At 30.6% G+C, this 57671-nt stretch carries 57 protein-coding genes and 5 pseudogenes (2 of these 62 running past the window's edge); 9 read left to right on the top strand and 53 right to left on the bottom strand.

Annotation, left to right across the window (positions count from 1 at the left end):
- Window positions 1-299: the 5' portion of a multi-copper oxidase Mco gene (mco, locus tag NST10_RS06545; protein ID WP_000277154.1), read on the bottom strand. 1135 nt of this gene lie to the left of the window's left edge; only the first 299 of its 1434 coding nucleotides appear in the window; the start codon lies at window positions 297-299; the stop codon falls past the left edge of the window.
- 14 nt (window positions 300-313) lie between these two features.
- On the bottom strand, window positions 314-2359 hold the full coding sequence (gene copB / locus NST10_RS06550; protein ID WP_000069452.1) for a copper-translocating P-type ATPase CopB: 2046 nt from the start codon (window positions 2357-2359) through the stop codon (window positions 314-316).
- 266 nt (window positions 2360-2625) lie between these two features.
- On the opposite strand from copB, the gene NST10_RS06555 reads away from it, so the two are divergent.
- Complete coding sequence (locus NST10_RS06555) at window positions 2626-3201, top strand: recombinase family protein (RefSeq protein WP_000690626.1); 576 nt, start codon at window positions 2626-2628, stop codon at window positions 3199-3201.
- Window positions 3202-3535: 334 nt separating this feature from the next.
- Here the strand turns inward: NST10_RS06555 and NST10_RS06560 are convergent, their stop codons facing one another.
- Window positions 3536-4531, bottom strand: coding sequence for a YeiH family protein (locus NST10_RS06560; protein WP_000838599.1), 996 nt, complete (start codon window positions 4529-4531; stop codon window positions 3536-3538).
- Between the two features lie 124 nt (window positions 4532-4655).
- On the opposite strand from NST10_RS06560, the gene NST10_RS06565 reads away from it, so the two are divergent.
- Window positions 4656-5477, top strand: a complete 822-nt coding sequence (locus NST10_RS06565; RefSeq protein ID WP_000377738.1) for a LysR family transcriptional regulator — start codon at window positions 4656-4658, stop codon at window positions 5475-5477.
- Window positions 5478-5778: 301 nt separating this feature from the next.
- Here the strand turns inward: NST10_RS06565 and NST10_RS06570 are convergent, their stop codons facing one another.
- A complete protein-coding gene (locus NST10_RS06570) occupies window positions 5779-5871 on the bottom strand; it encodes a type I toxin-antitoxin system Fst family toxin (RefSeq protein WP_001791613.1) in 93 nt (30 codons plus the stop codon).
- Between the two features lie 228 nt (window positions 5872-6099).
- Between NST10_RS06570 and NST10_RS06575 the strand changes: the two genes are divergently transcribed.
- Window positions 6100-6423 carry a hypothetical protein gene (locus NST10_RS06575; RefSeq protein ID WP_000397995.1) on the top strand — a complete coding sequence of 108 codons (324 nt, stop codon included), beginning with the start codon at window positions 6100-6102 and terminating at the stop codon, window positions 6421-6423.
- 181 nt (window positions 6424-6604) lie between these two features.
- Here the strand turns inward: NST10_RS06575 and NST10_RS06580 are convergent, their stop codons facing one another.
- The 3 genes and pseudogenes from NST10_RS06580 to NST10_RS06590 all read right to left on the bottom strand — a co-directional run bounded on the left by NST10_RS06580 (window position 6605) and on the right by NST10_RS06590 (window position 8591).
- Window positions 6605-6778, bottom strand: a complete 174-nt coding sequence (locus NST10_RS06580) for a hypothetical protein (protein ID WP_000713115.1) — start codon at window positions 6776-6778, stop codon at window positions 6605-6607.
- Between the two features lie 553 nt (window positions 6779-7331).
- Window positions 7332-7620 (bottom strand): annotated as a pseudogene (locus tag NST10_RS06585) (protein rep); the annotation flags it as partial.
- 19 nt (window positions 7621-7639) lie between these two features.
- Window positions 7640-8591 (bottom strand): annotated as a pseudogene (locus NST10_RS06590) (replication initiator protein A).
- A 286-nt stretch (window positions 8592-8877) separates the two neighbouring features.
- On the opposite strand from NST10_RS06590, the pseudogene NST10_RS06595 reads away from it, so the two are divergent.
- Window positions 8878-9620 (top strand): annotated as a pseudogene (locus NST10_RS06595) (DUF536 domain-containing protein).
- Window positions 9621-10169: 549 nt separating this feature from the next.
- Window positions 10170-10265: a type I toxin-antitoxin system Fst family toxin gene (locus tag NST10_RS06600; RefSeq protein WP_001002795.1), complete on the top strand. Its 96-nt coding sequence runs from the start codon at window positions 10170-10172 to the stop codon at window positions 10263-10265.
- 214 nt (window positions 10266-10479) lie between these two features.
- On the opposite strand, the gene NST10_RS06605 is transcribed toward NST10_RS06600, so the two are convergent.
- From NST10_RS06605 to NST10_RS06665, 13 genes and pseudogenes are all read right to left on the bottom strand, one after another.
- Window positions 10480-10821 carry a helix-turn-helix transcriptional regulator gene (locus NST10_RS06605; RefSeq protein ID WP_000761344.1) on the bottom strand — a complete coding sequence of 114 codons (342 nt, stop codon included), beginning with the start codon at window positions 10819-10821 and terminating at the stop codon, window positions 10480-10482.
- 86 nt (window positions 10822-10907) lie between these two features.
- Entirely contained in the window at window positions 10908-11768 is an 861-nt protein-coding gene (locus NST10_RS06610; protein WP_000145511.1) for a replication initiation protein, read from the bottom strand.
- Window positions 11769-12132: 364 nt separating this feature from the next.
- Window positions 12133-12633, bottom strand: a complete 501-nt coding sequence (locus tag NST10_RS06615) for a hypothetical protein (RefSeq protein ID WP_000273007.1) — start codon at window positions 12631-12633, stop codon at window positions 12133-12135.
- Between the two features lie 66 nt (window positions 12634-12699).
- A complete protein-coding gene (locus NST10_RS06620; protein WP_001582045.1) occupies window positions 12700-13026 on the bottom strand; it encodes a plasmid recombination protein in 327 nt (108 codons plus the stop codon).
- The gene (locus NST10_RS06625) at window positions 12966-13343 is read right to left on the bottom strand and encodes a plasmid recombination protein (protein ID WP_001643491.1); all 378 of its coding nucleotides are present in this window, start codon (window positions 13341-13343) and stop codon (window positions 12966-12968) included. The genes NST10_RS06620 and NST10_RS06625 overlap by 61 nt, the downstream gene beginning before the upstream one ends.
- A 237-nt stretch (window positions 13344-13580) precedes the next feature.
- Complete coding sequence (locus tag NST10_RS06630; protein ID WP_000593106.1) at window positions 13581-14207, bottom strand: ABC transporter ATP-binding protein; 627 nt, start codon at window positions 14205-14207, stop codon at window positions 13581-13583.
- A gap of 11 nt (window positions 14208-14218) precedes the next feature.
- Complete coding sequence (locus tag NST10_RS06635) at window positions 14219-14530, bottom strand: YxeA family protein (protein WP_000831610.1); 312 nt, start codon at window positions 14528-14530, stop codon at window positions 14219-14221.
- 3 nt (window positions 14531-14533) lie between these two features.
- A complete protein-coding gene (locus NST10_RS06640; protein WP_000713732.1) occupies window positions 14534-16468 on the bottom strand; it encodes a bacteriocin-associated integral membrane family protein in 1935 nt (644 codons plus the stop codon).
- Window positions 16469-16542: 74 nt separating this feature from the next.
- Window positions 16543-16836, bottom strand: a complete 294-nt coding sequence (locus tag NST10_RS06645) for a lactococcin 972 family bacteriocin (protein WP_000726502.1) — start codon at window positions 16834-16836, stop codon at window positions 16543-16545.
- Window positions 16837-17215: 379 nt separating this feature from the next.
- Window positions 17216-17611 carry a thioredoxin-dependent arsenate reductase gene (locus NST10_RS06650; RefSeq protein ID WP_000358995.1) on the bottom strand — a complete coding sequence of 132 codons (396 nt, stop codon included), beginning with the start codon at window positions 17609-17611 and terminating at the stop codon, window positions 17216-17218.
- Window positions 17612-17628: 17 nt separating this feature from the next.
- Complete coding sequence (gene arsB, locus NST10_RS06655; RefSeq protein WP_001834181.1) at window positions 17629-18921, bottom strand: arsenite efflux transporter membrane subunit ArsB; 1293 nt, start codon at window positions 18919-18921, stop codon at window positions 17629-17631.
- Window positions 18918-19232, bottom strand: coding sequence for an As(III)-sensing metalloregulatory transcriptional repressor ArsR (gene arsR, locus NST10_RS06660; protein WP_000120605.1), 315 nt, complete (start codon window positions 19230-19232; stop codon window positions 18918-18920). Before arsR ends, arsB begins: the two co-directional genes overlap by 4 nt.
- Window positions 19233-19292: 60 nt before the next feature.
- Window positions 19293-19643 (bottom strand): annotated as a pseudogene (locus tag NST10_RS06665) (recombinase family protein); the annotation flags it as partial.
- A gap of 304 nt (window positions 19644-19947) precedes the next feature.
- On the opposite strand from NST10_RS06665, the gene NST10_RS06670 reads away from it, so the two are divergent.
- Window positions 19948-20160, top strand: coding sequence for a hypothetical protein (locus tag NST10_RS06670; RefSeq protein ID WP_001035802.1), 213 nt, complete (start codon window positions 19948-19950; stop codon window positions 20158-20160).
- Window positions 20161-20194: 34 nt separating this feature from the next.
- Here the strand turns inward: NST10_RS06670 and NST10_RS06675 are convergent, their stop codons facing one another.
- From NST10_RS06675 to NST10_RS06730, 12 genes and pseudogenes are all read right to left on the bottom strand, one after another.
- Window positions 20195-20869: an IS6-like element ISSau6 family transposase gene (locus NST10_RS06675; protein ID WP_001105942.1), complete on the bottom strand. Its 675-nt coding sequence runs from the start codon at window positions 20867-20869 to the stop codon at window positions 20195-20197.
- Between the two features lie 53 nt (window positions 20870-20922).
- Window positions 20923-22134: pseudogene (locus NST10_RS06680) on the bottom strand (IS1182-like element ISSau3 family transposase); the annotation flags it as partial.
- Window positions 22135-22376: 242 nt separating this feature from the next.
- Window positions 22377-22844 carry a DUF456 domain-containing protein gene (locus tag NST10_RS06685; protein ID WP_000158021.1) on the bottom strand — a complete coding sequence of 156 codons (468 nt, stop codon included), beginning with the start codon at window positions 22842-22844 and terminating at the stop codon, window positions 22377-22379.
- Window positions 22841-24061: a sugar efflux transporter gene (locus NST10_RS06690; RefSeq protein ID WP_000367064.1), complete on the bottom strand. Its 1221-nt coding sequence runs from the start codon at window positions 24059-24061 to the stop codon at window positions 22841-22843. Before NST10_RS06690 ends, NST10_RS06685 begins: the two co-directional genes overlap by 4 nt.
- A gap of 289 nt (window positions 24062-24350) precedes the next feature.
- Complete coding sequence (locus tag NST10_RS06695) at window positions 24351-25217, bottom strand: LysR family transcriptional regulator (RefSeq protein ID WP_209025678.1); 867 nt, start codon at window positions 25215-25217, stop codon at window positions 24351-24353.
- A 117-nt stretch (window positions 25218-25334) separates the two neighbouring features.
- Window positions 25335-25979, bottom strand: a complete 645-nt coding sequence (locus NST10_RS06700) for a DUF402 domain-containing protein (protein WP_000865619.1) — start codon at window positions 25977-25979, stop codon at window positions 25335-25337.
- Between the two features lie 144 nt (window positions 25980-26123).
- Window positions 26124-26240 (bottom strand): hypothetical protein, encoded by a 117-nt coding sequence (locus tag NST10_RS06705; RefSeq protein ID WP_031788497.1) that lies wholly within the window; start codon window positions 26238-26240, stop codon window positions 26124-26126.
- A gap of 91 nt (window positions 26241-26331) precedes the next feature.
- A complete protein-coding gene (locus tag NST10_RS06710) occupies window positions 26332-26805 on the bottom strand; it encodes a cupin domain-containing protein (protein ID WP_000833480.1) in 474 nt (157 codons plus the stop codon).
- Entirely contained in the window at window positions 26805-27521 is a 717-nt protein-coding gene (locus NST10_RS06715; protein ID WP_000532966.1) for a YebC/PmpR family DNA-binding transcriptional regulator, read from the bottom strand. Before NST10_RS06715 ends, NST10_RS06710 begins: the two co-directional genes overlap by 1 nt.
- Window positions 27522-27710: 189 nt before the next feature.
- On the bottom strand, window positions 27711-28070 hold the full coding sequence (gene sarX / locus NST10_RS06720; RefSeq protein ID WP_001090984.1) for an HTH-type transcriptional regulator SarX: 360 nt from the start codon (window positions 28068-28070) through the stop codon (window positions 27711-27713).
- A 145-nt stretch (window positions 28071-28215) separates the two neighbouring features.
- Window positions 28216-30366, bottom strand: coding sequence for a helix-turn-helix transcriptional regulator (locus tag NST10_RS06725; RefSeq protein ID WP_339211972.1), 2151 nt, complete (start codon window positions 30364-30366; stop codon window positions 28216-28218).
- 681 nt (window positions 30367-31047) lie between these two features.
- On the bottom strand, window positions 31048-31692 hold the full coding sequence (locus NST10_RS06730; protein ID WP_000081597.1) for a Bax inhibitor-1 family protein: 645 nt from the start codon (window positions 31690-31692) through the stop codon (window positions 31048-31050).
- A gap of 360 nt (window positions 31693-32052) precedes the next feature.
- Here NST10_RS06730 and NST10_RS06735 point away from each other — a divergent pair, with 360 nt between their 5' ends.
- Window positions 32053-32850, top strand: coding sequence for a LysM peptidoglycan-binding domain-containing protein (locus NST10_RS06735; RefSeq protein ID WP_000731642.1), 798 nt, complete (start codon window positions 32053-32055; stop codon window positions 32848-32850).
- Window positions 32851-33436: 586 nt separating this feature from the next.
- Here the strand turns inward: NST10_RS06735 and NST10_RS06740 are convergent.
- The 7 genes from NST10_RS06740 to graX form a co-directional block, all read right to left on the bottom strand.
- On the bottom strand, window positions 33437-34444 hold the full coding sequence (locus tag NST10_RS06740; RefSeq protein ID WP_000120368.1) for an inorganic phosphate transporter: 1008 nt from the start codon (window positions 34442-34444) through the stop codon (window positions 33437-33439).
- Window positions 34445-34459: 15 nt separating this feature from the next.
- Window positions 34460-35077: a DUF47 domain-containing protein gene (locus tag NST10_RS06745; RefSeq protein WP_000491755.1), complete on the bottom strand. Its 618-nt coding sequence runs from the start codon at window positions 35075-35077 to the stop codon at window positions 34460-34462.
- Between the two features lie 615 nt (window positions 35078-35692).
- Window positions 35693-37582 carry an ABC transporter permease gene (locus tag NST10_RS06750; RefSeq protein ID WP_000009408.1) on the bottom strand — a complete coding sequence of 630 codons (1890 nt, stop codon included), beginning with the start codon at window positions 37580-37582 and terminating at the stop codon, window positions 35693-35695.
- Window positions 37572-38333, bottom strand: a complete 762-nt coding sequence (gene vraF, locus NST10_RS06755; RefSeq protein WP_000153733.1) for an ABC transporter ATP-binding protein VraF — start codon at window positions 38331-38333, stop codon at window positions 37572-37574. The genes NST10_RS06750 and vraF overlap by 11 nt, the downstream gene beginning before the upstream one ends.
- A 146-nt stretch (window positions 38334-38479) precedes the next feature.
- The gene (graS, locus tag NST10_RS06760; RefSeq protein ID WP_001061270.1) at window positions 38480-39520 is read right to left on the bottom strand and encodes a histidine kinase GraS/ApsS; all 1041 of its coding nucleotides are present in this window, start codon (window positions 39518-39520) and stop codon (window positions 38480-38482) included.
- Complete coding sequence (gene graR / locus NST10_RS06765; RefSeq protein ID WP_001166499.1) at window positions 39513-40187, bottom strand: response regulator transcription factor GraR/ApsR; 675 nt, start codon at window positions 40185-40187, stop codon at window positions 39513-39515. Before graR ends, graS begins: the two co-directional genes overlap by 8 nt.
- A gap of 15 nt (window positions 40188-40202) precedes the next feature.
- The gene (gene graX, locus NST10_RS06770; RefSeq protein WP_000802949.1) at window positions 40203-41126 is read right to left on the bottom strand and encodes an auxiliary protein GraX/ApsX; all 924 of its coding nucleotides are present in this window, start codon (window positions 41124-41126) and stop codon (window positions 40203-40205) included.
- Window positions 41127-41238: 112 nt separating this feature from the next.
- Here graX and NST10_RS06775 point away from each other — a divergent pair, with 112 nt between their 5' ends.
- Window positions 41239-41745 (top strand): GNAT family N-acetyltransferase, encoded by a 507-nt coding sequence (locus tag NST10_RS06775; protein ID WP_000940129.1) that lies wholly within the window; start codon window positions 41239-41241, stop codon window positions 41743-41745.
- A 197-nt stretch (window positions 41746-41942) separates the two neighbouring features.
- Here the strand turns inward: NST10_RS06775 and NST10_RS06780 are convergent, their stop codons facing one another.
- From NST10_RS06780 to NST10_RS06845, 14 genes are all read right to left on the bottom strand, one after another.
- Window positions 41943-42371, bottom strand: a complete 429-nt coding sequence (locus tag NST10_RS06780; protein ID WP_000198502.1) for a hypothetical protein — start codon at window positions 42369-42371, stop codon at window positions 41943-41945.
- Window positions 42372-42699: 328 nt separating this feature from the next.
- Complete coding sequence (locus tag NST10_RS06785; RefSeq protein WP_001030763.1) at window positions 42700-43743, bottom strand: alpha/beta hydrolase; 1044 nt, start codon at window positions 43741-43743, stop codon at window positions 42700-42702.
- A 150-nt stretch (window positions 43744-43893) separates the two neighbouring features.
- Window positions 43894-44961, bottom strand: a complete 1068-nt coding sequence (locus tag NST10_RS06790; RefSeq protein ID WP_000980141.1) for a membrane protein — start codon at window positions 44959-44961, stop codon at window positions 43894-43896.
- Between the two features lie 455 nt (window positions 44962-45416).
- Complete coding sequence (locus NST10_RS06795) at window positions 45417-45914, bottom strand: hypothetical protein (protein ID WP_001164085.1); 498 nt, start codon at window positions 45912-45914, stop codon at window positions 45417-45419.
- Between the two features lie 115 nt (window positions 45915-46029).
- Complete coding sequence (gene dhaM, locus NST10_RS06800; RefSeq protein ID WP_001124164.1) at window positions 46030-46392, bottom strand: dihydroxyacetone kinase phosphoryl donor subunit DhaM; 363 nt, start codon at window positions 46390-46392, stop codon at window positions 46030-46032.
- Window positions 46385-46969, bottom strand: a complete 585-nt coding sequence (dhaL, locus tag NST10_RS06805; RefSeq protein ID WP_339211991.1) for a dihydroxyacetone kinase subunit DhaL — start codon at window positions 46967-46969, stop codon at window positions 46385-46387. Before dhaL ends, dhaM begins: the two co-directional genes overlap by 8 nt.
- A gap of 41 nt (window positions 46970-47010) precedes the next feature.
- On the bottom strand, window positions 47011-47979 hold the full coding sequence (dhaK, locus tag NST10_RS06810; RefSeq protein WP_000976252.1) for a dihydroxyacetone kinase subunit DhaK: 969 nt from the start codon (window positions 47977-47979) through the stop codon (window positions 47011-47013).
- Between the two features lie 233 nt (window positions 47980-48212).
- Window positions 48213-49229, bottom strand: coding sequence for an iron ABC transporter permease (locus NST10_RS06815; protein WP_339211995.1), 1017 nt, complete (start codon window positions 49227-49229; stop codon window positions 48213-48215).
- Window positions 49226-50230, bottom strand: a complete 1005-nt coding sequence (locus NST10_RS06820; protein ID WP_000184732.1) for an iron ABC transporter permease — start codon at window positions 50228-50230, stop codon at window positions 49226-49228. The genes NST10_RS06815 and NST10_RS06820 overlap by 4 nt, the downstream gene beginning before the upstream one ends.
- Window positions 50231-50265: 35 nt before the next feature.
- Entirely contained in the window at window positions 50266-51063 is a 798-nt protein-coding gene (locus NST10_RS06825) for an ABC transporter ATP-binding protein (protein ID WP_001080809.1), read from the bottom strand.
- Window positions 51064-51344: 281 nt separating this feature from the next.
- Window positions 51345-52178: a YitT family protein gene (locus NST10_RS06830; protein WP_001044662.1), complete on the bottom strand. Its 834-nt coding sequence runs from the start codon at window positions 52176-52178 to the stop codon at window positions 51345-51347.
- Window positions 52179-52355: 177 nt separating this feature from the next.
- On the bottom strand, window positions 52356-52448 hold the full coding sequence (locus tag NST10_RS06835) for a hypothetical protein (protein WP_001788321.1): 93 nt from the start codon (window positions 52446-52448) through the stop codon (window positions 52356-52358).
- Window positions 52449-52702: 254 nt separating this feature from the next.
- Window positions 52703-53932, bottom strand: a complete 1230-nt coding sequence (locus NST10_RS06840; RefSeq protein WP_000479281.1) for a NupC/NupG family nucleoside CNT transporter — start codon at window positions 53930-53932, stop codon at window positions 52703-52705.
- A 358-nt stretch (window positions 53933-54290) separates the two neighbouring features.
- The gene (locus tag NST10_RS06845) at window positions 54291-56018 is read right to left on the bottom strand and encodes an ABC transporter ATP-binding protein (RefSeq protein ID WP_000817954.1); all 1728 of its coding nucleotides are present in this window, start codon (window positions 56016-56018) and stop codon (window positions 54291-54293) included.
- A 420-nt stretch (window positions 56019-56438) separates the two neighbouring features.
- On the opposite strand from NST10_RS06845, the gene pbp4 reads away from it, so the two are divergent.
- A protein-coding gene (gene pbp4, locus NST10_RS06850) for a penicillin-binding protein PBP4 (protein ID WP_000793055.1) crosses the window boundary here: on the top strand, window positions 56439-57671 show its 5' portion. Its footprint extends 63 nt past the window's final position; 1233 of the gene's 1296 nt are visible here — the first part of the coding sequence; the start codon lies at window positions 56439-56441; the stop codon falls past the right edge of the window.

Genomic DNA, 57671 nt, shown 5'->3' on the forward strand with positions numbered 1-57671 from the left:
GAGAAATTACCTTTGTAAAATTCTGTCTTTCCTTTCTGCGCTTTTAATGTATAACTTTTATAACCATTGTTATCTTTTTTAGGATCTAAAACTTTGGGAAATGTTATTTCATTTTTTCCTTGTGAAGAATTCAAATTTTTTCTTTCGTCATGACTTTTCATATCCATCATATCATTTCGCTTTTGATCATTTTCTTTCATGTCCATCATGTTGTGCTTACCTTCTGCAAAAGTATCATTAGGAACCATAAACATTATAGAAAATAACGTAATTAAAATTGTGAACATTTTTTTATACATTATATTTACCTCTTTTATTTTAATTTTAATGTAAATGCATTAATTGCTACGATGATCGTACTTAAAGACATAAGTATTGCACCCACAGCAGGTGATAATATTAAACCAATAGAAGCTAATATACCAGCTGCAAGAGGAACTGCAATCACGTTATATCCTGCGCCCCACCATAAATTTTGAACCATTTTTTTCATCGTATTTTTTGAAAGGGACAAAAAATTGATAATATCAGAAGGATTACTTTTAACGAGTATGACATCCCCCGATTCAATAGCTACATCTGTCCCTGCGCCAATTGCCATACCAATATCTGCTCTAATAAGGCTTGGCGCATCATTGATACCATCACCAACCATCATGATTTTGCTACCATTGCTTTGATAATCTTGGATAATACTTTCTTTATCTTCGGGCATCAATTGCGCGTGGACATCACTAATACCTAATTCTTCAGCCACTGTTTGTGCCACTTCTTTATTATCGCCTGTAAGCATGACTGGCGTAATGTTTCTCGATAATAAATCCGAAACCATTTGTTTTGAACTTTCTTTAATTTTATCGCCTTGTGCGATAATACCAATAACTTGTCGGTCATGAATTAGATAACTAATAGAATTCCCTTGTTGAGCGAGATTCGTAAATTGTTCTTTATTATAATCAAAATTGCTTTTATCGAGATAAGAAACATTCACTATTTTGAGTTTTTTATTATCAACTGTGCCTTCTAAGCCTACACCTGGAATATTATTAACTTCTTGAGGAGTAGCATATGAAATATTTTTGCCTTTAGCAAAATCAACAATACCAGTGGCAAGTGGATGATTAGAATTACTTTCTAATGAAGCAAATAGACTCAATATTTCTTCATTATTTAACTCGTCTGTAAAACTTTCATAGTGATTCACTGAAAAGTTACCTTCAGTTAGTGTCCCAGTTTTATCCATCATGATGTAATCAATGTGTTGTGCGATTTCTACAGATTCTCTGTTTTTAATGATTAAACCATTATGTGCGCCTATAGAGGTAGAACGTGCTGTAACTAAAGGTATTGCCAAGCCTAATGCATGTGGACAAGCAATGACTAATACGGTTACTAGCCGTTCAAGTGCGAAATCGACGTTGTTTTGAATAAGCATCCATACGATAAATGAAATCAGGCCAATACTTACTGCAAAGTAAAACAAATAACCTGCGACTTTATCAGAGAGGAGTTCAGCTTTTGACTTATCGTTTTGAGCTTGGTTAACAAGACCCATAACTTGAGATAGGTAGCCATTTTCACCCGTAGCAGTCACTTTAACTTGTACTGTACCTGAACCATTAATTGAACCTCCAATAACATCATCATTATGAGTTTTATGAACTTTTTTTGATTCGCCAGTAACTAATGATTCGTCAATTGATGTTTCTCCTCGAACAATGATTCCGTCTGTGGGTATACTTTCGCCTGCTCTGACTTCCACAATATCGTCAATATGAATATCTGATATTTTAACTTCTTCTCGTTGATTGTTATCAATCAGCTTCACTGCAGTATTAGGTAAAAGTTCTGCCATTTTCTTCAGTGCATTGCCTGCATTACCTACTGCGTTCATTTCAATCCAATGACCTAATAACATGATTAAAATTAAAGTCGCTAATTCCCAGAAAAAGTCCATTGTATGTGTGGATGAACCACTGAAGTTATTCATATAAAAGGCGTATAAACTATAAATATAAGCTACTGAAATACCTAGAGCAACAAGCGTCATCATTCCAGGTTTTTTAGTTGAAATTTCATCTTTAGCCCCTGATAAAAATGGCTTTCCTCCGTAAAAGAATAAAATTGTAGCAAGAATTAATACAATCCAATCTGACCCTGTAAATGAAATTTGAAACGGTAATTTAACTCCCATCATGGGCGATAAAATAATAATCGGTATCGCAAAAATCAAAGAAATAAAGAATTTACTTTTAAAATTTCCATGATGGTGATGTTCATGATTACCATGACTAGTGTGATTTTCATGTTCTTGATGACTATGATGCTCATGATTTTGGTGTTTTTTGTTATTCGACAAAATTAAACCTCCTAATTTTATATTTTTAAAGATAGTAATAAGACAATTTGAGTGTAACATATACGGGATAGGGGTATATACCATTTGACTTTTTTATTTTGTAGTGTACAGAAAATAACCATTTTCTGTACACTCTTTTTTTATATCGAAATAAGTGAGGATTACATTTATTTTTATGTTCAGAAACCCAATAAAAAATCTATGTTCATAAAAGTACCCGTATTTAAGTTATGGTACACTAATGATGGATATAGGAGGTTTGTATTTTGAAAATAGGTTATGCAAGAGTTTCAACAGGATTACAAAATTTAAATTTACAAGAAGATCGATTAAATGCATATGGTTGTGAAAAGATATTTAACGATCATATGAGTGGTTCAAAAAGTAAAAGACCTGGTTTAGATAAAGCAATTGAATTTGCAAGGTCTGGAGATACTATTGTTGTTTGGAGATTAGATAGACTAGGACGTAATATGGAGGATTTAATTACATTAGTTAATGAGCTTAATGAACGAGGTGTAAGTTTCCATAGTTTAGAAGAAAATATAACGATGGATAAATCAAGTTCTACCGGACAATTATTATTTCATTTATTCGCAGCATTTGCAGAATTTGAACGTAATTTAATTTTAGAACGTTCTTCAGCTGGTAGAATTGCAGCACGTGCTAGAGGACGGTATGGTGGAAGACCCGAAAAATTAAACAAACAAGATTTAAAATTGCTCAAAACACTTTATGATAATGGTACGCCAATTAAGACAATTGCTGAACAATGGCAAGTTTCACGTACAACAATTTATCGTTATCTCAATAAATTAGAAGATGAAAAGAGTGATAAGTAAATACAACTTAACTTTCAACAATAATAAAAGTTAAAAAATACACACTAATCATACGTTTAAGCTATTATAAATTCAACAACTTCATTTGTATGATTAGAATGTACCCTAAATTATATTGTTCCATAGTTAATAGAAATATTGAAATTTACTATAATTAAACTGTCAAGGTAAGTCGGAATATGCATTGTAAAGCTTGATATGTCAGTAATAATAAAGAAGAATAGGCCTAGTAAGAAAAAGGCTGATCTTTTTTTGACCGTAGTAATATGGAATGCCTTCAATGTGTTGTGTTTGTTTGTGAGAATCTATATCAATTTTTTAATATACTTATAGTCTAACTATAAAAGTACTTAGCAACAATAAATGTCACAGTTGATAAACAAATAGATACAATAATGACAGCTATTAATGGTTTGAAAGCACGATCTTTTAAGTCTTTAAATGAAACATTTAACCCTAATGCAACCATTGCCATCAATAAGCATATAGTAGTGATATTATCTATAATTTGCATAACCATGTGTGGCAAGGATACATAAGTATGGAATAATGCCATCATGACAAAACCAAGTAAAAAGTAAGGTACATCAATACGCTTTTTTTCATTCTCACTATGCGATTTTTTTCTCATAATTAAAATTAAAATAATACTCAGAGGTATTAATAAAAACACACGTCCCAGTTTTCCTAACAGTCCCATACTCAAAGCCTCTTGGCCTGAGAAGTCTGAAGCAAGAATTACATGTGCAATTTCATGTAAACTTGTACCTGACCAGACCCCAAATACTTCAGGAGATATTGTAAAAATAGAATATATTACAGTATATGCAAGCGAAAATATAGTGCCAATAAGTGCGACAATACCAATACTAATCGCAGAATCTTTTTCTCTAGATTTTAATATTGGAGATACTGCTGCAATAGCTGCCGCGCCACACACCCCAGTGCCAATACCTAATAATAGGATGAGGTTTTTATCTCCTTTAATATATTTATTTAGTAACAACATTAATCCGATACTAAAAAGGATGACTCCAATATCGATTAATACCAAATCGCTACCTTTTCCAATTACATCATAAATATTTAACTTTAATCCATATAATATAATAGCTAATTTCAGTAACCGTTTAGACGAAAATGCGATTCCTGAACGATATGCTTCAGGGTAACCCTTAAAATGTCTATATAGAATCGCAATCAGTATAGCAATTGTTAAAGCACCTATCTTATCTAAAAATGGTAACTTTGAGCCTAATAAACTTATAACTGCGATGATAAATGTGAATAATAAACCATAAATAAAGGCTTTGCTTTTTAAGGACTTCACTTTTTAACTCCTCCTTTATCAAAAGCTTAGCATCGCATAGTTATAACGTAAAATAAATATTAAGTATATTACTCATAACATTTTTGTTATAATAGAGGTATTCAAATGTCAGGAGACCTAGTTAATGGATTCATTAAAAGTTCTAACTGAAGTAGTTAAAACGCAAAGTTTTACTAAAGCTGCAGAAAATTTATATACTTCACAGCCATCAATAAGTCGCGATATTAAACGATTAGAACTGGAATACGATGTAAAAATTTTCGAATTTAGACATTCTAAAATGTCTTTAACAAGTGATGGGGAGAAACTATTTCAATATGCTTTACAACGTGAGCGATTAGAACAAAACTTAAGACACGATTTGAAAATGCAACCTGATATAATTTCAGGAGATTTAACGATAGGGAGTAGTTACACTTATGGCGAATATCGATTGTCACAACATCTTGCTGATTTAGCCAAAAATTATCCTGAATTATACATTCATGTGTATTTAAATAATTCTGATACAGTATTACAACATATTAAGAATAACACTATCGATTTAGGTATAATCGAAAAAGAGGTTCAAAGTAATATTATACACAGTAGACGTATTGCTCAAGATGAAATAGTATTAATTCGCAAAAAATCATCATCTTCAAATAAGTCAATATGTTTTATCAGAGAACGTGGATCAGGGACAAGAGTCTATCAGGAAAATGCGTTATCACAAATGACTTCATCCTCTTATTTAGTAGAAATTAACAACACAAATCTAATTAAAAATATGGTCCACGCTGATAAAGGCTTTTCTATTGTTTCTAAATCAACATTAACACCTTATGATTTAGAAAAGCTAGAAGTAACAAACTTAGACATCAAACGTTATTTCTATTTAGTCATACATAAGGATAAGTATATTGATACGAAGCTTAATGAAGTTATTAAAAATTTGATTTCATGAATTTTGATCTTTGTATTATTTATTCTAAATTTAATGCACGTTCTAATGACAATCTATATAAAAAAAGGATAAACTCTCAATACATAACATTCATAAATTATCCTTTAAATTATTGACAATTAGCGTCAAAATATTGAAACGATACCTTGTAACTGATACTGTACATATCACTTTGCATTTCTTTACTAACCAGTGTTATAATCTATATAACGAAAATGATTAACAATTAATGCACCAATCCCCACACTATTGCAGTAGTGTGGGGATTTTTTCGATGCTGGCTTATAAAGTCGCCTATTAATTATTTGTTGCGTTTACTAAGCCAATAAGTATAATACGCAACAGCACAGCCACTGATGACTGGTGCTATGATGTGAACGAAAATGATTAGCAAAGTAATGCACCTCCTCTCTTCGTCAATTGACGCCTGAGAGATAGGCGACTCTATTATTATACCATCTGTGAATATACAAGCATATCTACTTCCGATAAGTCGTCTTATGTTATATAACTTTGTTTTTTTATAGTATCAAGACAAGAAGAAACTCGTTTCAAAAACCACCTCTTTTTGACATTAACGTAACGTAATACATTACAATAAATAAAAAAAGAGGTGAAAACAATGGAATTTTATCAAATGCCAATGTTTAATAAAGTGCTAATGAATCATTTGAGACTAGAGAAATATCAAGACTTAATGCTAATTTCTCAAAAAGATTTTGAAGTTGGAAACTCAATATACTTAAATATCTTAGTAAAAGATATCGAAGAAAAATCACAAAACATTTCACAAAAATTTATAGTAAGCCAATTAGAAGAACAACCATGGAACGCTAAAGAAATGACAATAAAAGATCCAGATGGAAACTTAATCACACTTACTCAATCAAATATTAGCGATACTGATTTTGAAAAATTAATGAAAAAAACTTCTAAAGATTATTAGATAGCAAATCTATATTGCTTTATTCCAATTGCTTTATTGACGTTGAGCCTCGGAACCCTTAACAATCCCTAAACTTGTCGAATAGTCGGCTTAATAGCTTATGCTATGCCGACATTCGTCTTCAATTTTGGTTAAGGGTTCTTCTCAATATCAATAAATTTTCTCGGCATAAATGCGTTTCCTACTTCTTTTTCTCCTTATCCCCCTCTAATCCTAAAAAAACGAGTGTAAAAACCAATGAATAAATAAAACTTTCTAAAAAGACAAAAGAACCGTCAAATAAAATCGAATTAACAAAATTAAAACTTAAAAACACAGTTAATAAACAAACAAAAAACATAAAAAACTTTTTCATAATAGACTCCTCCAATTTTTTAACAAACTTTATCACAAGACTTACTAAAATAATGAATGCCCCTATTTTGAATTTTAAAGGGGGATTTTAAAGATTAAAAGATAAATCGCGTAGTTTTCTATCTAAAACTTATATAAGCTCTTAAAACGAAAATACGAGCCAAATAAATATATGGTAATTTCACAAACAAAAATTTCAGCAAAACCAGTGACTAATTTTTTAACACTGCCCATTTACATGCAAATTAAAAATGAGCATAAAATTCTTTAAAACTTTCCCATGTTTTTCTAAATTCCTGCAGGGCGTTTTTTATCAAAAATCGATAAATTTCAATTTTTCTCTAAAAACTCCGTAAGAGCATAAGGGAAATTTGTCCCCATCAATGAATGGGGGATCTGGCAAAGCCAGATATTTCAAGGCTTCGAAAATGTTTTTGTGTGAGGTCATAAAAAGCTGTAGTGTCACACTTTTGTGACACTACATACAGCATTTGTCACAAAAATAAGACAGCACTTTTTTACAGAAAAACAATAAAAAAAGACATCAGTTATCACTAATGTCTTAAATAATAATTTTGCTTTTCGAAATTCCAAATTGCGGTAATTGAATGTGCTTTTTTTCTTCGTCTGTCGTTTTATCTTCATCACTTGTATTAATCAAATTACCATCTTCGGCATCGTCTAAGTTTAAAATTTTATGCTTTTGTTTAAGCAATCCACCATAACTTAACATACGTTTTCGATACAAACCTTTTTCTAAATCACTTACAATTTCTTGATTTTTTCGTCGTCATCAGTTAAAAAGTCAGATGATTTAACGGAATATTTTGATGTCTCTTCGAGTGTTATAAAATCATTTGAATTATTGATTAAAGATATTATATTGTTTCATGTTTTTACGGCGCATATAAAGGGCATGTGTTTCTTCAAGTTCAGTTAGAATTGTTTGCATTAAATAAGCTTGCATTGACTTTATTGTTTCCTTTTGGCCTTTAACTCCCCTATCATGTATAGCTTTTTTAAGTCTTTTTAAAGAAGTTAATATTTCATCCTCAATGTCCTCTAACATGTAATGCATATCTTCATGCCTTGAATTAAATGATTTTTTTGCTTTAAGAATAACAGCCTTTATGATTTCTAAATCTCTATAATCATATTTTAATAAATAATTAGTTAGTTGTTCTGGGAATTCTTGCAATAGCATTTCTTTATCATCAAAATTATGTGTAAATTGATTTGAATGATTACTAATTTCATTTTTGTACTTTATATCATTCAAGTCATTCATATCATTATTCTCAGTATCATTAAAGTCAATGTCATTAAAGTCAGTATCATTAGTGTTCGATTTTCGAACTTCTGGACGTTCGATTTTCGAACTTCTGGACGTTCGATTTTCGAACTTCCTTCTCGCCGTAAAGTTCAACATCGTTTTCTTCTTTTTCTATTTTGTAAATATCACGTTCTGTGACAATAGGTTTCATTAAATATAGAATATTTGGTTTATTTAAACCACGTCGTTTTTGAATGAGTAGACCATCGTTTTCTAACCCTTTTTTTATTTTTGTTAACTTTTCTTTTTTACAATTTAAGATTTCCATTAGCTTTTCATTTGAATAAACAAAGTAAATGTTACCATCTTCATCAACCCAGTTATTTTTAATAGATAAATTTAAGCGATCACGTAAGATAGCATAGGCTATTTTCATATCATTAGTTAGATTTTTATAATTTTCACTGGTAAAGAATACTTTAGGGATTTGATAAAATCTTTCTTTATAATTTTCTTGCACTGTAAAATATTGATTTTGCATGACAAAAAACCTCTTTCCATATTTTAGTTTGGTAAGAGGTAATAAAACGTTTTTATTTAGCTTTACATTTATTTAATGATTTAGGTGCTTGCACTAAGATATTATTCATTATATAATACAAGTATCGAAAATTATATAAATAAACAGTTTCTAAACGTTTTATTACCAAACCCCGACTATTACCAGTAGTTGGGGTTTTTGTTATATTAAGTTTATTATAGCACTTTAAATAAACTTATAAAAGGGAAAATATAGTTTTATCAAGGGTTTATAAAGGGTTGATGATATGAAAAGTGTGAAAAAGTTGAGTGAAGAATTAGGGGTTAGTAAGCAAACGATTTTTAATAATATTAAGCGATTGAATATAGAGACAATAAAACAGGAAAACACTTCGTTTATTAAAGAAGATACCGATATAGAAAAAATCATTCAAAGAGTAAATGAAAATAAAAAGAAATATGGTTTTGAAAGTACTACTGAAGACAAACAAAAAAAGGGTCGGATAATATTAATTTTGAATCGAAAAGCGATGCTCAAATAGTAGAAATCCTTAAAAATCAGATTGATACTTTAAATAATCAAATTGAAAAACAAGAAAGTCGTCATGAAACAACAATTGAATTTTACAGAAAAGAGTTGCAATAAAGATCAAAATTGCTTGAAAATCAGCAAGTTCTGGCATTAGAGAGTAATAAAAAGATTCAAAAATTAGAAAATCAATTAGAAAAAGAAAAACACCTTAATTATCCCTTTGATACATCTACTAACACTAGACAAAACGTTGATGCACAAGAAAAAACATATACTACTAATCCTGTAAATATTAACAGAGATCAGGAAGAAACCAAAGAAACAGAGATTCAATATAAGGATATATCTGGAAGTCAAAGCGACGAAAGTACACAAGGTGAAGAAGCAAAAAGAGAAGACGTTCCAGCTAATCTAAATGACAATGATAGTGATATAGAAGAAAAGAGTGAAGAAACGGAACCTAAAAAGGGGTTTTGGAGTCGTTTGTTTGGTAGCTAAAATAATTGATTAGGCACTAAAAGTTATAAAATTTTAGTGTCTTTTATATAGTGAGAACTTCTGGTAATCATCGATTATGTTAACCAAACAAAAAGCCATAAATGCCGTCATATAGGCATTTATGGCTTTTTACTTTCATTATCTTTTATGCATCTTTTATACATCGTTGATTTGACGCGTTTTCATTCTTTTGCATTGGCAAGTATTTTGTATCTTTATTCAGTTACTATTTCTTTTCTCCAACCTAACAAACCATCTTTAACTCTAATAATATGTTTGCCACGCCAGGCACTTCTTACTTCGAAATAATACCATTCCCCGTTTTTGTTGAGGAAATAAATATCTTGATAACCTTCTTTAATGACATATTTTGTAGCTTCTTATCTTTGATCGCCAAACATTATCAATCCCACCCTTATATTTATTTATCTTTAATATATAACAACATTTATTAATATTCATGTTATTTCATGGAAGAAGAGATTTGTTATAATGTGAAGGTCGTCTATCTCTCAGACGTCAATTCGGCGTAGAGAGGAGGTGCGATTTATGAATGAAATTCTTGTTCACATCATGACAACGGCAATCAGTGGTTGTCTCGTTACGTTATTTGGTTATTGGCTCCATAAACGTGATAAAAAATAATATAGACGATTAAAGCCAATTCACCAAAAAACCCCGAACTACGGCGAATAGTTCGGGGTTTGGTGCGTTTACAAACGAAATTCTTGTTACTTTTAGTATATATTTCATATTGCCTTTTGTAAACTCTTCTATTCTTATCAATACATTTCAAGGTGTCGTAAAAATACTTTCCTTTTTCATATTGCCTGATGTGCATTAAATTTTGATTTTAAAATCAACCCATGAACGAATGAATGGCCCAAACTAAAAATCCGGCAACAGGAAAGAAAAGCCACCAAAAATCATAAAGAAAATCAACTATGGAAGGTGCCCTGTTACTCTCTCTATAATTTCCCTCTAAAATAACTTTTTTAAAACGTGCATCTCCTTTAATTAAATGCTCTAAAGAGATTCCAAATAAATCGCTCATAGCAATCAAAATATCTAAGGAAGGATAGTTTTTGGCACTTTCCCATTTAGAAACACTTTGTCTGGAAACCTTTAATATATTGGCTAATTCCTCTTGAGACCATCTTTTTAATTCTCTCTGTTCTTTTATAGCTTCAGCTAATTTCATAAAATCACTCCTTAACTCAAACTATAATTAAAATAATTGAAAAGTCACGATACTTTTAGTTAACCAACTCGCAACGAAAAGTTGCGTTATTCCCAATTCAGTTCAAGTTGTTTTAAAAAATCCTCTCGTTCTTTCTCTAATTGTGGGTCGTAATCTTTTTGAGGTTGCTTTTCATATGACCGTTCTTCTAACCATTTAGGCGTCTTTTCACGCCTCACATATTGTCTTGATTTATCTATCTTGGACATTTGAGGTTGTCGTTTGTTATGAATGCGTTTCTCAGCGTCAAATGTGAACTCTATCCATTCAATTTTACGCCCTTTTTTCGCTTTGATTTTATTGATAGTAAGATTATTAAATATAGAACCTAATTCAATAATAATAGGTTTAAAAACATTTTTGTTAATATCAGTCATACGATAAGATTTAGGTATATCTAAACGATTTTTAAAATCATCGATGTGAATTTTTAAATAGCCTGTATGTTTGTATTGTTTAAGTAATCTAAACATATTTTTAGAATATGTAGATTTAAGCCTAGTCATTTCTTTTAATTCAAATTTTGTAAAATTATTAGTAATTGAATTCAATATGTGTTTTAAATTTGAAGAAGTTGATATTTCTAGATATTGTTCTCGCTTATGGATTCTATAATGATTGAATAAAACGAATCTTTCTATTACATCATCATCTTCATATCTAATGGTTAAATTCAACATCTTTTTATACACATTATCTAAATCATTAGCAAATCTATTAATATTACGTGTTTCTGGACTATAATTACTTAATTTTTTTAATTCATCAAAAGACAAACGTAATGTATTAGTATCTTGCTCTTTTAATTTATTACACATCGCAAAAAATAAATTAATTTCAGTAGCTGTAAATCGCCTTAATGGAACTAAATTCATTTCATTTTTATATACAACTGTCTCTCCTGTCATGATACAGCCCCCCCTTTATTACGAACCTAAAGGAGTATCGTTTGAATATACACTCCCATTTGAAAACTTTTATTCACAATAAACTACTTTATTATCAATGTCAAACCATAAAAGGAGTACAACTTTTTAAAACACTCCTTTTATGTGGCAAAAACACTCCTTCAGGCATTGAAATCCCTTGTTGCTCTAGGTCTGAACAAGCCCCTAAAAAGGTTTTTAAAAAGATTTATAAAAATATATTAAAAAGTTAGAGGGGGGCTACCTATTTTTCATCCTAAAAAATAATTAACCTCAAACAAATGCATTTAAATATCTATTTTTATAATGTATAACCATCTTCTCTATCTTCTTTAAAAATGATTTCTCATTCTTGTGCTTGATATTTCTTCTTAAAGAACTGTTCATCATTGTTATCTATCGTCATTACTTCACGTATTTTAGAATTGTCTAAATGATTATCAATATGATTTATTAGCGTATGATAACGCTCTTCTTTCATCATACTTTTAATGATTTTAAAAACTTGATTGAATAACTTAAGCGTATAATTTAGTTCTTTATCTTTCTTTTCATTCTCTGACAACAAATAATTATAACGTTGTGCTAAATCATTAAATTCTTCAACCAGCTTTTCATTTTCCATATGGACACTAGTCAATTCATTAACTAAACTTTCATTTTGTTTCTCTGATTTTTTTAATGACTTCCCACTTTTAATCCATTCATAATCATCTAATATCATCTGTGCTGCTTTAATTTGTTTAGTGTATTTTTCAAAATAAGTTTTAGTAATTACAATATTGCCTGTTTCTTGCTTCTCTTTATGAAACCATCCACCTACATTTTTAGTTTTAATTTCATACATGACACTCAGAAGCTTTTTAAGCGTATCTAATGATTTTTGGTAGTTTTATATCAATTTATCATTTTCTCACTTTAAATGATCCTCTATTTGCTTCTCGCGCATATACATTTGTTTATGATATTCTGTTTTTTGTTTATAGCCGCTAACTTGATCATGTTTTTCTTTTGTAAGTTGTCTAGAAATTCCTCGTTTTAAATCATAGCCTTGCTTATTAATATACGTATTGAATCTATCTTGGAATTCGGTTAATGCTTTTTTATTACCTACAACTTCTTTCGCACTTAAACGTCCATCTTTAGTAATAGGAATTACGCCATAATGCATATGTGGTGTTATCTCATCCATATGTACTGTCGCATATAAAAGATTTTCTTTACCGTATTCTTCTTCCAAGAACGCTTTAGCATGCTTAAAAAACTATTTTGTCTCTTCTTCAGATAATTGATTAAAAACACATTATCTGATGTAATTAATCCATCAATATGTTTAATGGCATCTGTTCTAATTTTGCGTTTCCCTTTATAATTTTTTTCGATTTTCTCATCAATTTTTTTATTAAAATCAAACTTAGTATCATTGACTAAATCATAGTTTAAATATGACTTACTTAAATCAATATCTATATTTTCATAATTTTTATTTTCTCTTTGAATACCTCTTGTATTTGTTTTTGATTTCACTTTAACAACTCGAATAATTGAATAAGACATAATAAATCAACTTCCACTGCATATGATTATAACACCTAAACACAGAAAAGTTTTAACATACTAGACTTATTAAAAACCAAATAAGTCATTAAAAACGTGTGCTCTGCGAGGCTTGTTTTTTGTCATCACAAAAAAGGACTGGAAAATCCAGTCCTTAAATTAAAAAACTCAAAAGTAATGACTAATCATATTTCATATTGTTTTTTCTCTATGTATGGCTATACCTATCAATATTTCTTAACTTCTAAGCTCAGAAATATTGACTATGACATCAAATCGTTTCGCAAGCTCTAAATCATGCGTTACGACAATCATAGTTTTATTTTCATCAAGTAGCTTCAATAATAAATCAATAACTATTTTTCCATTTTTCGTATCTAGTGATCCAGTAGGTTCATCAGCTAAAATGATTTTCGGATCTTTTAATATTAATCTTGCCAATGCTACTCTTTGTTGTTCACCACCGCTTAGAGAACTAACAATTCTCTTGATATCTAAATCTAGGCCGACCTTTTTTAATACTTCTTTCTTTAAGTTCATATTATCTTTTTTATTCTTTTTGAACTTTAGGGCTAAACCTAAATTTTGACTGATTGTTTGATTTTCAAGTAAAGCAAAATTTTGAAACAAATACCCTAACGTATATCTATAAAAATCGACTTTCTTTTTTAGTAACTTATCTTCAATATATATGCTTCCTTGTGATACATCTTCGAACCCGGCGATTATGTTAAGTAAAGTAGATTTTCCAGCGCCACTTTCTCCAACTAAAGCATATGATTTTCCTTTTTCAAAATTAAAGTTACATCCGTCTAAAATGTTTTTATTACCTTTTTTTACAAAAACATTTTCAAGTTTTATCACTATCGGTCACCTCATTTTAAAAAGCTAGGAATATCTTTTGTAATGTATTCTATCGAACGCACATATTTCCCTTTATGATTTACTTTCACATATTCTTTTGTAGGATCATAACCTAAAAAATCCAATTTATAACTCTTTTTTTCTCCATTTTTAGAGTATACAGTTATATTTCTATAGTCCTGGGTATCTTTTGGAACTTTGGCATAAGATACTTTTTCTTTTAACAGTGGGTTAAAACGATCTAAATGCTCATTTCTAACCAATAACAGACTAAGTATGATGATTAATAGTACAATTGTTACAATAATTAAAGTTCTTTTCATTGTTTAAATCTCCCTCATTAAATCTTTAAAGTATTTTTCAAGATATTTAATATAAGCAATTTGAAGTAAATGTTGAATAATAGCAATAGACATTATTATGAATAGTAATATCTTTGAACCAAATAAAATATGCGTAGTGTAAGCTAACATAATAGAAAGTAAAATAGAAATTGTTAAATAACGTACATTACTGCTGAATAATGAATAACCATGAATTTTTCTTAATAATAGTTGCTTTTTATTCCAGCTAAAATATTGAATTGTTTCAAATACAGTAGCTATCAAAAGAATGAAAACGTTAATAATAATAGTAACTATTGTTATTATCATTTTTGTTTTCGTTTCATTTAATTCATTTAACACAGAATCCTTGTAATTAGTTATACCGCTAATTTCTTCTTCTAGGTGATTATCTTTAAGCAACTGTTTAAGTGTATCTAAATCTTTAAATAGATATCCACCTTGAGAAACAGCAGCTAAATAAAAATCTCCTGTTAAATCGTCAGGTGTCAACAACATTACTATTGGAGAATCTAGATATCCAAATTTCAAATTAGTTGTGCGATCAAAAGAAAAAACAGATACGTTTTTTGACAGTACTTGCACATCTACTTTTTTGTTTTGTTGCTTTTGAAAGTCAATCCATCCTTGGTGATTTTTTTGAATTTCAGATTTTTGATATTGTAACCTTGGAGGAATAAACACGTTTATTTTATCCGAATGATTGACAATCATTTTAAAATCATGATTTATATTTTTATAGAAATTCAGAAAATTGTTATTGATAAAAAAGACATTGCCATTTTCAGGAATGTAATTGTTTTTATCGGGATTGGCTATATTATTATTCTTTAAAAGCAATCCACCAAGTTGTTCGCTTTTCTTAATTAAATTGTATATATTAGTTTCTAAAATTTGTTTTTCTTCTGAATTTCTAATATTAGGAGAAATCTCTAATGTATAGTAATTATCTAACTTTTGCCAGATTTTTTCAGAGTCATATATATTCTTTAACTTCGTATAAGCATTTAAATTTTGTGCCAGTAAAAAAGATAGTATTAGCACCATGATACATTTGGTGAAGGTACCCATAAATATTGAAAACTTATATCCTTTTTTCCCTTTTAAGGTTAATGGAATACTTAACTTCAAAAGAAGACTATACGAAATCAGCCACAACAATGTAGTAATACAAGCAAAAACAAAAAGCAACACGATAAATCTACGAATAAACATTAAGAAATCCAATTCTAAATTGGCTATATGAATGATTAATATATTAGCAATAAAGAAAATAGTGGTAAGTACTAGCCAATAAATGATTTTTATATGAATATTATGAAAAATAATGCGTGTAGTTGAAAAGCCATGTAGCTTTTGAATAGCATAAAATTTCAAATTATATCCTCTGTCATATAAGAAGTACAAAAGATATAATACGCCTAAGAATATGAAAGGCACTAATAAATCATTATCTATGACTAATTCAAAAAATAATATGTTTCTATTTATGTATTCAACTTCAGATGTTAAACCAGCTTTTTTTAATTCACTCGTAAGCTCTTCTACATTGAAATGTTCACCAATAATATAATACTTTCCTTTTATCTCTCTGTTTAATAAATCTGATGGAGTTAAAAGTGATGTTTTATTACGTATAAAGTCAGAATTATTTCGTTTTGAGTTGAAAACAAAAAATTCTTTTTTATTATCAAAATCTTTAACGGATTTAATTATTTGTATATTTTGATTTTTGGCGCCTGATTCAATGACATCTAACACTTTTGATTTACTGTTAGATTTATCCCAATTAGAGATTGTTAAAATATTGGAACTTTCAGGTATAATTTCTTCATTTTCTTTGAAGAAAAATAAAAATAATAGCCCTGAAATTAATAATAAAGTACTAAAATCTAAAAATAATTTGAATTTTTTCATATTGCCTCTTTCAAGAGAATAGACAGAATTAAGTTTACTTAATTCTGTCTATTCTCCTTAATTAATATATGTAATTAGTGAAGACTATAAAATGTTTTGTTTCCACCCCAAGCCTTTGGAGCAGATGCCTTAGATTGAACACCAGGTCGAGCAACACCACTAAAAGATGAATATTTCCCTACTGCTGTTGAACCATGATTTCTTTTATTGTGACTATAATAAGACCATACGTAATGTTTTCCAATACCATGGCTCCAAACACCACCAGCTACATGTACTGTTGCAGCTTCAGCTTTATAAGTTACACCTAATAAAGTGCCGAATAAGATTGTACTAGCAATACAACTAGAAACAAATTTCTTTTTCATAAAAACACCTCCATTTAATATTCTTTATTTATTATAGCAAAAATAAATAAAATAGAGAATGAGTAAAAATAATCTAAAAGTGTTTTTTTGCTCTGTTGCTTGTTTTGTTCATCTATATATAATATTAATTCTATTATCCTTAAATTAACTATCATTAAACAACGATATGACAATGTATAATAAATACAATTTCACTACCTATAATTCAACATTATGTAAACTAAAGTATTTCAAATAATTAACTGTATTAATACTCTCATCATGATTGCGTTATAAACGTTCGTTAATGAGAAAAAGAGAGGGCATATTGTATATGGCACAAATTTTGTTCTTTAAATGGCAAAACACCTCTTATTAACTAAATAAGAGGTGTTTATGATTATCTCAATTTAAACTTTTCTATAGCTAATTTAATCTCGTCTCTAACACGTTGGAATTCTGACCATTCTTTACCTGCTGGATCATCAAAACCCCAATGCTCTTTTTTAACGTTTGGTGGTAAAATAGGACAATTATTGTCTGCATCACTACATAACGTTACGACCAAATCTGATTGTTTTAAAATATCATTATCAATCAAGTCTGACGTATGGTTTGATATATCAATATCTACTTCTTTCATAGCTTCTATTGCTTTAGGATTAACACCATGTGTTTCAATACCAGCAGAATAGACATTCCAACCTTCACCCAATATTTCCTTTCCCCAACCTTCAGCCATTTGGCTACGACAAGAGTTTCCTGTACATATAAAATAAATTGTTTTCTTATCCATAATTAAAGCCCCTTTTCTTAAAATATGATTAGTGTAAGGTATAAACCTAAGAGTGTTACAAATAGGACTGGAATAGTGATGATAATTCCAGTTTTAAAGTATGTTCCCCACGAAATCTTCACACCTTTTTGTGTTAAGACATGTAGCCACAATAATGTTGCTAAAGAACCAATTGGCGTAATTTTAGGTCCTAAATCAGAACCTATGACATTCGCATAAACCATGCCTTCTTTTAATATTCCTGTAGCACTGGATTGGCCAATCGCTATTGCATCTATTAAAACAGTTGGCATGTTGTTCATAATCGAAGATAAGAAAGCAGCTATAAAGCCGATACCCATGATGCTGCTAAATAACCCATAATTTGAAATGTTTGTTAAAACATCCCCAAGGACCGTTGTAATACCTACATTTTTTAGTCCAAACACAACAAGATACATACCAATAGAGAATACAACGATATTCCATGGTGCACCTTTAATCACTTGTTTTGTATGAACTGCTTTAGATTTACGAGCTAATATTACAAAGATAAAAGCAATAATACCAGCAATAATTGATACAGGAATTTGGATAAACTCGCTAACAAGATATCCAACGAGTAGTACTGCTAATACTATCCATGAAAGCTTAAATAACTTAGAATCTTTAATTGCACTTTTAGGATCTGATAGATTTTCTGTATCGAACGTTTTAGGTATGGATTTTCTGAAATATAACCATAAAACGAGAATACTAGCAATCAGAGAGAATATATTAGGAATGATCATTCGGCTAAAATATTCAATAAATCCAATATCGAAGTAATCTGCAGAAACGATATTAACTAAGTTACTTACAATTAAGGGAAGTGATGTAGTATCAGCAATAAAACCACTGGCAATAATAAAGGGGAAAATCACTTTTTGATTAAATCCTAGATTCCTTACCATCGCTAATACAATAGGCGTTAAGATTAAAGCTGCACCATCATTTGCGAAAAATGCTGCTACAATTGCTCCAAGTAACATAATAAAAACAAACATTTTTAAGCCATTACCGTTTGAAGCCTTGACCATATGTATCGCAGACCATTCAAAAAAACCAATTTCATCTAATATTAATGAAATAAGAATAACAGCCACAAAAGTTAAAGTTGCATTCCAAACAATACCTGTTACTTCTAATACATCAGAAAGACTTACGACTCCTGTAATGATAGCAACAACAGCTCCAATTAAAGCTGTAATACCAATATCTAAACCTTTTGGTTGCCAAATCACAAAGGTTAAAGTTAAAAGAAAAATTACAATTGCTAAAATAGTCATCAACAGTCACCTGATTCCACATTTTTACATACACATCTTTGATTAGATGTATTAATGATGTTCAAGTTTTGGATAATATCATCTAAAATAGCATGATTAAGTTGATACCAATGTTTATTACCGTCTTTTCGTGTTGTAACTAATTCATTATCTACTAATGACTTCATATGATGACTTAGTGTAGGTTGTGAGAATTGAAAGTGTTCTAATAAGTCACAAGCGCATAGCTCACCACAAGAAAGTAAATCTAATATTTCTAACCTACTTGAATCTGATAAAATTTTTAATATTGTTGATAGTTCTTTATAAGACATGAATAAACCTCCTAGACATTAAATAGATTAACATCTATATAGATTATTGTCTATGTTATTTTATTTACTATTTTTTATTCTATATATAGTTTGACGTGTAATACCAACTTCTTTAGCTATAGTACTTATAGATTTACCCTGTTCAAGTAATTCAACAACTCGGTAATAAACTAAACGCTTTTGTGGGTCTTTAGCATTGGGAGAATACAGAATAGGTCTCCCTTTATATATACCTTTTTCTTTGGCGACTTGAATCCCTTGAGCTTGTCGACGTTTACTTTCATTTCTTTCTTGTTCTGAAATCATTGCTAAAATTTGAATAATTAAATCTTTCATAAATTTATCTAGTAGTGGATTTCCAATGACTTCATTCATCATAGGTAAACTCGTTATCATGAGCTGAACTTCTTTTCGAAGATTTTTCGTAGATATAATTTGCTAATAAACTTCCTAAAACTGAATAAAGAAAAATAGTTAAACTCATGTAATCACTCCATAATTCTGAAGTGTCTCCATGTCTACGCATAGACACGCATTTATGCCGAGAAAATTTATTGTGCGTTGAGAAGAACCCTTAACTAAACTTGCAGACGAATGTCGGCATAGCGTGAGCTATTAAGCCGACCATTCGACAAGTTTTGGGATTGTTAAGGGTTCCGAGGCTCAACATCAATAAAGTAACTATGGTAAAATTTTAAAAAAGGAGGAATGTATTTTGAATAAAAAAAATGAGTTAGATATAGCTTTTATTATGTCTACCGTTTTGAATGTTTTATTTTTAGTTGGGTTAACTTTCTTAGTTCAATTAGAAAATTTATATATTTTAATTCCATATACTATTTTGGGTTTTATAAATGCAGTTTATCTAACTGTTAGGGCTATAAATATTACTAAAAATAGGAGGTTCTGTTGCAAAGTTAAAAAATAAGTGTCTAACCTTATGTTTAAAATAATACTTCGTATTAACTAGCTAGCATGATGCTAATTACACGGCATGGCGAAAACCCGTAGATCTGAAGAGATCTGCGGTTCTTTTTATATAGTCCATAAATACATTCAATGCCTTTGATCGTATTCTTTGCCGTATTGATACTTTGATAACTTATTTTCCTTACTTTGATATGACGATGATCTTGTTCAATGAGATTATTTAAATATTTAGAGGTACAATGACAGTTGGGGGTAAGTTTAAAATCTTTAATCACTTTGGACATTGCCACCTTCGTTGAAGGGGCTTGGTCTGTAATTATCATTTGAGGTTTGCCAAATTGTTTAATAAGACGTTTAATAAACGTATATGCTGAGTGATTATCTCGTTTCTTACGTAACGAAATATCTAGTGTATGGCCATCTGCATCAATAGCGCGATATAAATAATTCCATTGCCCTTTAATTTTGATATACGTCTCATCTATATGCCATTTATAATAAGCTTGCTTATTCTTTTTCTTCCAAATTTGATACAAAATAGGAGCATATTCCTGTACCCATCGATAAATTGTTGAATGATGAACATAGATGCCTCGTTCTCTCAATATTTCAGATATATCACGATAACTTAATGCATATCTTAGATAGTAGCCAACGGCTACAGTAATGACATCTTTGTCAAATTGCTTATATCTGAAATAATTCATCCTCTGCACCTCATTTTTGTTGACTATTATACTATATTTCTAACTTTGCAACAGAACCTTTTAAAACCTATTCTTTTGTTATTAGGACATATAAATTCATCATTAAGTTCGTCATATTTCCAGTTTTGAGTGTTAAAAATGTCACTTTTAAACTTTCTCGTTTTATCTTTAATAAACATACCATACGTAATAAGTGGCGTTTTATTAAAATCATCTATAATAGCCATATAGTTTTGCTCACTACCATAACCTGCATCAGCTACAATATACTCCGGTAAATAACCGAAGGTATTTTGAATCATTGTTAAAAATGGAATTAAAGTTCTAGTATCTGTCGGGTTTTGAAATAGGTCATAGGATAAAACAAATTGAGAATTTGTCGCTATTTGTAAATTGTATCCTGGCTTAAGTTGGCCATTTTTCATATGGTCTTCCTTCATTCTCATAAAAGTTGCATCATGATCAGTTTTAGAAAAGCTATTTCTATCTTTAAGAATCGATTTTTGTTCTTCATATTTACTTTTTCTTTCGGAATAATCATCAAATTTCTTTTTGAACTTCTTAATCTCAGTTCTTTTTTTACGGGTCTGTTTTCTAATTTGAGTACAATCTTCGTTCTGAATAGAATGATTTAAATCTTCGATTTCTTTATCTAAATGACTACCAATTAAATCTATTTCTTCTATTGTTAAATCGCTATCTCCATCTTCTTTTATCTCTGGTATTATTTTTTCTTCAACTAAGTCACGATATAATGCTTTTGAATTTTCGTTCAATTTCGATTCGTGATTTTGAATACTTTTCTTCCACACAAATGTATACCTATTGGCATTAGCTTCTACTTTTGTACCATCAATAAAAATTGAATTATCATCAATAAGATTTTGCTTTAAACATTGACTATGAAACTGAATAAATAAAGATTCAATTAATGCATCAGTATTAGGATTTACTCTAAAACGATTAATAGTTTTATAAGAAGGTGTTTGATTTTGAGCTAACCACATCATTCGAATACTGTCATGAAGTAATTTCTCTATTCTACGACCAGAAAATACAGATTGAGTGTATGCATATAAGATAATTTTTAACATCATTTTTGGATGATAGGATGTTGCGCCACGATGATGTCTGAATTCATCGAATTCGCTATCAGGTATCGTTTCAACAATTTCATTAACATATCGTGAAATATCATTTTGAGGAATTCTAACAGAAGTTTCTATTGGTAGTGTAAGTTGGGTCATGTTATAATTTTTATACATAAGGCACCTCGTTAATTTAGTTTAGTGGTATTTATTAAATTATACGAAAGTGTCTTATTTTTTTAAAGTATTTCAAAGTAAAATTACATGTTAATACGTAGTATTAATGGCGAGACTCCTGAGGGAGCAGTGCCAGTCGAAGACCAAGGCTGAGACGGCACCCTAGGAAAGCGAAGCCATTCAATACGAAGTATTGTATAAATAGAGAACAGCAGTAAGATATTTTCTAATTGAAAATTATCTTACTGCTGTTTTTTTAGGGATTTATGTCCCAGACTCGCTTGAGCTATACTACTTGTTAAAAATGCTACGATTGAACCTATACTTACTTTAACTGCTCTTTCAAATGAATAGCCTTGTATTAATTCAACTATGAATACCAAAATAAATGGAATGATAATAATTCCAAATGGCGGTAAAACAAAACATCCAATAACGACACCAATTAAAGCTGCATACTCTCCAAACTTAGAACCACCGAAGCGATTCACAAAATATTTATTAGCTAAAAAGTCCGCACATAAAATTAATATTGTTAGCAATGCCATAGATACATAAAACACCCATGATAAATGCTGATTATGAAAGCCAAATTGATAGATTAGAAAGCCAACCCATAATACTAAAACAGAAGGAATAATCGGCTTAATCAATCCAACAAATGCTAACATGAAGGCAGCGATGATAAGTAGCCATAAAACAATTGTCATGTTGATATCACATCCTCTTTTGTAATTTTTTGATTTTTAGTAAAGAATATAAGTATCATACCTAACATGATTGATGCTGCTGATACAAAAAATACATTTTCCAAACCTACCCAGTGACTCATAGCACCACCTAATAAGTTACCGCCTAACTGTCCAATAACCATTGCATTAGAAAATAGTGTTGAGGCGTATCCTGGGAAATCTGGTAAGATATCTTGGAAATAACTAATACCAATTCCTAAAAGAACCGCTAAGAAAATAGCTAAAAACACCTGTCCTGCTAACATCATATAGAAGTTTTTAAATACCCCAATGCTGAAGTAGAATAAACCTCCAAAAATCGCTCCATAAATCAACAATGTTCGAGTCTGTAATCTAGATGATAAAACGCCAAGAATGATCATAAATGGCACTTCTAAACCAGCACATAAACTAGCTAAATAACCGACATGTTGCTCATTTTCTTTTAAATAATCAGTAACAAATAAAGGCATATTCATCGTATACATCCATTGTCCAATGTGTAATAAAATAAATGCAATAAATGGTAATAAAAGCGTTTTGTCTTTAAACATATTAGGAGCAATCTTTTCAACATGTTGTTGCGTACTAATAGGGTGTTTAATGTTTAAATCCTTATAGAAAAACACTTGAAGTACTAAAGTAAATAAAATGATACTTATTGTTCCACCAAACAATCCAGCATAGCCTTTTAATCCGATTAATTGCGCACCAATAAATGGACCAAATAAAAAGCCCAATGAGAACATTGAACGTAATACTGTATTGGCAAATTGGGCTCTATCTTTAGAGCTTGAAACATTGATAGATTCTCTAGCAGATGCGTAAAGTTGGGGCATTGCTGGTGCAAATAATCCTTGGAAAATCGCATATAGTAATATGAATAACCAGATTGTATCTACAAAAAAGTATATTGAAAAACCAAGCGCACCCATTAATAATGCGAGAATAATAATAATTTTTCTATTAAAGTGATGCGTATCCGAAAATCTAGCAATAATTGAATTTACTGTAAACTGACTAATCGCTGCAGATGCTAGAAGTAATCCATACTGATTTGTTGTCATACCCAAATCTTTAGTTGCAAAAAGAACAAGATATGGGACCGTAACCGCAATACCCATACCTAATAGAAACATATTAGCAACAAAGAGTTTATAATTCTTTATTTGTAATAACGCTGCAAACATATCCATAACCCCGCTTCTTAGAGCCCCTTTTAATTTATTAATTAGGGGCTCTTTTGCTGTTGGTGCATTAGCAATCAACTGTATTCCTTTAGTCCCCTTTTAATTTATTAATTAGGGGCTCTTATGGGAGTGGGACAGAAATGATATTTTTGCAAAATTTATTTCGTCGTCCCACCCCAGTACATTATTGTAAGCTGACTTTTCGTCAGCTTCTGTGTTGGTGCATTAGCATCCAACTGTGTTCAATTTAACCGTATATCTTAAAATTAAATACTAACCTTAAATTAGTCTAAGACTACGCCTTTGGTTCTTCAACAAAGCTCGTCATAAGATTTACAAATGAATCAACTTGTGGTAATTGCAACATACTCGGATCATAACTCATAAATGTCGAACGAATCAGCGGTTCATTATCAATTTCTACTTTTTCAAACTCAAATTGTTCTTTGCTGATATTTTTCATCATGATTTCTGGCAAGATTGTAACACCTACACCACTAATCAACATTTCTTTGCAAGTTGCTACTTGATCCACTGTAATAGTTGCATGGTAATCTTGTTCTAAATTATCGTTATACCATTGTTTTATTTGATTTATATAAATCGGATCAGCTTGAAACTCTATAAATGGTAACTTTGTAACATCATCTCGTCTATTTTTCGGAAAAATAAAATAATGATCATCATTAAATAAATGTGTATTAGCTAAATTCATTACCTTATTTCCACGAGTTATCATAACATGATAATCTCTATGATTTGCTTTAATTTGTTCAGTTGAACCAACTTGTACTTGAATTTCAACATTAGGAAATTGGGCATTATATAGGCTCAAAACTTCAGGAAGTAAGGTTTGTCCAATCAATGAAGAACACCCGATTGATATCGTTCCATTCACTTCACCAATATGTGCCTGCATTTTGTCAAAAAATAATCGCTCTCTTTTCAACATGTCACGGGCATGCTCAATAATCATTGTTCCTTCAGTTGTTGTAATCAATTGTTTTTTTGTTCTGATAAAAATATCTACTCCAAAAGCATTTTCAATAGCTTTTAGTCTTTGTGTAACAGCAGGTTGAGATATATATATAATTTCAGCCGCTTTACGTAACGTTTTCGTTTCGTCTAATGTTATTAGTAAACGATAGTCTTCAATCTTCATAATTTCCCCCCCATAAATTATTCAATTATTGAACTTTCATGACTACGAGCATTCAAGAGTTCATTACTAACGAATAATTTTCACCAATTTTATTGGTATGGCTGCAGCTTGAATTACTTAGTTTTTCTTTTGTTGTTGGTGATTTTTAGTTTGATTATATTGCTTAGGTTTTATTTGTTTGCTTTTTTCAAAATTAGTTTTATTTTGTGGCTTTTGATGAATTTTTTGAGCCTTTGCATTAATTTTATTAAAGCAGTACATGATTTTCTTTTGGAATCCTTTAAAATCATTTTCTAACTCTGCCATAATTTGATGCGCAATCATATATGCTTCATGAAATTGCTTTTTTGTAATTTGCTCACTTTCTAATGCAAACATTAAATCATCTTCATCTACCAACTCATATTCACCACTAGGTAATGCTAAAACATCTAAACATAAATCTACTGTACGCGCATTACCTTTTTGCGTTATATTTTTAATATTTATATCAAAGTAATATTCTAATGGATTGCCTTTATTATCAAACATTACAGTAATACTATAACGTTTCTTTTCAGGTAGTATTTGCAACCATTTATAATTGTCATCTGCGACAATAATATTTTGTCCAACTACCGTCACCTCTAAAGGATCACGAACCTTTTTCATCGTGACTAAGCCTATAATACCCTTGAACCTATTATTATTAACTTTTACCTCTGTGTATTCCCTATCAATTAGGCGACGCCAGTGACGTTTATCTATATACTTTACTTTCACAGTCACCAACTCCTTGTCATTATTATATAAAACTACATGGATGATGTCATGTCATGATACAGTTTTATAGTTTTTGTTAATCATATGAAAATATTTATTATTATTTTACTACAACTCGCTTCAATTTACTTAAAATAGACAATATTAATTAGATAGTACACACATTTCTTCATAAAAGTGATTTTTCAAAAATATAAATAACACACTCTTATCTTTTTCAAAATCATTTAATGCTATTTTCATTAAAATCAGCTGAAGCACCAAATCTATTCTGATTCAATCAAGAATACATACAAAAATGAAGTGACTCAAAGGTTTACTAACAACCTTCAAATCACTTCATTGATTCTTTTTATTTTAAAGCATATTTTTCGATTACTGATTTAAGGTGCGGATATTGTGTAATTAATTCAGATTGCTTAAACAATTCAAACTGCTTAAACTCAAATGCTGGTTGACACATACAACCTACTAAACTATAAGTATTTGAAATTTCGATTGAAGAAGCAAAAATTGTTCCTTTAGGCACTGCATATTGCAATACATCTCCATTTTGGATATCAGTACCCAATGTTGCAGTCGTATATTCCCCATCCGGATTTATCATATGAATTGTTAGAGAATCACCAGCATGATAGTACCATACTTCATCAGCATCAATTCGATGAAAATGCGAAATATTGTCATCTGTAAGCAAAAAATAAATACTACTAAACGGCGCTCTTCGTCCATCTTTCAATACTTCTCGGATTGTCTCTCTATAGAAACCACCTTCAGGATGCGATTCAAGTTGCAATTCATCAATCCATTGTTCTGCTGATTTCATTATTTCAAATCCACATTATGGAATACGTTTTGTACATCTTCTAAATCTTCTAATGCATCGATTAATTTTTCAAATGTTACTTGGTCCGCTTCAGAAAGCTCAATATCTGTTTGAGGTAACATTTCAAATTCAGCAACTTTAAATTCTTCAACACCTGCTGCACGAAGCGCATCTTGAACGACTGCAAATTGATCTGGTTCAGCATAGACTATTGTCAATCCATTATCGTCAATCACATCATTTACATCTACATCTTGTTCCATTAATGTTTCAAGTATTTCGTCAACAGATTTACCTTCAATACCAAATGTTGCCACATGGTCAAACATATAAGCAACTGACCCAGATACACCCATATTACCGCCGTTTTTACCAAAAGCAGCACGCACATCAGATGCAGTACGATTTACATTGTTTGTTAACGCATCAACAATAAGCATTGATCCGCTTGGGCCAAATCCTTCATATCTTAGGTGATCAAAGTTTTCGTCTCCAGCACCCTTAGCTTTATCTATTGCTTTTTCAATAATATGATTCGGTACTGAATATGTCTTAGCGCGTTCAAGTACCAATCTTAAAGCTTGGTTAGATTCTGGATTTGGTTCACCAGATTTTGCTGCAACATAAATCTCCTTACCAAATTTCGCATATATTCTACTTGTATTTTTATCTTTTTGGGCCTTTTTTTCTTTAATGTTATTCCATTTACGTCCCATAATGTCATCTCGCTTTCGAACTGTTTAATTAACAACATATATTATACATGATTTTTTTATGATTATATACATTTTCACAATTAACATTATTGAACTACGATTTCTTCAATCTGTTACTTAGTTTTAAAATATGTATAAATTAAAAATGTGCCGATAAGCAATTTCTACGCTTTCGACACTCAATTTCAATTAAATATTTAAAAATTGTTCTACATCTTCAAATAAAGCATTAAATTTAGATATATCATCATCATTTAAATAAATATAAATTTTACGCTCATCTTTAGATGATCTAACTTTACTAAGTCTTTCTTTTTCGATTAGTCTTCTTATAGAAACTAATAATTTTGTCCTACTTAAATCTAGCTCATCCATTGCAGTTTTTAAAAATGATTGCATAAGTACTTTCTCATCTTTGCAATGCTTCATCGTTAAATCTAAGACTGCTAAATCATTTAGCGACAACTTATATTTTTTATCAATATATTCAGATAATGCTTTATATTGTTTATAGAAGCCAAGCAATGTTTCTAATTTCTCAGTATTCAAAATGTTGCACCCCCAAATATATAAAGACAATGCTTCTGTCATTATTATCTTAAATTTTTCTGCCATTGTCTTTCTCATTTGTTTTTAATACGTTGTCAAAATTACCAACAAATGCAAATTAAATTTTGCAATACATATCAAGGTGTTATTTTTTTCCTATTTTAATTATGTATAACGCATTAAAAATAACGTTAATATTTAAGGAATTATTACTAAAGTTATGCTCTTTAATCTCGATTGCCGGTTTAAGGTAGTTGTCAATTTTAGAGAGTAAACTGGGGTTCCATTCATATTTATCTCTTAATTCTTTAGAGATCAAATGATTAATGTTCCCACTATTTTCATCCAACGTTTCTATTACAATTAGATATTTATCGTTTAAAATATTATTTTTGAAATTAATATAAACTTGACTATCTTCAAAATTGCTCATAATTGTCTCGCTCTCTATCACTCGCCAATCATAAATAACCAGACAATAATAATTCTCTATATCAAAAATAGAATAATAACTGTTTTCGTATTTTGGTTTCGAGACATATTCGATAAACTTTTCTAATATAAGACCTAGTGTTGTTTTAAATCCATTTTTATCATATAGATGCATCGCATTAAATGTTTGATGATTATCAAAAATGTTTAATCCAAAACCATGAAAGTTATGATACAGCGCACTTAATGTCTTATAAATTAATGGAGCACTATTACTTAAATCTCGTTCTTTATTATTAAGCAGTTTATGATTTTCAACATTTAGAAAAATCAGCTTTTCTTGTTCTATATCCAATTCGTTAATAACTTGTTTTAAATTTTTAAAATGCAAAATATTTTTCAATAGTAACTCATCACTTTCCCCCATCAAATAAGGGCTACTTAAATTTGCATTATCTATTATTAACGAATCGAATTTAAGTCGCTTTATTTGTGATACTAGTGATTTAAAAACTGAAGGTTTATCAAATAAACAGGTAATATTCAATCCTAATTTCACATTTAACATGATGTTATGTAGTTTTAAAATCATACGGTAAATTGTCCTAATTTCCATCAATGATAAATCAAAAACAAAATGCACTTCGTAATTATTATGATGATTTATTTCGTTTGGAGATAATTGTCTAATAACATTCATAAAAGCTTCTTCAACATAATAAGTCGTTTCAATATCATTTATATTAAATGCTATCTTTAAATTACTTTCAATTATGGTTTTAATGATTGTAAACTTTTCTTCTTCGGACATGGTATTTTTACTTTTTAAAATCGATGGCATGATGAAAAAGACAACTTGGCTATTCTTATTCAATAAGGTTTTAAAAAGTCCTTCTAAGAAAACTAGTTTCATTTCTGTATAAGTATTAATTTGAATAACCGTTTGAAATAACTTAGGTATTTCAAATTTGTCTTCGTCAATATGTATAACATCAGTTAGGTGATTTTTATAATGATCAATATAATTCAATATGACTTCTTTTACTTCTTGCGCCATACCGCCTACAAGTGGCTCTGGATTAAGCATTATAGATTTATTAAATTTTGATAAATTACGATATTCATTCGGTGTTATATCCATATAACTTTTAAACATTTTAGAGTAAGTTGAGCTACTACTAAAACCTAAATGTTCACTTATGTTGCTTATAGTACTATCAGTAGTAAGTAGAATTTCAATCGATTTACCAATTTTCAAAGTATCAATATATTTTTTAAAACCCATGCCCATAAGTAAGTGGAATTGTGATGACAAATTTGACTTTGAGACAAATAATTTATCAGCGACACTTTTTAATGTCAATCGTTGATTTACATTTTGATAAATATATTCGAGCTCGTCACGCAAATCACCATAATAGGCATATCGATATTGATTTTGCGCAATCTTTTTATCCATACTTGCTTCTTTTGCAATAATTTTAATAATATCCTGTAATTTTCTAACATCAGCGTCATTGAGAGGTTGATTATCAAGGTATCGATAAGTCAATTTTAATAGTAAACATTTCAAATTATAATATGATTTAATTAACTTTGCTGTATAGTGGTAATTAAAGAAAGTAAAGCCTAATTCCGCAAACCAATCGCTACTCAAATACAACATGATCGTTTTTTTATTATTCTTAATACTAAATACATCCAGATGATTAATAATATATATATCATCTTCAATTATTTTACTTTTACGAAATTTTTGTAGTTCGATTTCCCCGTCAATTGGCCAAAATAAGACTATGCCATCTTGGCAACGCGTTGTCGCATATTCATTATTAGTAAGTATATGCAAGCATGATTTTGCCATAACTTTACCTCTTTCTATATTTAAGTACCACTTTTATCATTCCCTATAATATTTAACTTATTTAATTAAACGTAAATTTAACACAATACGAATACCAAATCAAAAATAAATAAAACTATATAATGGGTAATTTTTAAACTTATATATCAATCATTTAAATATTACAAAAATAGATGTAGTCAGTTTAATTAAACTATCCAATTGAAAACACACTATTTTTTAGTATTTTCAAAATAATTTTAAATGACCACATCTACAACGTATTACTATTATCTTTTGTTAGCTTTACATTCATTTTCAATTTAAAAATAAACACTTATTTAAATCACATTCTACTTTTGAGATGAGCTCAAACTAACATTAAATTGTTTATATTATCTATACTTATTCCTATTAATATTTCGATTTTAAAATTAATACGTAGCTATACTTTACTTTTCTAATAAAAGTGTAATTAGAAAGGCAAGTACACCTGTTTAAAGTTTATCTTCTAAGATTTATTTACTTTAGAACTATAGCAGTTAATCATTTCAATGATTAATAATATCTTTACAATTAAGGTAATATATTTAAATTACCCTATCTAAATTTCTAATTTATGACAATCGCTCCAATTTAAAGTTGATATTCATTATTGATTATTCTAAAACTTTATATGAATTTCTTTATTAATTTAACTGTTTATCTTCTGAACATATTAGCAAGATAAAGTATATCCTTAATAATATTCAACAAATTAATAAATAGATTAAATCCCATTTCTCTTGGTGAATAGTCACCTCTTTTTAAACGATTAAAATCATACAAAGTATAAAGTAGAAATAACAACAGACTAACGACGGTAATAATAGTATAAAAAATAGGATTTTGAAGAAAAATACCAATTAGACTCGCAATAATTAATGTTATTAATGTAACGAATAAATACTTGCCTATACTCGATGCATCTCCAACGAAGAAATAACCAATAATACCAAATGCTATAAATGCAAAAATTGCTAATGCGATATTTTTATAGAAAATATCTGGTCCTAAATTTTGTAAATACGTGGTAAACGTTGCGTATGACAATAAGCCAATCACTACAGCATATATATGTGAAATAATTAAACCGAACCGTCTCGCTCTTTCAAAAACAAGTGTTGCTAAAATAATAATCAGTAATCCAAATGACAAGGGTTGTCGCCAACTTAATGGTAAAAACTGACCTAGATAGCATCCTATGCCAAATATAATCCAATAATACATAAAATAAAGCCACACTTTACTTATTGCTTGAGCATGCTGGTTTTGATGATAATATGAATGATTTGTATTTTGCGACAAAATAATTCCTCCTTCTACTGTCGTTTTATGCGTCAAATTTTACAGTAAATTTTGCTTCATCAAAAGAAATAACCTTTAACAAGTATAGTAATTTTACATTTTATAATGTTACAAAATATAATTTTTTATAATTAGTTAAAATCACTAAAACGCTTTTATACACTATCAAATCAGCATTTATAAAAATATGAACCGATATCCTAAAATGTTAATAATATTACAAGATAATAACAAACCACACAAAGCTACTTATTTTTGATAATATGGAAAGCGTAATATAAAACGAAAACTTAATTTACTATATAAATTGTCTTAATAATTTTTAAAAGTAGTAAATCTTAATTTTAAGGAGGAGTCCCTTTGAAAAAATTAGCATTTGCAATAACAGCAACATCTGGTGCAGCTGCATTTTTAACGCATCATGATGCGCAAGCTTCTACACAACATACAGTACAATCTGGTGAATCATTATGGAGTATTGCTCAAAAATACAACACTTCAGTAGAGAGTATTAAACAAAATAACCAATTAGATAACAACTTGGTATTCCCTGGTCAAGTTATCTCAGTAGGTGGAAGTGATGCACAAAATACGTCAAACACTTCTCCACAAGCTGGTTCAGCATCATCTCATACTGTACAAGCTGGTGAATCATTAAATATCATCGCTAACAGATATGGTGTTTCAGTTGATCAATTAATGGCAGCCAATAACTTACGTGGTTATTTAATTATGCCTAACCAAACATTACAAATTCCTAATGGTGGATCAGGTGGTACAACACCAACAGCTACAACAGGTAGCAATGGCAATGCATCATCTTTTAATCACCAAAATTTATACACTGCTGGTCAATGTACATGGTACGTATTTGACCGTCGTGCTCAAGCTGGTAGTCCAATTAGCACATATTGGTCAGACGCTAAGTATTGGGCTGGTAACGCAGCTAATGATGGTTACCAAGTAAACAACACACCATCAGTTGGTTCAATCATGCAAAGCACACCTGGTCCATATGGTCATGTTGCTTATGTTGAACGTGTCAATGGTGATGGTAGTATCTTGATTTCTGAAATGAATTACACATATGGTCCATACAATATGAACTACCGTACAATTCCAGCTTCAGAAGTTTCTAGCTATGCATTCATCCATTAATTAAATAAATTGTACTGATATATACTAGCAATTCACATCATGTGAGATTGCTAGTTTTTTATTTTTGAAAAAAATTTTCATTTTGGTACAAAAAATTATCTCACCCTTCCCTATCATACTTATTTATATTTTGTATGAATGGTAGTTAGGTAAAAAATAATAACCTACCTATTTGATTAAATTAAATGCATAATATATTAAAAACCAAAATAATGCAACCAAGTTGACTATATAATGATTTAATTTGTTATACCAGTATTTTACGCTTTTTCGTCTACATATACAAATTTACATTAAATAAAGTCCAATACAATTTAGGTTAATTAAACAAGTTGATAGCTATTTAATTATTCATTCATTGAAGAATATAAACTGTTAAATCATTATTTTACGCTTACTTATATTTTAATGACCTAACTTATTATGTTCCATGGAATACATTTATAACTTAGCCCCTAATTAAAATGCTTTGTCTTGGTCATTCTATGTAAACTCTATAAAATAGGTTGTCTATTTACATAAAAAAATGAACTTCAATACCACCATATATTTGTGATACTGAAGTTCAGTATAGCTTAATTTTCAATTAGAAAAATAAATTAAGTATATAGAATAATAAACCTGCTAACAATGCTGAAATAGGTAATGTAATCACCCATGTAATGATCATTCGTTGCGCAGTACTCCATTTTACACCTTTAGCTCGGTTAGAAGCACCAACACCTAAGATTGATGATGACACAACGTGAGTTGTTGATAATGGGAAATGTAGCGATGATGCAACAAAAATTGTTAATGCAGATGATAAATCGGCCGCAGCACCGTTTGCTGGGCGTATTTTCATAATATTACCACCTACAGTTTTGATAATTTTCCAGCCACCAATTGCAGTACCAAGCCCCATTGCTGTCGCACAGGCAAATTTTACCCATAACTGTGGTTCAACGCTGCCATCATTCTGTACATTAGCAACAATCAATGCCAACGTAATAATACCCATTGATTTTTGCGCATCATTCGTACCGTGAGAGAATGATTGTAACGCTGCTGTGAAAATTTGGAAAAATCTAAAGTTACGATTCGCTCTTGTTAAATTTGCATTTTTAAAGATAACTTTAAAAATTGAATACATCAAGAAACCAACACAAAATGCGATAATCGGTGAAACGATTAATACAATAATAATTTTTGTGAAACCTTGGTAATGTAATACGCCAAATGAGCCTTCAGATGCGATTGCTGCACCCGCAATTGAACCTATAAGTGCATGTGAAGACGAACTTGGAATTCCGTAAAACCAAGTAGCTAAATTCCAAATAATAGCCGCAAGTATTGCAGCTAACACAACAACTAATCCATTTTCCAATTTAAATGGATCGACAATGTCTTTAGTAATGGTGCCTGCAACGCCCGTAAATGTTAAAGCACCTATAAAGTTCATCACTGCTGCCATTAAAATTGCCGTTTTAGGCGTTAACGCTCTAGTAGATACAGCAGTAGCTACTGCATTGGCTGTATCATGGAATCCATTGATAAAGTCAAATATCAGCGAGAAAATAACTACAGCTATAGTGACGATGATTATATATGACATAAATATATACTCCCCTTAGCTATTTTTCATAATAATAGTTTCAAAATTATTTGCTACGATTTGACATTTATCAGCAATTTCTTCCATGCTTTCATAAATATCTTTTATTTTAATTAATGTGATTGGATCTGTTTCACTATTGAAAATATGTTTAATTGACTGTCTTAAAATACCATCACAGTTTGTTTCAAATTCTTTAATATTAATTGAATGAATACGCATATGTGATAATTTTTTATCGACTAATAAGCCGACAGCAAGTTTCATTTCTGCAACTGCTTTTTGAATGTTATCAACAAACTCAGCCATATATTCATCTGTGTATTCGATTGAATACATTTCAAACATAGCTGCCGTTTCTTCAATTGCATCTAAAACATCATCAATTGCATCACATAATGATAAAATATCTTCACGTTCAATTGGTGTGATAAATGTTTGATTTAAATCAGTAATTACTTGATGTACTAATTCGTCACCATGTGACTCATAAGTTTTAATGTTGTCTGAGTATGCCTTTAAATCTAGATGTGTATTGAAATCCATTTTACCGAATTCAATAGCTGCACGATCTAGGTTAAAAACCATCTCTTCTAATTGAACCATAAACTTATCTTTTTTCTTACTAAACATTTAAAATCCTCCATTTAAGCGATTGTCACCAATCACATTCAGTTATAATTTGTTTCAAATTAAGACAAGTGAATTTACAAACTAATGATACAAATTTGTTATTATCAATCGTCAGTATATTTTTAGTGTACTGATATTAATTTCAAAAATGCCTCACAGTAAACAATTTACTGTATTTGCCCTTATATGAAAATAGCACAAAATTTACAATCCCACAATTCAATTTACAAATTTTTAACAATTCCGAAACTTAACTTTTACATAAAATTTAAATAGTGGTAGGCATTTGTTTTGAAAAACTTGATATATAGGCAATTTTTTATCTACAAAACTCTAATAATTGTAAATGGACATACTCGGAAAATTTGCAACGATACAATATTTATTACATAACTTTTACATATTAAAATACACTTATCTTTCTTCTAACTATTCTTAATTCATATTTCTTTCAATGCCTATGCCTCTATTTTCTCACATTTAATACAATTTACAAAGTTGAAGCATATACAATAAAACTGTCGTGCCCGGACCTATAACTATCCAAAAATAAAAGCTTTCAGTAAAGCTCATGAATCTTAATCCACTAGCCTACTGAAAGCCGCTATATATATATTAAATTGAATGTCTGATTGTACGCTTAGAATGATTATAAGCTGTCATTGCAAAAATGGCATACATACAAATATATAGTCCCATTACTATAAATATCGGTATTTGATTCGTTGTCCCCATCAATTTCATATATGCTAATGATGTAAAGTATGCATGTGAAAGTGCAATGACTAATGGTAACCCAAAATTAAACGCAATTTTAAATTTTAATCCTTTTGCCATATCTTTTTGTGTAAATCCAAGTTTTCTAAGAATACTATAATTTTCTAACTCGTCTTCAGTTTCATCTATTTGTTTAATGTATATGATACAACATACGGCAATTAGGAAACTAATTCCTAAAAATGAGGTTACAAATAACAATATTCCCGTTAAACTCGATATCGAACTTATGGCTTCACTTCTTGTTTCAATAGATTTGTCAACTTTATTTGTTGCTTTTTCCAATGCTAACATTTCTTTTTTATGTTTTAAATCAAATCCAAATTGAGAAACAATGTGTTTTGGCTTAGTATACTTTCTTATCTCTTGATAATCTTGATCGTTTAACACAAACGTCGGTCCACCTAAGTCAACATCAGTCATAAAGTAAATTTTATTGATATCTTTACGTAATTTAATATCCACATGGTGCTTTTTCGTTCCTATTACTGCCTTACCATGTTTCTTATGCTTCACTAAATCTTTAATAGCGCCTTCCGCTACAAATAAATCAGCCTGACCACGTTTCAAATCCGTATTAGGAATATATTTGTCACTAGTAATTGTTACGTTATATGGTTCCTTTGCTTTTATATCAAATAAGTCATCCTTATAAAGTTTTGTATGAATCACTTCTTTATAATTATAAAAATGAGGAATTTTTCGGTTGTTCAATTCACTTGCTAACTGATTCGCTTTCTGTTGATCTTTAATCGTAACATCATGAGGTGACGTATACTTAATTTCACTTGATAAAGTTGCTCTACTGATAGCAGCAAAACAAAGTACTGATAAAGTAATAGCTGAAATAATTGCCATAACAGTAAGTGAAAATGCATTTTTCTGAATACGATACATAATAGATGAAGAAAACATGACATCATTTACACTTATTACACCTTTTTTAAAGCTTTTAATAATTTTAAATACCAAGGATACTGAACTTTTAAAAAATAAATACGCCCCAATTACTGTCGCAAACAATATAAACATAAGGACGCCAATTGCATCATAGTAATGTACAATGCGTAAAGAGTAGTAATACCCACTGATGATTAAAATAATACCTAGAATTCCTAGTATAACTTCTTCAAATGTAATTTTATTATGATTCATTTGCTTAGCCTGATTATGCTTTGATAGTTCTGAAATAGATTGTTTCAATACTAAGATAAGATTTTGAGCTGCAGTTAGGAAATAAGCAACGCCAATTAATAATAGTGTCTCAAACACTGCTCTAAAGCTGAAAATAATTGGAACCTTTTCTTTGATACCTAATAAAGTAAACACTATCATTAATAAAATTTTAGAACCAAAGATACCAATCGTAATGCCCAATATAGCTGTTATTGAAAATATTAATAATTGTTCAAACATCAATATATATATAATGTTGAATTTGGATAAACCTAATGTTTGATATAATGCAAGTTCAGAACTACGACGTTTAAGAAATAGTACATTGGCATATAGCAAAAAGGCAACAATGATAAAAAATAGAAAGTAACTACCTACTTGCGATCCTTCTTTAATAATGGGATATGTCTCAGTTATGTTAATGCTATGCGTATATTTTAGTGCTACGAAGCTAAAAAATAAAACTACACTTGTAATTAGCGAAAAAAGATAAATGGCATAATGTGATAAATTTTGGCGGAAATTTTTAAATATAATCTCATTAAAACTCATAATTAATGCCACCTAAAACACTTTGTACACGTATGATTTCTTTAAAGAAAGTATGTTTGTCATCATCACCTTGATATAACTCCGTGAATATTTGCCCATCTTTAAGCATCACTACTCGATTTGCATAGCTAGCTGCAACCGGATCATGTGTCACCATAATAATTGTCGTCTTAATCTCTTCATTCATTTTCATTAATCGCTTTAATAAATCTTGTGTACTTTTCGAATCGAGTGCACCTGTAGGTTCATCGGCAAATATAATAGAAGGCAATGTTATAAATGCTCTGGCAGCTGATGTTCGTTGTCTTTGACCACCAGACAATTCGGATGGATATTTATCACTGATGTCTAATATATTTAATGCTTCTGCCACTTTTTCATAACGATCTAACATTGTGTCCTTATCTAATTTCTGAACCGTTAATGGTAACATGATATTTTCTTTAACAGTTAATGTATGAAGTAAATTATATTCTTGAAAAATAAAACCAATATCATGCTTTCGAATATCAGATAATGCTTTGTTTGAAAGCTTTTCAAGTTTGTGTCCTTTTAGTGTGATAGAACCTTGCGAAATATAATCAATTGAACTCAAAACATTTAATAAGGTCGTTTTACCAGATCCTGAAGGTCCCATAATGGCAATAAATTCACCTTCTTCAACAGACATATTGATATCTCGCAGAACTTCTTGTGCCATTTTCTTGTTGCCATATATTTTTGTTAATTGTTTTACTTCTAATATTGTCACTTTAACACTCCTATATTTATCTTAACTTCATTTCCTTTATATTCAATTTGGCACGCTTACCTTCAATTTTGTATTTAATTAACATCTATTTGATTATATCGTTGAAGTGGTCATGATGTATCAATTCTAAGTAACAAAACGCATGTTTAAAATGACAGATTTGTCACTTCTGACATGCGCTCAACAATTTCATTTTGTAATGGGAAGATCAATTTAACCGTTGTTCCTTTTCCAATAGTCGAAGTAACTTGTAATTGTATTCCTAATTGATCTTTCACACTATCCACTAAGTATAGACCCATGCCGGATGATGTCGTTTCATTTCTGTTAGCCGTTGACGTAAACCCACGTTCAAATATTCGAGGCATATCTTTTTTACTAATACCTCTTCCATGATCCTTGATGATTAACGCAACATGTTGATCAATTAATTCCGTTGAAATATCAACATTATAATTCTCACTATATTTCAAAGCATTTGATAAAATCTGTCTAATAATCATACGACACCATTTTATATCCGTGTACACATGATTATCCACTTTAAAATCAATATCAAATCCGATACCTTTAACTTGACTTATATGCCTTGTTAATTGAATTTCATCAATAACCATGCGCTTCAATGAGACATAATCAAAAAACATATCTTTACGTTGCGACTCTAATCTCGTAATATACAATTGCGTATCTAACATCGAGTTAATACGTGACCATTCAAATAATAGCGCTTGTTTTCTTTCTTGATTCTCTTCTTGGTCAATTAACAATTTCATAGCAGTCACTGGTGTTTTGATGTCGTGCACAAATTCTGTGATGGTTTGTTCATGCATGTTTAATTGCAACTGTTGGTCGACCACTTTATCTTTATGCGCTAAAATTTGACGATATAAATAATCAACTGTATGACGTTGGAATGGGGTTTCCGCTAAATCTTTATGTTTTATTTCTTCGATTTCTTTATCTTTTTCAAAATGTCTATATAATTTTACTTCTTTAAAAAAAGTCAATATAAGAAAAATCAGTGTTAAGCTTAAATTTAAAGAAACAATATAAAACAAACTATCGATTGGAAAGTCATAGTCAATAAGACTAATGCCTAACATAAGAATATTTAAAAACAGTATCCAAAATATCCAATTCTTTCTTGATTTCAGAAAATAAACTACCCATTTCAAATTATTCATGTGCCATATATCCTTTTCCTACTTTTGTTTCAATTGCGCTGTCCATCCCTATTTCAGATAGTTTCTTACGTAATCGGTTCACATTAACTGTTAATGTGTTATCACTGACAAATGCTTCATCATCCCATAGCGCAGTAATAATTGTATCCCTAGAAACGATTTGATTTTTTTTAGTAATAAGAATTTCTAAAATAATCATTTCTGTTTTGGATAGAAAAATCGTCTGATCACCTTTTTGTATACTATCTTTTGATAGATCAATGACAGCATCTTGCCATGTTAACGTGCGTTTTTCTTCAGCAGTAAATTCATACACTCGTCGATAAATCGCTTGTAATTTAGCAATTAATACATTTGTATAAAAAGGCTTTTGCATATAATCATCTGCGCCAAGTTCCATACTCATCACTTGATCCATTGGATTATCACGAGATGATAAAAATAATATTGGTACGTTGGAAACTTCTCTCATTTTTCTGCACCAATAAAACCCATCATATTTAGGTAATTGAACATCCAATATAACAATTTCAGGATTAAAACTTTCAAATGTATCCATTACTTTGCCGAAATCTTCAATACCAGCAACATTAAAATCCCATTGTTCTAATTCTTTTTTCAATTCTTGAAACAAAGTATTGTCATCTTCTACTAGTAGTATTTGCATCCATATCACCCAATATCATTTAGTATATTTCATATTTTCTCCTGATTTTAATCGACTTTGAAAATCTTTAATCCGGCAGTCAACTTCAAAGCCATGAATCATCATTTTTTGCATTGGTGCTTGTATAAAGTAATAAATCGGCCAAAATAATCGAGGGATATAATCGTATAGATGTATATAAACGACTGATGATTCTTTGATTAATCTAAATTCTAACTTCCCTTGATTAACTGTATATTTTTTCACTAAACTTCCACTCAATAAAATTAAAGTTATTATTCCATCAGCTGTTTCTACTATTTTAAATACTGCGAGTGGTCGCACCTTATTCTTAATATATATCTTAAATTGATCATGTGATTTTTCTGTTTTCACAAAAGTTCCTTTAGTGTAACCCATCCATGCAATAAAATGGTTTACAACGTTCTTTAATGTCCATCCCTTTGGTAAAACTACCTTCATCGTTGATCTAACATCATCATACTTTGAAACTTGTAATTCTACATTAACTAAAGAACGTTTAAAAACTAAATTTGTTGTTTCTACAGTTGTACCATATGCACCTAGGCGTTCAATTGTTTCATTATCATAACGACTCCCAGGTATGTAGATTACTTTTTTTACTTGATTGATAGCCGCTGCTCGACCAAAATTATCTGCTGCGATTAATGTTAAATCTCTTGCTGATGATTGTGTTATTTTGGCAGAATTCTTTGTTGGATCGATAAAGAATACAGCAATATCTATTTGATTCATTGCGGCAACAACCTGTTCGTAATGAAATATATCACACTGAATCCAAGTCATTTCAACATCATCTGTTTTTTTATTGTCTGGATATTTTGATATAGCAAAAAGTTCAGCATCATTTTCAATCACTTCACTTAAATACTTACCAATATACCCTGTTCCACCTGCTAATAAAACTTTAGGTTTCATCTAAAATACTCCTTTAAACTGTAACCAAAAAACATATTACTCTACCTTTTGGTTAAATATATATTATAATAGTAGCAAATGTTTTAAAATTTCAAAATACTGGAGGCTTTTTATGGCCCATATTATACGTAGAGTTAGTATCAAAGATGTAGAAAATTTCATTTCAATGTTAGCGAAAATATACGACGAATCTCCGTATATGTTCTACACACCAGGAGAATATGATCCTAGCGTCACATCGGCTAGTAAACAATTAGAAGAATATATCACTTCTCCACATAAAGTCATCTTTGTTGCTGAAAGTGATGAACAACTTGTAGGCTTTGCCTTTGTTAATACGACACCATTTCAACGCATTAAACATGTTGCTAAAATTGATTTAGGTGTAAAGAAATTATATCAACATCGTGGAATTGGCCAAGCACTTCTTGATGCCATTATGGCTTGGTGTTTAAACAATCAAATACACCGAATTGAAGCAAATGTACCACTCAATAACCAACCTGCCCTCGAGCTTTTTAAAAGTGCCGATTTTCAAATCGAAGGCGTTTTAAAAGATAAGTTATTCATCGATGGTAAATATTACGATGACTATATGATGGCTAAAATTCTTAATTAAAGCTATTTTATCATAATCTTGTATTAGAATCGTATAACAACGAATTCAATGGTTACCTAATACATTACTCATACTTATCAATGTCATCTAATCTTAAATGAATGCGTATACTCTTATTCATTTATCAAATTTAAATTCAAAATAAAACACCACTAATGTGTAATTGATCAACTACGATTAGTGGTGCTTTATATTATTTAGTTTTCCTTACTATAAAAATCTTCGAGTCTAAAATCTATATCCGGTAATTTTTCATATATTTTATCCTGATACTGATTGTTTTGAATGTAAGCTTCTTCAGTAACTAAATTACCTTTACGCTTAATTCCATAATCTTGTACGAATAAATTATTATTTCTATTTATTTTGTAATACGGTACAACATTCGCACTAAATTTTACTCGTTGATGAATAAGTTCCATTGCTAATGCATAGTATTTATTTGTCTCATATAGCCATAAATGATCTATTGAAACACCTGAAACAATTACATCTTTTAATAATATCCTTACATTCGGCTTAAATGTGCTATGTCTATCTAAATAATTTTTAAACAACACACGATGTATACGTCCAGTAACCATAACGCGTTTATTTTTAAATGGTTTTAATGCTGACCTTGTCACTCCCTTTCACAACCTTATTTCAAATCACTTCGTGCTCAATCTATATTTTAATTTTTCTTTTGAATTCTTTTCAATTTATAAATTTATTATATCATGTACACACTGTTTTTCGACTATTTAGTTGTAAAAAGTTATTTTCAGGTTCAAAACAAATTAGTTTGTAAATAAATGTCACATCATAATAGGGGGGGGACAGAAATGATAAAGAACCGCTAACAATTTATTATATCTCAGACACTTACACATTAGCCCCACATGTTTTAAATTCTTCGTTTTCAATTTGAAGATCTTAAATGTTGCTTAAGTAATAAATTACTACTGTTTATCATTAGTTTAATGGATTTAACGGTAATTCATTACTCGGATTTTCTATTTGTGGTTTCTCTTCAGTTTGAATACCACTAGAAGATGTATTACGACTTAAGAAAAGTAACACTTTTTTGATATTATCTATCGATTCAGGTTTATTAAGGTGAAATTGATACTGATGATGTAAATGATGCGTACCATCATAAAACAATGTATCTACTGGTACTTTCAATTCTTGTAATTTCTTACTGAATTCTATATTTTGACTTTCGAATGGATCACTATCTCCAACAGATAAAAATGTTGGTGGATAATTTTTTGTCGATTGTTTTACTGTCGACATTTGTGAAATATTTTTAAAACTCTTTTCCCAATCTTCTTCACCTGTATAACTTTTCATAAATAATTGTATTCGCGGAAACTCAGTTTCTCTAACTGTTTGCATATTATAAAAACCACCAAATAGTATAGCACCTTTAATTTGCGATGGTTTGAATGACTGATCAAATTTCATGGCTTTTCTTAATTGATTATTTGTCTGTATTGCAGTAAATTGACTTGCTAATTGAGCGCCAGCAGAATCACCGCCAATAACTACTTGATTAAAATCAATAGGTAAATTCATTTTATTTTCTTTAATGAATTGAGTCGCTTGATTCATTTGAATTAATGGTGTGGGATATTTATATTGTGGCGCCAATGCATAATTTACATTCACAACAATGTACCCTTGTTCAGCAATTTTCGCTAATAATGGGTTTTTATACTGCTTATCACCCGCAATATAACCACCACCGTGCATCCAAAAAATAACTGGCAGTTTGGCATTAGAAGACATATCAACAGGTGTAATAATATCTAATTTACTGTTAGGATAAACTCTATTGTATGTAAGGTTTTGATAAATGCGCACATTTTTATTTTTAATATTAATTTTGTCTTTATTAGCATGGTTCTCATTTGTAGTTTGGTCATAATGTTGTTTCAGATGAAATGCTAACAATACACTGATTACTGCTATAAAAAGCGCAGTTATCATCGTCCATTTATTATCTTTATTCATTACATCGTACCTCTCTATTTGTTAGACGCTCATATTAATAGACTGAATAAATATAAAAAGCAATTCGCCCGATAAGAGTAGAGACGAATTGCTTTTAAGATTAAAACAAAGTGATTCAATTGTAAAGTTTCGGATATCCATCATATGATATTAAGCAATATGTTTTTTATCCGCATTTTTACGTTTGAAATATTTAATAATTACAGCTACTACAATAAATAGGCCTACATATCCCATAATTGTATATAACTTATTAATTAATTCAGCAAATCCTACGAAACTTAATAAATAACCTGCTACCATCATTATAACAATAAAGATATGGTATTTTTTGCTATACGGTTCTGTAAAACGTGCTGCAAATGAATACATTAGTCCTAGAATAGTATTGTACATAACCGCCAGCATAATAACAGATAACACTGTTGCTATTAACGGATGAATGTTATTGGCTAATGTTAATGTTGGAATTGAGGCATTTTTAATAGTTGGATATTCACTTTGCAATGCAAAGTTGATCAATGCTAGTAATACAGTATAGATAATACCACCGTACATCGCGCCTGCACCTGACACTGTACGCTTTTCAGTATCCCCACCGATTGCTACGATGGTACTAAAACCTACAGAAAAAGCTAATCCACCATATATTGTACCAAACCAGATTCCCTTCCAGATACTTGCTTCAGGCACTACTTGGTTAACTTCTGCTAATGAAACATGACCTTTAAATAAATACACGCCAGCGATTAATACAACTAAAACAATTAAAAATGGTGTAACGACACCAAGGGCACGTACTATTTTATTAAAGTCTAATAGCAATGTTACATAAATTGCTAATGTCATAATTAATGCACCTAACCATGTAGGTATGTTATAACTTTCTTCAAATGTTGCGCCTGCACCTGCTATCATGGTTACAGCTATACCAAATAAGAAGAAGATTAAAATATAATCAAAGACTTTACTAAACTTTTCACCGAATACGTATTGTAATGTTGATTCATGGTTTGTCGCTTCAAAGGCAGTACCAATTTTTGCTACTTGGCGCCCAATAAAAGCTAAAATAAAACCAGATATAATGACACCTAAATAAGCCCACAAGCCATATTTAGTGAAAAATTGCATAACTTCTTGTCCTGTTGAAAATCCTGCGCCCACTACAATGCCGACGTAGGCAAATCCAATTTTTGTTGCTTCTTTATTCATCATCATGTGAATAATAGACCTCCTTAATTTTGCACAGTGTGCATTATAACGTACTGAAAATTAATTGCAAGTCGCATAGGTTATTTTTCACTTTTTCAAAATTGCTCAATCCATTCACATTATCACGTTCAATGACATTTAAAAAAATTATAAATTTATGCTTTTATAATGCAGTCATACGAACTTTTTTATAGGAAAAATGATTAATAATTGTGCTTCTTGACTTACGTATTTTTAGTTAAGTTTCGAAAATACATATCAAAATTTCTCAGTTAAAAAGGTTTAAACTATCTATCGTATGTTCTTTATTAAAATGTATAAATTTATAAAATGTTGTATAAAAACCATTTGTGCACACAAGTTTACTTCGTTAGTTTTTAAGTATTAAAAAAGGCTGGAACATATGTCCCAACCCAACCAAATGTTAAAACTATTATTAAGCTAATATAATTGAAATGTAATTAACGTGCATTACGTTGGTGTAATTCATTTATATCAACAACAACGTTGTCCATACGTTTGGCAGTGTCTTTTAAGACGTTACGAGCAACATTATTATTAGGATCTAATTTTAAAATTTGCTTGGCGATATCAAAAGCCTTCTTATCTGAAATAACAGGTGTTGGTATCGCATGCAATAATAACATTTGTAACAAACTTTTAACTTCTTTGCCGTCAGTTAGTTTTATGGAAGCGTCTGCATGATAATAAGCAGAATCCAAAGCACCTTCATATTCACTTAGTGGATACACAAGCAATAAAAATGCTAAGTCATGCATTTCAGATGATTCTTCGTACTTAATCATATCTAAAATACATGTATAAAACATCATACTTTCTACTTCATGCGCACTTGAAATATATGCTTCTTCAAATTCCATAAAATCTGTTTCGGACATCAATTGTCGTACTAAATCAAACTCGCCATTCAATACATGTTTTTTTATAAGGTGTTGCATGGCAATGTCCTCCTATTTCTCCAGATTTTATTAAACATTTACATATATACTATCATATTTTTTATAAAGTTTCATTTGAAAAAGGTTTACATTTTTCATTATTAGTAAATTTTAACTAAAATGATTGTTTGATTTCTGCTAATGCATCATCAATTGAACCGCCAATTGACAGCTTTACTGCTGCGATAAAACTACCTTCAACAATTGGCGCATCAACTTTTAACACATGATGATTACCATCATACATTTCAATTGCCATATCTAAATTCATTTCTGAAGATCCAATATCGTAAAAACACAATGCATCATCATCTAATTTAGTCAAAGCTTCTTGGATGATATCAAATGAAGTTCCAATTGAACCATCTGGTAATCCCCCGATTGGTATAATATCAACGTCACCAGCCATTTGCTTTAACAAAGATTTTGTACCATTTGCAATTTCTTTACTGTGGCTAACAAGTATAATTTTAGGCATTATCTTCATCTCCAATCAAAGCGTTTAAAATATAAACCATGCTTTGAGCACCTGGATCTATATAACCTTTTGACTCTTCTCCAAAATATGCAGCTCTACCTTTCGTTGCTACCATATCTTTTGTATTATCTGCTAATTGCTGTAAATCATTAAATGTTAAAGTTTCACCATTTTTAAGCTTCTCTGCTGCTCGTGCTACTACATCATACATTGTCTTTTCATTTAAAGTAACTTTCCCACGTGATTCAATCGCTTCGGCAAATGCCTGAATTAGTTTAATAAAATCTTGATTATCCATATCATCTTTGGCGACTGCAGACATTTTAACAAAGCTAAAGCCATACAGTGGTCCTGATGCACCGCCAACATTTGACATCAATGCCATACCAGTAGATTTGAACAATGACTGCATTGAGCTATCATCAAGTTTGTCTTTAAGACTACTAAACCCACGAACCATGTTAACCCCATGGTCACCATCACCAATTGCTCGATCTAATTCAGTTAATTCAGATTCATGTTTTTTAAAAGTTTCTTCTAAATTTAATAAACGCGCTTTCATATCATTCACTTTCATTTGTGCCACCTCATAAATGTATATTTATTCATATTCACTGCTTATTTAAAGTATTGACTTGTTGTTGGTGCTAAAAATGCTTCCAGATATTCTGGTTTATTAGGCACGATAGTTATAGAAAAACCTTGCATGTCTAAAGATGTCATATAATCACCAACAAACCATTTAGCAACATTAACCGTTCTTGCAGCCAAATTTTGTTGAATATATTTAGTTACGATATTTAATTCAGATAACGGCGTACCACCCATACCATTTACCATTACTATGACTTCATTGGCAGTTACTTCTTTATACAATTCGTCTAATAATGTTCCAACAATATGATCAATATCCTTTACTTCTTCTCTATGAATACCTTTTTCACCATGTATACCAATACCGATTTCCATTTTGTCGTCTTCAATATCAAAGCCATATTTTCCAGTAGTTGGAACAAGCGGTGGCTCAATTGCCATACCAATACTTTTAATTTCAGGTAACAACGCTTCTACACGCGATTTAATCTCTGTTAATGAATGACCTTTTTCAGCAAGATAACCGGCAAGCTTATGAACAAACACTGTTCCTGCAACACCACGACGTTGTACTTCATTTGTCACAGCAATGTCGTCACGAACAATAACTGTTTCAACATTTATACCTTCCATTTCTGCAAGCTCTTGTGCCATTTCAAAATTCATCACGTCACCTGCATAGTTTTTCACAACTAGTAATACACCATCACCAGTATCTACTGCTTTAATAGCTTCTAATATTTTATCTGGTATAGGTGATGTAAATACTTCGCCACAAACCGCTGCATCTAGCATACCTTCAGCTACAAATCCAGCATGCGCAGGTTCATGTCCGCTTCCACCTCCAGAGACTATTGCTACACCTTGTTCTTTTTTAGCTTTTTTTACTATAACTGTATTAGCAATCAGATCTAACTCTGGATGCGCAATTAACATGCCCTCTATCATATCAGTTAAAAATGTTTCTTTCTTATTAATTAACTTTTTCATCATGTTGTACCTCCTTGGTATTGTCAGTCATAGTATAAAACAGAATAAATGAATGCGCTAACATAAAGAATTAACCTGATACCGTTATAAAATATATTTATGATAAGACAGTCTTGATAACTTAATGGTTCATTATTGAAAATGTAAATAGTCTTGAGTGACTCATTAAATAAAAAATGCTATGAAAAGCCATATAATAAAGTGCCTTTCATAGCAATAAGTTGTGTCCTTTGACACTATACATTTTTCGTTTTGTACATTAAATATAAGAAATACGGTGCGCCAATAATTGCTACGACTATACCTGCTGTAACCCCACCTGGTTGTAATATAATTTTGCCAATTGTATCAGCTATAACAAGTAAACATGCCCCTACTAAAATGGCAATTGGTAAAAACAACTGGTGACGTGGTCCAACGATACGTTTGGCAATATGCGGGCCCATTAATCCGATAAACGAAATTGAACCTGCTACTGCTACAGCAGCAGATGATAACATCACTGCGATAAAGAATAATATTAAACGTTCTCTGCTTAACCTTACACCTAGACCTCGTGCAATATTATCACCCGTATGAATAATATTTAGTGTATTCGATTTAAATAGTAAGTAAGGAATAATAATCAACACCCACGGTAAAAATGCAATGACAAATGGCCATTCGTCACCCCAAATATTACCTGCAAACCAAGCAGCGATGAAATCAGATTGCTTATCATCAAATTTTGACATAATTGTAATTGAGCCACCATATAATGCTGTTTGTAAACCTACACCTATTAATACCATACTCGCAGGTGTAACACCTTCATTTTTATTAAAACTGAAAATAAAAATAATCAATGCAGCGGTGATACCACCTAGTATACTTATTAACGGCAGTACATAAACAAAGTTGTCAGCATTAATTTTACCAATTGCAATAAATAATGCGATTGCAAATCCGCCACCTGCGTTAATACCTAATATACCTGGTTCAGCTATTGGATTTTTCGTGACACTTTGCACTATTGCACCACTAATACTAAGCGCTGCACCTGCCAAAATAGTAATCATCATCCGAGGTAATCTGAAATCTAATAAGATTAATTCATCAATGGCATCACCTTGTCCAATTAAAGTTTTGAAAAATCTTTCTACAGGTATGTTGTATTCACCTGAGGTAATACTCCAAGTACAACCTAGAAATAGTAGAATGCTAAAAACAGCCAGTGCTATCCATTGTCTGCGTTTATTATTTGAACTAATCATATTGAGCGTCCTCCTTTTTTAACTAAATATAAAAAGTAAGGAACACCGATAAATGAAATGATTGCACCAACAGGCGCTTCTCCTAAATATCGTGCTATCATATCAGCAACAAGCACGAGTATCCCACCTAACAAGGCTGTTAATGGTAGAATTTTAGCATAATCAGTTCCAATTAAAAACCTTGCTATATGAGGCACCATCAATCCTACAAATGCAACTTGTCCAGCGATAGCAACTGCTATACCTGCTAGAATCATAGCAATAATTAAACATATGCCTCTGATCATTGTTACATTTTGACCTAAACCTTTAGCTAATGATTCACCAAGATTTAAAATGGTAAGTTGTTTACTAATTGTTAATATAATGATTAACGCAATACTAATTAATGGAATTGCCCACTTAAGGTGTGACCATGTTGTGCCTGAAACGCCTCCAGCAGTCCAAAATGTTACTGTTTGATTTAACCTAAAAGCTAATGCAATACCTTGACTTAGCGCTGTTAACATAGCACTTACTGCTGCACCCGCTAAAATAATACGCATCGGATTAAATCCATCACGTCTAGATCGGCCTATCATTAATACAATAGCACCTCCTAGAATAGCACCTAAAAATCCAGCAAACATCAATATTAAAAATGAAGTGTTTGGTAAAACTGCATATGTTAATGCTAAAGCAAATGAAGCACCTGAATTTAAACCTATGAGCGCCGGATCAGCAAGACCATTACGAGTAACACCTTGTATAATCGCACCAGAAACTGCAAGCGCTATACCCACAATTACTGCTGCTATATTTCTCGGAATCCTAATCTCATTGATGATGTTTTGCTGTTGATTGCTAGGATTATAATTAAAAATAGCCTCTATAATTGTAGAGGCTTGAATTTTGGCGTCACCTATTAATGTAGAAATAAAAAGTGTGATTAGTAGTATCATACTTAAACCTATAATATAGGATAAAAACTTCAATGGCGTTGGATTCTCTCTATTTGTCATGTTAATTGTCCTTTTTATCATATTAACTTACTTAATTAAGAATAAGCTCTGCGACATAAGTCATAAGTTACCAGTAAAGGTTTTCCAGTTTTAGGATCTTTACTTAAAACAACATCAATATTGAAAACTTTTTCTAAAATTTCCTGTGTTAATACGTCTTCTGTTGAACCTGTAGCGATGATATCGCCTTCTTTCATCGCAATAAGATGATCTGAGAAACGAATCGCTTGGTTGATATCATGAAGAACCATGACAATTGTACAACCTTGTTCCTGATTTAGCTTCTGAACTAATTCTAGTATTTCTAATTGATGACAGATATCTAAATATGTGGTTGGTTCGTCTAAAAAGATAATATCAGTTCTTTGTGCTAATGCCATTGCAATCCAAACACGTTGTCTTTGACCACCACTTAAATCATTGATTGAGCGGTGTCGGAATGTATCAGTTCCTGTAACTTCCATTGCCCAATCAATTTCTTTCTTATCCTCAGCAGTTAATCTACCAAATCCTTTTTGATGTGGAAAACGACCATATGAAACTAATTCTCCAACAGTTAAGCCATCTGCTACTTCAGGTGATTGAGGTAAAATAGCTATTTTTTTTGCAATCTCTTTCGTAGATTGTGTATGAATATTTTCACCATCTAAAAATACTTCGCCTTCTTTAACTGCCAATAAACGTGACAATGCCTTTAGCAAAGTAGATTTCCCGCAGCCGTTAGGACCAATGATTGACGTCACTTTGCCATCTGGTATTTCAACATCTAATTTATTTATAATCGTGTTATCCCCGTAACCAATTTTAACTTGTTGTCCATGCAAACGATTCATAATTTCCCTACTTTCAATAAAATTCTTTCTGTTTATAAAAAATAATTTCTATTTTTAAATTATCAATTTTCAAAGGCATCCCAATTGATAATGATTATCATGAAAATCATTATAACATTTTTCAATCTTATTGACTAACATTACTTTTTAAATTGGATAGCTCGATTTGTCATGTCTTGTATATTACTTTTATAAAATAAAAAACGTCCACAGATAAGTCTTCATAATTCAAAAACTTGTCCGCGGACTTCTATTTAAGTATGTGTGCTCTTACCATTTATTTATTCATCTGCAAGAAAACCATTACCATAGACATCTCTTACATCATGAATTACGAGGAATGCATCTTTATCGATTTGTTTAATTAATCGCTTTGCTTTTGATACTTGTGTTTTAGAAATAACAACGTATAAGACATCTTTTTCTTCACGTGTATAATAGCCATGTCCGTTTAAAATGGTTAAACCTCTTCCAATTTGCTCGTCTATTGCTTTGGCAAGTTTGTCGGGATTAGTTGAAATAATCGTCATAGCTTTTTTAGTGTTTAAACCTTCTATGACATATTCCATCACTTTTGTTCCTATATAAAGTGATATTACTGTTACTAATACTTTATCAAGTGGAATAACTGTAAGTGAAATTGCAACAACGATCATATCAAAGAAAAGCAAAGCATATGGCGTGCTTACATCGAGGTATTTCGTTGCAATTCTCGCCAAAATTGTTGTACCTGCTGTTGTACCGCCTGCAAGGATAATTACTCCGATTCCTAGTCCAACGCTTACACCACCAAAAATGGCATTCACAATGCTGTTTCCAGTTTCTACTTGCCATGATTCTGTTAAACTCAGAAATATTGAAATAAGAATTGTTACAAGAATAGTTAAGTACATACTTCTCTTACTCAAAAATTTATAACCTATGGCAATCAATACTGCGTTGACCAAGAAGTTAGTGATGGCTGGTGAAATATGAAACGCATAATATAAAATAATTGCTAAACCTGTAACCCCACCTTCACCTAAGTTACCAGAAATAATAAATGCATTTACACCTGCAGCAAAGATAAATGAACCTAAGACAACTAGTATTAAATCTTTAACCGTTTTATTCACGAAACCATCCCCTTTATATATTTATTAGACTATAAAAATAGTAGCACAACAAAAATACTGTCACAACTCTATGGAAAGAGTTCTAACAAAGATTTACTATTTAACTAATTTATATGAAGAATAGCTTTCCCTAATAAATATCACTCACAATATAATAATTAAAAATATTCTGAATTTTTAATTTACTTTCATTTCATTGTCTGCTATAATGTTTTTAACTTCTTCAATAGAGAAGTTATCTCCTTTGTGTTGTTTATAATAACAAAACAAATTTTGCTCGAAGTACTATGACTGTACCTAGTCCTTACTGTCATATGTACAATAATATTCATTTCCCATAAAAGCCAAGTGTATTACCATGTGCACTTGGTTTTTATATTGCATCAATTTCGATAACTTTAAAAATATTTAAATATCTTTATATCAATAATAAAAAAGTCCAAGCATCTCACCTATATCAATAGACGACATGCCTGGACATCTTTTTTAGTTAAAATGTATTATCGTAGTCACTCTTCGACATATTACCATGCAAATAAACCAACGAAAGCTGCTGTTAATAATGAGACTAGGATACCTGATAATAGCATCATAGGCACATATTTAGATACAAAGTCTGATGTCTTTTTATCTACAATTCCTTTCAATGTACCGATAATCATACCAATCGTTGAGAAGTTTGCAAATGAAATTAAGAATGTTGTAATAACCGCACGATGGTGTGGTGTATAAGATGCAATATCTTTAGAAATTTCACCCATAACAACAAATTCATTTGTAACAATTTTCTTAGCCATTTGTTGTGCTACCAACCACGCTTCATCATAAGGTAAACCGAGTAATAGCGCAAATGGATACATAAACACACCTAAAATTTGGTTTAAACCGAAACTACCTTTTATGCCTATCCATCCTCCTATCAATCCTGTAATCAAATTGATAAAACGATCAAATAGATCAGCTAATGCTACAAAACTAATAACAAATGCGATGATGATTAATACTAATTTACCTGCTGCTAATACAGAATCTCCAAGGAATGAGAAGAATGGTTGACGTTCAACCTCATTGTTTTTAAGACTGTAAATAATATCTTCTTTCTCTTCAACACTTACTGGATTCAACAAGCATGACACAATAATCGCGTTAACGATATTTAGTGGAATTGCCGTTAGTACCAGTTCTCCTGGTACCATTTGTACATACGCACCTACAATAGCTCCCGATACAGAGCTCATTGACATCATTGCGATTGTTAATACACGCATTTCATTCATACGTTTTAGTTGCTCACTTGATACGGCTAATGCTTCAGTATTTCCTAAAAACATCATTTCAATCCCAAAGAATGACTCGAATTTAGGTTGTCTTGTTACTTTAGCTAGTAACCAACCAATACCTCCAATAATTTTCGGTAAAATATTAAAGTACATTAAGATATCAAATAATGGCACTATTAATAAAATTGGGAATAAGGCTGCAACAGCCATATCCATCATTTTAACATTTGTCAAACTTGCAAATGCAAAACCTGTACCAGCATGCGCTGACTGAACTACCCAAGCGATACCATTGGCTGCTCCTCTTACTGCTTTTTGCCCCCAATCAAAATAAATAAAGAACCATGCTAAAAACAGGTTTAAAACAACTAAGATCCCAATTGATTGCCATTGGATATTTTTGCGATCTCTTGAAAATAATACCGCAATACCAAGAAATACAATTAGACCAATAATGTTGATTAATAAAAACATTTGGCACCCACCTATGATTTAATTTTTTAAAAATTTAGAAACATTGAAATATCAAACTTCTGTACCGTGGACTCTAAAATCAGTTAAATTGCTATGTAAAATATGAAGAATTATGACTCGTGGCTACAGTATTTAATATATGTATGTTTGCTTATAACTTGTATTATACCATGAGCATTTTTTTCTTAAAATATCGATTTCATTAATTTAAGAATTATTATGTCGTAACTTCTCACATGATTTAAAATAGACAAAAGCTTGAAGCAATTTATTAACATCTATATCCATCAATGTGCCACATTTTAATTTTCTCGATGGTATATCTGTACTTGTTCCAAGCTTACTTATATATATAAATTTAATCTGTTAATTTTTGAGACACTACAAAGTTTTTATACTTCGCATGTGATGCCATCAGTTCTGAATGCGTACCTTTACCTGTTACCTGTCCTTTGTCTAAGAATATAATTTGACCGGCTTTTTTAATTGTAGACAAACGATGCGCAATGACAATCGTTGTTCTACCTTCCATCAATGTTTCTAAAGCTTCTTGAATTTTCAATTCACTTTCACTATCGAGATTAGCTGTTGCTTCATCAAGTAACAAAATATCAGGATTTTTAACAAAACTTCTAGCAATATCAATACGTTGACGTTGTCCGCCAGACAGTTTCAATCCTCGTTCACCTACAAGCGTGTCATATCCTTCATCAAATTGCATGATAAAATCATGACAGTTCGCTAATTTAGCATAATTAATAAGTTCTTCATCTGAAACATGGCGATTAATTCCGTATAAAATATTGTCTCTAATTGTACCACTCATCATCGAATTTGATTGCATAACATATCCAATTTTGCGTCGCCACTTAGATAACGGGATATCATAGACACTTTCAAGGCCATATTTAATATCACCTGACTCAATTTCATACATACGTTCTATCAGATTAAATATCGTACTTTTACCAGATCCAGAAGGACCTACAAAAGCACTCACTTGCCCTTGTGGGATTTGGAACGACACATCATCTAATATTTTCTTCACATCATATTTAAAGTCTACATGTTCAAATGACAACACACCGTCATCAATTAATACATTTTCAGAATCTTCAAGAGCTTCTGTCGGTTCAATAGGTTCTTGCATGATTTCGTATATTCTACTACTTGCACCGACTGCCTTTTTATAATCTGTAACTAACGTTGAAAGATTGATTAAAGGCATCGATAATTGAATAACATAAAATATCATTGCAATTAATGTACCTGCAGTGATTGCACCAGTCGCAATTTCTAATGCACCAAAACCTAAAATAATTGCAATTGTTAGCAACATAACAATACCTGAAATTGGTTGTACAACTGCCGCAATTTTAGCCTGTTTTAAACCTAATTTATATATTTCATTCAAATTTTTATGTGCATTATCTAATTCAAGTCGCTCTGTATTTGATATTTTAACAAGACGCATTTCAGTTAGGACACGCCCTAACAAACCACTAAAGTTTGCAATTTCAGATTGTGTACTTGTCGATATCTTTTGCATAATACGTCCTAGAGGAATCATAATTAAAACAAATATCGGTATCGTTATAAATGTTAATAATGTCATTTTCCAATCTAAAATAAATAACATGATTAGTGACCCAACTAATGTAACGATTGATGGTAATAAGTTAGGTAGCTTTTGTGAAATAAATTCATTTATCACTTTCGTATCGTCAGTTAATCGACTCATTAATTGACCACTTTCATTTTTGTCAAAGAATGGCATTTTTAATTGTATGATATGCTCCCATAAAACTGAGCGTATCGCATAAATAATTTTTTCACCAATTTTACTTAATAAATATAAACCTAATCCGCTTAATAAAGCATTGATGACAAAGATACCACCAAATAATGCGATTAGATTCCAATTGATATGACTCACGGAAAATTTATCTACAATTCGTCCAGTAAACAGTGGCACTAATAGTCCACTTAAGCTCCCTAGTGATGAAATAGTGATAGCTGCAACGATAAGACCCACTGGCCATGATAGTTTTTTAAATAAGAAAAACAATGGATTTTCTCGTTTCATAGTTTTACCTCTTCTGTTTGAAATTTATAGTTAATTCATTTAGATAGATACATGCATTTCTATCATATATTTTCTCCCAACAAAACTTTAAAAATCAAATAAAGTATTGCCCCAAAATACCGCTCATAACATTTATATGATAGAATATTTCTATTGCATTTTTTGTAATAACTTCTCAAAGTTTTTATATTAAAACATGATAATTAATCACTTTTGAGTAAGTTTGCTCTTCGTACAAACATTATAACACCTTTAGCTACGTACGTAATATATTTGCATTATTTTTCAAATAAACCGCAAGAAACTTAATTTTCAACAATTTAATTAAGGTGAAGTGAATTAGCAATGATTTCCGTAAGTAGGAATGACCATTGCTTTTAGGGAATATTTAAGAATTGGAAAAGGGAAGATTAACGCTTTATGAAAAATTTAATATCTATTATCATCATTTTATGTTTAACATTAAGTATTATGACACCATATGCACAAGCTGCTAACAGTGACGTAACCCCTGTACAAGCAGCAAATCAATATGGTTATGCAGGTTTGTCGGCTGCATACGAACCGACGAGTGCTGTTAATGTTAGTCAAACTGGACAATTACTGTATCAATACAATATCGATACTAAGTGGAATCCAGCGTCTATGACTAAATTAATGACAATGTACTTAACATTGGAAGCTGTAAATAAGGGGCAGCTTTCACTTGATGACACAGTCACAATGACGAACAAAGAATATATTATGTCTACACTACCTGAGTTGAGTAATACGAAACTATATCCTGGACAAGTATGGACAATCGCAGACCTATTACAAATTACAGTATCTAATTCTAGTAATGCCGCGGCATTAATTTTAGCTAAGAAGGTATCAAAAAACACCAGCGATTTCGTTGATTTAATGAATAACAAAGCTAAAGCTATCGGAATGAAAAATACACATTTCGTCAATCCAACGGGTGCTGAAAATTCAAGATTACGTACATTTGCACCAACAAAATATAAAGACCAAGAACGTACTGTAACGACTGCTAGAGACTACGCCATTTTAGATTTACACGTGATTAAAGAGACACCTAAAATATTAGACTTTACAAAGCAGTTAGCACCAACAACGCATGCAGTTACGTATTACACATTCAACTTTTCATTGGAAGGTGCAAAAATGAGTTTGCCTGGTACAGATGGTTTAAAAACTGGATCAAGTGATACAGCAAATTACAACCATACGATTACTACTAAACGAGGTAAATTTAGAATTAATCAAGTTATCATGGGTGCAGGAGACTATAAAAACCTTGGTGGCGAGAAGCAACGTAATATGATGGGGAATGCATTAATGGAACGTTCATTTGATCAGTATAAATATGTAAAAATATTGTCTAAAGGTGAGCAAAGGATAAATGGTAAGAAATATTATGTTGAAAATGATCTTTACGATGTTTTACCAAGTGATTTTAGTAAAAAAGATTATAAACTTGTAGTCGAAGATGGTAAAGTACACGCGGACTATCCAAGAGAATTTATTAATAAAGATTATGGACCTCCAACTGTAGAAGTTCATCAGCCAATTATCCAAAAGGCAAATACTGTTGCTAAAAGTATGTGGGAAGAACATCCATTATTCACTATCATTGGTGGTGCATGCCTA

It is taken from the genome of Staphylococcus sp. FSL W8-0305, assembly GCF_037966415.1.
GTDB classification, from domain to species: domain Bacteria; phylum Bacillota; class Bacilli; order Staphylococcales; family Staphylococcaceae; genus Staphylococcus; species Staphylococcus aureus.

Excerpts from the sequence above, each read along its gene's own strand:
- NST10_RS06695 (WP_209025678.1), bottom strand. The coding sequence starts at position 25,217 with ATGAAGATTGAAGACTATCGTTTACTAATAACATTAGACGAAACGAAA.
- dhaM (WP_001124164.1), bottom strand. The coding sequence starts at position 46,392 with ATGCCTAAAATTATACTTGTTAGCCACAGTAAAGAAATTGCAAATGGT.
- NST10_RS06740 (WP_000120368.1), bottom strand. The coding sequence starts at position 34,444 with ATGTCATATATAATCATCGTCACTATAGCTGTAGTTATTTTCTCGCTG.
- NST10_RS06565 (WP_000377738.1), top strand. The coding sequence starts at position 4,656 with ATGGATTCATTAAAAGTTCTAACTGAAGTAGTTAAAACGCAAAGTTTT.
- NST10_RS06840 (WP_000479281.1), bottom strand. The coding sequence starts at position 53,932 with ATGTTTTTATTAATCAACATTATTGGTCTAATTGTATTTCTTGGTATT.
- NST10_RS06625 (WP_001643491.1), bottom strand. The coding sequence starts at position 13,343 with ATGTCTTATTCAATTATTCGAGTTGTTAAAGTGAAATCAAAAACAAAT.
- NST10_RS06845 (WP_000817954.1), bottom strand. The coding sequence starts at position 56,018 with ATGAAACGAGAAAATCCATTGTTTTTCTTATTTAAAAAACTATCATGG.
- NST10_RS06785 (WP_001030763.1), bottom strand. The coding sequence starts at position 43,743 with ATGAATAAAGATAATAAATGGACGATGATAACTGCGCTTTTTATAGCA.
- NST10_RS06795 (WP_001164085.1), bottom strand. The coding sequence starts at position 45,914 with ATGCAACACCTTATAAAAAAACATGTATTGAATGGCGAGTTTGATTTA.
- NST10_RS06745 (WP_000491755.1), bottom strand. The coding sequence starts at position 35,077 with ATGTTTAGTAAGAAAAAAGATAAGTTTATGGTTCAATTAGAAGAGATG.
- NST10_RS06715 (WP_000532966.1), bottom strand. The coding sequence starts at position 27,521 with ATGGGACGTAAATGGAATAACATTAAAGAAAAAAAGGCCCAAAAAGAT.
- NST10_RS06790 (WP_000980141.1), bottom strand. The coding sequence starts at position 44,961 with ATGATGATGAATAAAGAAGCAACAAAAATTGGATTTGCCTACGTCGGC.
- NST10_RS06690 (WP_000367064.1), bottom strand. The coding sequence starts at position 24,061 with ATGGATATGTTTGCAGCGTTATTACAAATAAAGAATTATAAACTCTTT.
- graS (WP_001061270.1), bottom strand. The coding sequence starts at position 39,520 with ATGAATAATTTGAAATGGGTAGTTTATTTTCTGAAATCAAGAAAGAAT.
- NST10_RS06610 (WP_000145511.1), bottom strand. The coding sequence starts at position 11,768 with ATGACAGGAGAGACAGTTGTATATAAAAATGAAATGAATTTAGTTCCA.
- NST10_RS06685 (WP_000158021.1), bottom strand. The coding sequence starts at position 22,844 with ATGACAATTGTTTTATGGCTACTTATCATCGCTGCCTTCATGTTAGCA.
- NST10_RS06600 (WP_001002795.1), top strand. The coding sequence starts at position 10,170 with ATGAATGAAATTCTTGTTCACATCATGACAACGGCAATCAGTGGTTGT.
- NST10_RS06615 (WP_000273007.1), bottom strand. The coding sequence starts at position 12,633 with ATGTATGAAATTAAAACTAAAAATGTAGGTGGATGGTTTCATAAAGAG.
- dhaL (WP_339211991.1), bottom strand. The coding sequence starts at position 46,969 with ATGAAAGTGAATGATATGAAAGCGCGTTTATTAAATTTAGAAGAAACT.
- NST10_RS06580 (WP_000713115.1), bottom strand. The coding sequence starts at position 6,778 with ATGAAAAAGTTTTTTATGTTTTTTGTTTGTTTATTAACTGTGTTTTTA.
- NST10_RS06650 (WP_000358995.1), bottom strand. The coding sequence starts at position 17,611 with ATGGATAAGAAAACAATTTATTTTATATGTACAGGAAACTCTTGTCGT.
- arsR (WP_000120605.1), bottom strand. The coding sequence starts at position 19,232 with ATGTCTTATAAAGAACTATCAACAATATTAAAAATTTTATCAGATTCA.
- NST10_RS06640 (WP_000713732.1), bottom strand. The coding sequence starts at position 16,468 with ATGAAAAAATTCAAATTATTTTTAGATTTTAGTACTTTATTATTAATT.
- NST10_RS06710 (WP_000833480.1), bottom strand. The coding sequence starts at position 26,805 with ATGAAATCAGCAGAACAATGGATTGATGAATTGCAACTTGAATCGCAT.
- dhaK (WP_000976252.1), bottom strand. The coding sequence starts at position 47,979 with ATGATGAAAAAGTTAATTAATAAGAAAGAAACATTTTTAACTGATATG.
- NST10_RS06825 (WP_001080809.1), bottom strand. The coding sequence starts at position 51,063 with ATGAATCGTTTGCATGGACAACAAGTTAAAATTGGTTACGGGGATAAC.
- graR (WP_001166499.1), bottom strand. The coding sequence starts at position 40,187 with ATGCAAATACTACTAGTAGAAGATGACAATACTTTGTTTCAAGAATTG.
- NST10_RS06575 (WP_000397995.1), top strand. The coding sequence starts at position 6,100 with ATGGAATTTTATCAAATGCCAATGTTTAATAAAGTGCTAATGAATCAT.
- NST10_RS06815 (WP_339211995.1), bottom strand. The coding sequence starts at position 49,229 with ATGATTAGTTCAAATAATAAACGCAGACAATGGATAGCACTGGCTGTT.
- NST10_RS06645 (WP_000726502.1), bottom strand. The coding sequence starts at position 16,836 with ATGAAAAAGAAATTTGTTTCTAGTTGTATTGCTAGTACAATCTTATTC.
- NST10_RS06775 (WP_000940129.1), top strand. The coding sequence starts at position 41,239 with ATGGCCCATATTATACGTAGAGTTAGTATCAAAGATGTAGAAAATTTC.
- NST10_RS06750 (WP_000009408.1), bottom strand. The coding sequence starts at position 37,582 with ATGAGTTTTAATGAGATTATATTTAAAAATTTCCGCCAAAATTTATCA.
- NST10_RS06635 (WP_000831610.1), bottom strand. The coding sequence starts at position 14,530 with ATGAAAAGAACTTTAATTATTGTAACAATTGTACTATTAATCATCATA.
- NST10_RS06820 (WP_000184732.1), bottom strand. The coding sequence starts at position 50,230 with ATGACAAATAGAGAGAATCCAACGCCATTGAAGTTTTTATCCTATATT.
- graX (WP_000802949.1), bottom strand. The coding sequence starts at position 41,126 with ATGAAACCTAAAGTTTTATTAGCAGGTGGAACAGGGTATATTGGTAAG.
- NST10_RS06675 (WP_001105942.1), bottom strand. The coding sequence starts at position 20,869 with ATGAATTATTTCAGATATAAGCAATTTGACAAAGATGTCATTACTGTA.
- NST10_RS06725 (WP_339211972.1), bottom strand. The coding sequence starts at position 30,366 with ATGGCAAAATCATGCTTGCATATACTTACTAATAATGAATATGCGACA.
- NST10_RS06605 (WP_000761344.1), bottom strand. The coding sequence starts at position 10,821 with ATGAAATTAGCTGAAGCTATAAAAGAACAGAGAGAATTAAAAAGATGG.